At 54.1% G+C, this 57,671-nt stretch carries 47 protein-coding genes, 2 other RNA genes and 1 pseudogene; 24 read left to right on the top strand and 26 right to left on the bottom strand.

Annotated elements, in window-relative coordinates; translation table 11 throughout:
* Positions 1-42: 42 nt before the first annotated feature.
* From pssA to V7Q41_RS02310, 4 genes are all read right to left on the bottom strand, one after another.
* A complete protein-coding gene (pssA, locus tag V7Q41_RS02325; protein WP_333842283.1) occupies positions 43-846 on the bottom strand; it encodes a CDP-diacylglycerol--serine O-phosphatidyltransferase in 804 nt (267 codons plus the stop codon).
* Between the two features lie 108 nt (positions 847-954).
* On the bottom strand, positions 955-1,971 hold the full coding sequence (ilvC, locus tag V7Q41_RS02320; RefSeq protein ID WP_333842280.1) for a ketol-acid reductoisomerase: 1,017 nt from the start codon (positions 1,969-1,971) through the stop codon (positions 955-957).
* Positions 1,972-2,009: 38 nt separating this feature from the next.
* Positions 2,010-2,501, bottom strand: a complete 492-nt coding sequence (gene ilvN, locus V7Q41_RS02315) for an acetolactate synthase small subunit (RefSeq protein ID WP_104797333.1) — start codon at positions 2,499-2,501, stop codon at positions 2,010-2,012.
* Positions 2,502-2,518: 17 nt separating this feature from the next.
* Positions 2,519-4,315 carry an acetolactate synthase 3 catalytic subunit gene (locus tag V7Q41_RS02310; RefSeq protein WP_333842266.1) on the bottom strand — a complete coding sequence of 599 codons (1,797 nt, stop codon included), beginning with the start codon at positions 4,313-4,315 and terminating at the stop codon, positions 2,519-2,521.
* 261 nt (positions 4,316-4,576) lie between these two features.
* Here V7Q41_RS02310 and V7Q41_RS02305 point away from each other — a divergent pair, with 261 nt between their 5' ends.
* From V7Q41_RS02305 to V7Q41_RS02285, 5 genes are read left to right on the top strand one after another with little or no spacing between them, the layout of a single operon-like run.
* Positions 4,577-5,143 carry an RNA polymerase sigma factor gene (locus V7Q41_RS02305; protein ID WP_333842263.1) on the top strand — a complete coding sequence of 189 codons (567 nt, stop codon included), beginning with the start codon at positions 4,577-4,579 and terminating at the stop codon, positions 5,141-5,143.
* Positions 5,140-5,577: a DUF3619 family protein gene (locus V7Q41_RS02300; protein WP_333842261.1), complete on the top strand. Its 438-nt coding sequence runs from the start codon at positions 5,140-5,142 to the stop codon at positions 5,575-5,577. Before V7Q41_RS02305 ends, V7Q41_RS02300 begins: the two co-directional genes overlap by 4 nt.
* Positions 5,578-5,585: 8 nt before the next feature.
* Entirely contained in the window at positions 5,586-6,242 is a 657-nt protein-coding gene (locus V7Q41_RS02295; RefSeq protein WP_333842258.1) for a DUF3106 domain-containing protein, read from the top strand.
* Positions 6,239-6,745, top strand: a complete 507-nt coding sequence (locus V7Q41_RS02290) for an RDD family protein (protein WP_333842256.1) — start codon at positions 6,239-6,241, stop codon at positions 6,743-6,745. The genes V7Q41_RS02295 and V7Q41_RS02290 overlap by 4 nt, the downstream gene beginning before the upstream one ends.
* A gap of 10 nt (positions 6,746-6,755) precedes the next feature.
* Positions 6,756-7,343 (top strand): TIGR00730 family Rossman fold protein, encoded by a 588-nt coding sequence (locus V7Q41_RS02285; RefSeq protein ID WP_333842254.1) that lies wholly within the window; start codon positions 6,756-6,758, stop codon positions 7,341-7,343.
* 81 nt (positions 7,344-7,424) lie between these two features.
* On the opposite strand, the gene V7Q41_RS02280 is transcribed toward V7Q41_RS02285, so the two are convergent.
* Together V7Q41_RS02280 and V7Q41_RS02275 are read right to left on the bottom strand one after the other, a co-directional pair.
* Positions 7,425-7,763 carry a P-II family nitrogen regulator gene (locus V7Q41_RS02280; RefSeq protein ID WP_333842252.1) on the bottom strand — a complete coding sequence of 113 codons (339 nt, stop codon included), beginning with the start codon at positions 7,761-7,763 and terminating at the stop codon, positions 7,425-7,427.
* A 36-nt stretch (positions 7,764-7,799) separates the two neighbouring features.
* The gene (locus tag V7Q41_RS02275) at positions 7,800-9,455 is read right to left on the bottom strand and encodes an NAD+ synthase (protein WP_333842249.1); all 1,656 of its coding nucleotides are present in this window, start codon (positions 9,453-9,455) and stop codon (positions 7,800-7,802) included.
* A gap of 44 nt (positions 9,456-9,499) precedes the next feature.
* On the opposite strand from V7Q41_RS02275, the gene V7Q41_RS02270 reads away from it, so the two are divergent.
* Positions 9,500-10,675 carry a GNAT family N-acetyltransferase gene (locus V7Q41_RS02270; RefSeq protein ID WP_333842246.1) on the top strand — a complete coding sequence of 392 codons (1,176 nt, stop codon included), beginning with the start codon at positions 9,500-9,502 and terminating at the stop codon, positions 10,673-10,675.
* A 66-nt stretch (positions 10,676-10,741) separates the two neighbouring features.
* Here V7Q41_RS02270 and ppa read toward each other — a convergent pair whose 3' ends face one another.
* The gene (gene ppa, locus V7Q41_RS02265; protein ID WP_333842244.1) at positions 10,742-11,269 is read right to left on the bottom strand and encodes an inorganic diphosphatase; all 528 of its coding nucleotides are present in this window, start codon (positions 11,267-11,269) and stop codon (positions 10,742-10,744) included.
* A 94-nt stretch (positions 11,270-11,363) separates the two neighbouring features.
* Positions 11,364-11,507: a DUF3149 domain-containing protein gene (locus V7Q41_RS02260; RefSeq protein ID WP_333842242.1), complete on the bottom strand. Its 144-nt coding sequence runs from the start codon at positions 11,505-11,507 to the stop codon at positions 11,364-11,366.
* Positions 11,508-11,618: 111 nt separating this feature from the next.
* Here V7Q41_RS02260 and moaA point away from each other — a divergent pair, with 111 nt between their 5' ends.
* Genes moaA through moeA form a run of 3 tightly spaced genes read left to right on the top strand, consistent with a single transcriptional unit; the run spans position 11,619 to position 14,732 of the window.
* The gene (moaA, locus tag V7Q41_RS02255; protein ID WP_333842239.1) at positions 11,619-12,782 is read left to right on the top strand and encodes a GTP 3',8-cyclase MoaA; all 1,164 of its coding nucleotides are present in this window, start codon (positions 11,619-11,621) and stop codon (positions 12,780-12,782) included.
* A 31-nt stretch (positions 12,783-12,813) separates the two neighbouring features.
* Positions 12,814-13,452: a molybdenum cofactor guanylyltransferase MobA gene (mobA, locus tag V7Q41_RS02250; RefSeq protein ID WP_333842236.1), complete on the top strand. Its 639-nt coding sequence runs from the start codon at positions 12,814-12,816 to the stop codon at positions 13,450-13,452.
* The gene (gene moeA / locus V7Q41_RS02245; RefSeq protein WP_333842234.1) at positions 13,449-14,732 is read left to right on the top strand and encodes a molybdopterin molybdotransferase MoeA; all 1,284 of its coding nucleotides are present in this window, start codon (positions 13,449-13,451) and stop codon (positions 14,730-14,732) included. The genes mobA and moeA overlap by 4 nt, the downstream gene beginning before the upstream one ends.
* Positions 14,733-14,782: 50 nt before the next feature.
* On the opposite strand, the gene V7Q41_RS02240 is transcribed toward moeA, so the two are convergent.
* From V7Q41_RS02240 to V7Q41_RS02225, 4 genes are all read right to left on the bottom strand, one after another.
* Entirely contained in the window at positions 14,783-17,884 is a 3,102-nt protein-coding gene (locus V7Q41_RS02240; protein ID WP_333842232.1) for an efflux RND transporter permease subunit, read from the bottom strand.
* Positions 17,885-17,905: 21 nt separating this feature from the next.
* The gene (locus tag V7Q41_RS02235; protein ID WP_333842230.1) at positions 17,906-19,420 is read right to left on the bottom strand and encodes an efflux RND transporter periplasmic adaptor subunit; all 1,515 of its coding nucleotides are present in this window, start codon (positions 19,418-19,420) and stop codon (positions 17,906-17,908) included.
* 96 nt (positions 19,421-19,516) lie between these two features.
* On the bottom strand, positions 19,517-19,969 hold the full coding sequence (rnhA, locus tag V7Q41_RS02230; protein ID WP_333842228.1) for a ribonuclease HI: 453 nt from the start codon (positions 19,967-19,969) through the stop codon (positions 19,517-19,519).
* Entirely contained in the window at positions 19,966-20,730 is a 765-nt protein-coding gene (locus V7Q41_RS02225; RefSeq protein ID WP_333842225.1) for a class I SAM-dependent methyltransferase, read from the bottom strand. Before V7Q41_RS02225 ends, rnhA begins: the two co-directional genes overlap by 4 nt.
* Between V7Q41_RS02225 and gloB the strand changes: the two genes are divergently transcribed.
* Together gloB and V7Q41_RS02215 are read left to right on the top strand one after the other, a co-directional pair.
* Entirely contained in the window at positions 20,729-21,511 is a 783-nt protein-coding gene (gene gloB / locus V7Q41_RS02220; protein ID WP_333842222.1) for a hydroxyacylglutathione hydrolase, read from the top strand. The two genes, V7Q41_RS02225 and gloB, sit on opposite strands and share 2 nt — an antisense overlap.
* Positions 21,508-22,884, top strand: a complete 1,377-nt coding sequence (locus tag V7Q41_RS02215) for a transglycosylase SLT domain-containing protein (protein ID WP_333842219.1) — start codon at positions 21,508-21,510, stop codon at positions 22,882-22,884. The genes gloB and V7Q41_RS02215 overlap by 4 nt, the downstream gene beginning before the upstream one ends.
* 38 nt (positions 22,885-22,922) lie before the next feature.
* Here the strand turns inward: V7Q41_RS02215 and recR are convergent, their stop codons facing one another.
* From recR to dnaX, 3 genes are read right to left on the bottom strand one after another with little or no spacing between them, the layout of a single operon-like run.
* Positions 22,923-23,519 carry a recombination mediator RecR gene (gene recR, locus V7Q41_RS02210; RefSeq protein WP_333842216.1) on the bottom strand — a complete coding sequence of 199 codons (597 nt, stop codon included), beginning with the start codon at positions 23,517-23,519 and terminating at the stop codon, positions 22,923-22,925.
* Complete coding sequence (locus V7Q41_RS02205; RefSeq protein ID WP_333842213.1) at positions 23,520-23,843, bottom strand: YbaB/EbfC family nucleoid-associated protein; 324 nt, start codon at positions 23,841-23,843, stop codon at positions 23,520-23,522.
* Between the two features lie 40 nt (positions 23,844-23,883).
* Positions 23,884-25,689, bottom strand: a complete 1,806-nt coding sequence (dnaX, locus tag V7Q41_RS02200) for a DNA polymerase III subunit gamma/tau (protein WP_333842210.1) — start codon at positions 25,687-25,689, stop codon at positions 23,884-23,886.
* 35 nt (positions 25,690-25,724) lie between these two features.
* On the opposite strand from dnaX, the gene ffs (V7Q41_RS02195) reads away from it, so the two are divergent.
* The 7 genes from ffs (V7Q41_RS02195) to V7Q41_RS02165 all read left to right on the top strand — a co-directional run bounded on the left by ffs (V7Q41_RS02195) (position 25,725) and on the right by V7Q41_RS02165 (position 32,209).
* Positions 25,725-25,821, top strand: an RNA gene (gene ffs, locus V7Q41_RS02195) — signal recognition particle sRNA small type.
* A 608-nt stretch (positions 25,822-26,429) separates the two neighbouring features.
* Positions 26,430-26,972: a hypothetical protein gene (locus V7Q41_RS02190; RefSeq protein ID WP_333842207.1), complete on the top strand. Its 543-nt coding sequence runs from the start codon at positions 26,430-26,432 to the stop codon at positions 26,970-26,972.
* Between the two features lie 342 nt (positions 26,973-27,314).
* Positions 27,315-27,818, top strand: a complete 504-nt coding sequence (locus V7Q41_RS02185) for a hypothetical protein (RefSeq protein WP_333842204.1) — start codon at positions 27,315-27,317, stop codon at positions 27,816-27,818.
* A 339-nt stretch (positions 27,819-28,157) separates the two neighbouring features.
* On the top strand, positions 28,158-28,883 hold the full coding sequence (locus V7Q41_RS02180) for a hypothetical protein (RefSeq protein ID WP_333842202.1): 726 nt from the start codon (positions 28,158-28,160) through the stop codon (positions 28,881-28,883).
* A 437-nt stretch (positions 28,884-29,320) separates the two neighbouring features.
* Positions 29,321-29,417: signal recognition particle sRNA small type (gene ffs, locus V7Q41_RS02175), an RNA gene on the top strand.
* A gap of 147 nt (positions 29,418-29,564) precedes the next feature.
* A complete protein-coding gene (locus tag V7Q41_RS02170) occupies positions 29,565-31,328 on the top strand; it encodes an alkaline phosphatase D family protein (protein WP_333842199.1) in 1,764 nt (587 codons plus the stop codon).
* Between the two features lie 104 nt (positions 31,329-31,432).
* Entirely contained in the window at positions 31,433-32,209 is a 777-nt protein-coding gene (locus V7Q41_RS02165) for a TIGR04255 family protein (RefSeq protein WP_333842197.1), read from the top strand.
* 8 nt (positions 32,210-32,217) lie between these two features.
* On the opposite strand, the gene V7Q41_RS02160 is transcribed toward V7Q41_RS02165, so the two are convergent.
* Both V7Q41_RS02160 and V7Q41_RS02155 read right to left on the bottom strand, forming a co-directional pair.
* Positions 32,218-41,424: a YDG domain-containing protein gene (locus tag V7Q41_RS02160; protein ID WP_333842194.1), complete on the bottom strand. Its 9,207-nt coding sequence runs from the start codon at positions 41,422-41,424 to the stop codon at positions 32,218-32,220.
* 21 nt (positions 41,425-41,445) lie between these two features.
* Complete coding sequence (locus tag V7Q41_RS02155) at positions 41,446-43,167, bottom strand: ShlB/FhaC/HecB family hemolysin secretion/activation protein (protein ID WP_333842191.1); 1,722 nt, start codon at positions 43,165-43,167, stop codon at positions 41,446-41,448.
* Between the two features lie 108 nt (positions 43,168-43,275).
* Between V7Q41_RS02155 and V7Q41_RS02150 the strand changes: the two genes are divergently transcribed.
* From V7Q41_RS02150 to V7Q41_RS02140, 3 genes are all read left to right on the top strand, one after another.
* Positions 43,276-45,177 (top strand): sensor histidine kinase, encoded by a 1,902-nt coding sequence (locus tag V7Q41_RS02150; protein ID WP_333842189.1) that lies wholly within the window; start codon positions 43,276-43,278, stop codon positions 45,175-45,177.
* Positions 45,174-45,935, top strand: coding sequence for a response regulator transcription factor (locus tag V7Q41_RS02145; protein WP_333842187.1), 762 nt, complete (start codon positions 45,174-45,176; stop codon positions 45,933-45,935). The genes V7Q41_RS02150 and V7Q41_RS02145 overlap by 4 nt, the downstream gene beginning before the upstream one ends.
* A 96-nt stretch (positions 45,936-46,031) precedes the next feature.
* Positions 46,032-46,538: a hypothetical protein gene (locus V7Q41_RS02140; RefSeq protein WP_333842185.1), complete on the top strand. Its 507-nt coding sequence runs from the start codon at positions 46,032-46,034 to the stop codon at positions 46,536-46,538.
* Here the strand turns inward: V7Q41_RS02140 and V7Q41_RS02135 are convergent.
* Complete coding sequence (locus V7Q41_RS02135; RefSeq protein ID WP_333842182.1) at positions 46,516-46,815, bottom strand: hypothetical protein; 300 nt, start codon at positions 46,813-46,815, stop codon at positions 46,516-46,518. The genes V7Q41_RS02140 and V7Q41_RS02135 overlap by 23 nt on opposite strands.
* Before the next feature lie 21 nt (positions 46,816-46,836).
* Positions 46,837-47,490 (bottom strand): DsbA family oxidoreductase, encoded by a 654-nt coding sequence (locus V7Q41_RS02130; RefSeq protein WP_333842180.1) that lies wholly within the window; start codon positions 47,488-47,490, stop codon positions 46,837-46,839.
* A 70-nt stretch (positions 47,491-47,560) separates the two neighbouring features.
* On the opposite strand from V7Q41_RS02130, the gene trxA reads away from it, so the two are divergent.
* Entirely contained in the window at positions 47,561-47,893 is a 333-nt protein-coding gene (gene trxA, locus V7Q41_RS02125; RefSeq protein WP_333842178.1) for a thioredoxin TrxA, read from the top strand.
* A 208-nt stretch (positions 47,894-48,101) separates the two neighbouring features.
* Positions 48,102-49,364 carry a transcription termination factor Rho gene (gene rho, locus V7Q41_RS02120; protein WP_100134378.1) on the top strand — a complete coding sequence of 421 codons (1,263 nt, stop codon included), beginning with the start codon at positions 48,102-48,104 and terminating at the stop codon, positions 49,362-49,364.
* Between the two features lie 49 nt (positions 49,365-49,413).
* On the opposite strand, the gene V7Q41_RS02115 is transcribed toward rho, so the two are convergent.
* Positions 49,414-51,837 carry a DNA internalization-related competence protein ComEC/Rec2 gene (locus V7Q41_RS02115; protein ID WP_333842174.1) on the bottom strand — a complete coding sequence of 808 codons (2,424 nt, stop codon included), beginning with the start codon at positions 51,835-51,837 and terminating at the stop codon, positions 49,414-49,416.
* Between the two features lie 81 nt (positions 51,838-51,918).
* Complete coding sequence (locus V7Q41_RS02110; RefSeq protein WP_333842171.1) at positions 51,919-52,323, bottom strand: surface-adhesin E family protein; 405 nt, start codon at positions 52,321-52,323, stop codon at positions 51,919-51,921.
* Between the two features lie 216 nt (positions 52,324-52,539).
* On the opposite strand from V7Q41_RS02110, the gene V7Q41_RS02105 reads away from it, so the two are divergent.
* Complete coding sequence (locus V7Q41_RS02105) at positions 52,540-52,995, top strand: RidA family protein (protein ID WP_333842169.1); 456 nt, start codon at positions 52,540-52,542, stop codon at positions 52,993-52,995.
* Between the two features lie 41 nt (positions 52,996-53,036).
* On the opposite strand, the gene V7Q41_RS02100 is transcribed toward V7Q41_RS02105, so the two are convergent.
* The 5 genes and pseudogenes from V7Q41_RS02100 to V7Q41_RS02080 form a co-directional block, all read right to left on the bottom strand.
* A complete protein-coding gene (locus tag V7Q41_RS02100) occupies positions 53,037-54,080 on the bottom strand; it encodes a rod shape-determining protein (RefSeq protein ID WP_333842167.1) in 1,044 nt (347 codons plus the stop codon).
* A gap of 165 nt (positions 54,081-54,245) precedes the next feature.
* Complete coding sequence (locus V7Q41_RS02095) at positions 54,246-54,437, bottom strand: hypothetical protein (protein ID WP_333842164.1); 192 nt, start codon at positions 54,435-54,437, stop codon at positions 54,246-54,248.
* A gap of 192 nt (positions 54,438-54,629) precedes the next feature.
* A pseudogene (locus V7Q41_RS02090) lies at positions 54,630-55,772 on the bottom strand (branched-chain amino acid ABC transporter substrate-binding protein).
* A gap of 42 nt (positions 55,773-55,814) precedes the next feature.
* A complete protein-coding gene (locus tag V7Q41_RS02085; protein WP_333842161.1) occupies positions 55,815-56,261 on the bottom strand; it encodes a DNA polymerase III subunit chi in 447 nt (148 codons plus the stop codon).
* On the bottom strand, positions 56,258-57,671 hold a 1,414-nt coding region (locus V7Q41_RS02080; RefSeq protein ID WP_442918780.1), incomplete at its 5' end, for a leucyl aminopeptidase. The genes V7Q41_RS02080 and V7Q41_RS02085, both read right to left, overlap by 4 nt.

Here is a 57,671-nt window from a genome sequence, read left to right as displayed (position 1 = left end):
TGAATTTAGCACAAAGCCAACTGGTTTGTTGCACACTGTGTCTCATTTATGCAAACCCGCTTCATCGGGCTCATCTGTAGAGGTGCTAATGAGGCTCGTTTGAATGCCTTTGGCTCGGCGCCATGCATACAAGACATAGCCGCTCAATCCATACAACATGAACAAAGCAAACAACACAATGGGGGGATGGATGTTGATCACCGCAATCACCAAGGCCAACATCACAATCACAGCAAATGGCACACTTTTCTTCATCTGCACATCTTTGAAGCTGTAAAAAGGCACATTGGTGACCATGGTCAAACCCGAATACAAACACCACGCAAACATAGGCCACGCGACCTCAGGGCCGGAGATATTCATTTCAGTCATGAGCCACATAAAGCCCATCACCAAAGCCGCCGCCGCCGGCGAAGGCAGGCCTTGGAAAAAACGCTTGTCCACCACGGCCGTGTTCACATTGAATCGGGCCAGACGCAAGGCCGCACAAGAAATATAGACAAAGGCGGCCACCCAACCCCAACGACCCAAACCCTTGAGTGCCCACTCATACGAAATCAAAGCAGGCGCTGCACCAAAGGACACCATGTCTGCCAAAGAGTCCATTTGTTCACCAAACGCGCTTTGCGTGTTGGTCATGCGGGCCACGCGGCCGTCTAAGCTGTCAAGCACCATGGCACAAAACACGCCAATCGCGGCCATTTCATAACGCTCATTCATGGCCATGACGATGGCGTAAAACCCCCCGAACAACGCAGCCAAGGTGAACAAGTTGGGCAAGACATAAATGCCTTTGCTGGGCTTGCGTGGCACAAATTCATCTGCATGGTCTTGTTGTTCTGTCATTCGAGTTGTTCCGAAAAGTAGATCTTGAGTGTAAGCGCTGCACCAACTGGCCCCCCAAAAACGACAAAGGCCACCGAGGTGGCCTTTGTCGGTACCAACAGCGTGCGCTTAGTTGCGGGTTTGGTCAACCAGTTTGTTCTTGGAAATCCAAGGCATCATGGCACGCAATTTTTCACCCACGATTTCGATGGAGTGCTCAGCATTCAAGCGACGACGTGCGGTCATGCTTGGGTAGTTGGTCTTGCCTTCCAAAATGAACATCTTGGCGTACTCGCCAGTTTGGATGCGTTTCAAGGCTGCACGCATGGCTTGGCGCGATTGCTCGTTGATGACTTCTGTACCCGTCACGTACTCGCCGTATTCGGCGTTGTTGGAGATCGAGTAGTTCATGTTGGCGATGCCGCCTTCGTACATCAAGTCCACGATCAACTTCAACTCGTGCAAGCACTCGAAGTAAGCCATTTCAGGGGCGTAGCCAGCTTCGGTCAAGGTTTCGTAGCCCATCTTCACCAATTCAACAGCGCCACCGCATAAGACAGCTTGTTCACCAAACAAGTCGGTTTCTGTTTCTTCTTTGAAGTTGGTCTCGATGATGCCGCCTTTGCCGCCACCGTTGGCCATGGCGTAGCTCAAAGCCAAGTCACGCGCTTTGCCCGACTTGTCTTGGTAGACCGCGATCAAAGATGGCACACCACCGCCTTTGAGGTACTCAGAACGCACGGTGTGGCCTGGGCCTTTGGGGGCGACCATGATCACGTCCAAGTCAGCACGTGGAATGACTTGGTTGTAATGCACATTGAAACCGTGCGCAAAAGCCAAGGTAGCGCCTTGCTTCATGTTGGGAGCAACGTTGTTGTTGTAGACATCTGGGATGTTTTCGTCAGGCAACAAGATCATGACCACGTCAGCCGCTTTGACGGCGTCGTTGACTTCCAACACGTTCAAACCAGCCTTGGCCACTTTGTCCCATGAGGCGCCGCCCTTGCGCAGACCGACCACGACTTTGACGCCGCTTTCGTTCAAGTTTTGTGCGTGCGCATGGCCTTGCGAGCCATAGCCAATGATGGCCACAGTCTTGCCTTTGATGAGGGACAGATCACAATCTTTGTCGTAAAAAACTTTCACAGGGTTCTCCTAAAAAATACTTTGAAAAGGGTTGGAATTTAAACGCGCAAGATGCGCTCACCGCGGCCAATGCCACAAGCGCCCGTGCGAACAGTTTCAAGGATTGCGCTGCGGTCAATCGCCTCTAAGAACGCATCGTTCTTCGACAGGTCGCCCGTCAACTCAATGGTGTAGCTCTTCTCGGTCACATCAATGATGCGACCCCGAAAAATATCAGCCATACGCTTCATTTCTTCACGCTCTTTGCCTACGGCACGAACCTTGACCAGCATCAACTCGCGTTCGGTGTAAGCACCTTCAGTCAAATCGACCACTTTGACGACTTCAATCAATCGGTTCAGGTGCTTGGTGATTTGCTCAATCACCTCATCAGAGCCATGCGTTTGAATGGTCATCCGAGACAAACTAGCGTCTTCGGTAGGCGCAACGGTGAGAGATTCGATGTTGTAGCCACGGGCCGAGAACAAGCCCACCACGCGAGATAGCGCACCGGGTTCGTTTTCAAGCATCAGGGAAATGATGTGTTTCATGTTGTCATCCTTCCCGTTCAAAGGTCTTCACTGCCAAGCAGCATTTCAGTGATGCCCTTGCCGGCTTTCACCATGGGGAACACGTTCTCGGTGGGATCGGTACGAAAGTCGATGAACACCGTGCGGTCTTTGAGGCGACGCGCTTCACGCAAAGCGGGTTCCACATCCTCAGGCCGCTCAACCAGTATTCCCACATGGCCATAAGCTTCGGCCAACTTCACAAAGTCAGGCAAAGCGTCCATGTAGCTGCTGCTGTAGCGGCTCTCGTACTCAATTTCTTGCCATTGACGCACCATACCCAAGTAGCGGTTGTTGAGCGCCAACACTTTGATCGGTGTGTTGTACTGAAAACAGGTGGAGAGTTCTTGGATACACATTTGCACCGAACCCTCGCCTGTCACGCAAAACACCTCGCTGTCAGGCTTGGCCAACTTGATGCCCATGGCGTAAGGAATGCCCACGCCCATGGTGCCCAAACCGCCTGAGTTGATCCAGCGACGTGGTTCATCAAAGCCGTAGTACTGAGCAGCCCACATTTGGTGCTGCCCCACATCGGAGGTGATGTAAGTGTCCGTGCCCTTGGTCATGTTGTGCAAAGTCTCAATCACGTACTGAGGCTTGATGACGTCGGTGTTGCTTCGGTCATACTTCAAGCAATCGCGCTTGCGCCACCCTTCGATGGTTTCCCACCATCCGGACAAAGCAGCGGCATCGGGCTTCAAGGCTGACTCCTTGATCATGTCGATCATCTCAACCAGCACATCTTTGACATCGCCTACGATGGGGATGTCAACCTTCACACGCTTAGAAATGCTGGATGGGTCGATGTCGATATGGATGATCTTTCGCTCGTTCAAGGCAAAGTGTTTGGGGTTACCAATCACCCGATCATCAAACCGTGCGCCAACAGCCAGCAACACATCACAGTTTTGCATGGCGTTGTTGGCTTCAATCGTGCCATGCATGCCCAACATACCCAAAAACTTAGGCGCACTGGCAGGATAGGCACCCAAGCCCATCAAGGTATTGGTCACTGGGTAACCCAACATGTCCACCAAGGTGCGTAGCTCTTGCGACGCGTTGCCCAGCAACACACCGCCACCGGTATAGATATAGGGGCGCTTGGCCGCCATCAGCAGTTGTAAAGCCTTGCGTATTTGACCGCCATGGCCCTTGCGCACAGGGTTGTATGAACGCATGTGCACTTCGGCGGGATAACCTTCATAAGCCGTTTTCTTGAAAGACACGTCTTTTGGAATATCCACCACCACAGGCCCTGGGCGTCCACTGCGAGCAATGTGAAATGCTTTTTTCATGGTCAACGCCAAGTCGCGGACGTCCTTGACCAGAAAATTGTGTTTGACGATAGGACGGGTGATACCGATGGTGTCGCACTCTTGGAAGGCATCCAAGCCAATCGCGTGCGTAGGCACTTGCCCCGTGATGATCACCATGGGAATACTGTCCATGTAAGCGGTGGCAATGCCGGTCACAGCATTGGTCGCACCTGGACCAGAAGTGACCAAGGCTACGCCAACGTCACCTGTGGCGCGCGCATAGCCGTCAGCGGCATGAACCGCAGCTTGCTCATGCCGAACCAACACGTGCTGAATCGTGTTTTGGTTGTAAAGCGCGTCATAAATGTAGAGAACTGCACCACCGGGATAGCCCCAGATGTGTTTGACGTTTTCAGCTTGTAGCGCCTTGACGAGGATTTCGGCGCCCATCAGTTCTTTGGACTGACCGCCAGAGGCGGTTGGAGAATGTGCGCCGGAGGCGGTTGCGGAATGCGATTCCGACTTTGGAGTGTTCATTGGTGTACCTTTTAACCTGAGTGAATTTCGTCAACGAAAAACCTTGGGTGCTTCTTGGCGAACCCTTGTGGGGCAGCATCGAAACTTTGGACCTGTAGCCATAGACGCATGGTTCGCGCCGGACCGAGACCCGTTTGCCTTTTTTGTCGAATTGCAGCCTTAGATTATGACATCCTCTTTTCAAGGATTGCGTCTCTCAGAACAAAAACCTAAGGCTAGTGCCATAATCGCGCCCGATTCAAACATGAACCCTCATCGTCAGTGGCCACCGAACAAGAACTGTCAGACTTTCTAAAAAGCGTCGAGAAGCGTGCCTTCAAACGCTCGGTCTATCACGTTCGTGATGATGAAGCGGCGCTAGACATTGTCCAAGACAGCATGATGAAACTCGCCGAACATTACGGCGACAAGCCAGCCCAAGAGTTGCCCATGCTCTTTCACAGAATCTTGTCAAACACCACACTTGACTGGTTTAGGCGCAACAAAACTCGAAAAGCGTTGTTCAGCAACTTCAGCGACTTTGATTCAGACCAAGATGAAGGCGAATTTAATCTTTTAGAGGCCTTGGCCGTCGAAAATGACAGCCAAACCACACAAAGTGCAGAAGATAACTTTGCCAGCGTAGCAAATGTTCACGATATTGAGGTAGAAATACAAAACTTGCCCGCACGTCAACGAGAAGCCTTCTTGCTGCGTTATTGGGAGGATCTAGATGTTTCGGAAACAGCTGTTGCCATGGGCTGTTCAGAAGGAAGCGTCAAAACACATTGCTCTCGGGCTGTTTTGGCATTGAGCAAAGCGCTTAAATTAAAGGGAATTCAACCATGACACATACCGCAAATACCCATGACCAGTTTGGTTTGCGCATTGCTGCCCAACTGAATTCAGCCAGCCTTGCCCTGCCACACGACATCACTGAGCGTCTGCGGGCTGCGCGCACACGCGCCGTGGCTGCTCGCTTGAAACCCCAAACCCGTTTGCAAACCAGCACGGCTGTGGTTCATCAAAATGGTGCAGCCTTACTCAACTTTGGCGGAGACGAAGGTCTTAACCTTTGGAGCCGCTTGGCCTCCTTCTTGCCTTTGATTGCTTTGGTGGCAGGCTTAGCCCTGATTCAAAACATCATGGATGACGACCGCGCCAATGAGTTAGCCGAAGTTGACTCTGCCTTGTTGGTTGACGATTTGCCACCTGCTGCGTATGCCGACCCAGGTTTTCTTCAGTTCTTGAAAAATCCCATCGCCCTAGACCCTCAGGAGTAACTGCCTCCATGTTGTTTCAACGGCTGTTCAGCACGTCATTCATCGCGCAACTCGTGCTCAGTGGTGCCATCTTGTTTGATGGCGTCATCGTGAGCGCACAAACCCCACCCGCTTTGGGCTCTAAGCCAACACCCAGCGTGCTGGGTCGCCCTTTGTGGACGGATTTGGCCGATTCACAACAACAAGCCCTCGCCCCATTGGCGCAGCTGTGGCCCACGATGACTGAACCACACAAGCGCAAATGGCTGGCCATCTCACAAAACTTTGGCCAGCTCACGGCAGAGGAGCAAGTGACTGTTCAAGGCCGCATGCGCGAATGGGCGGCACTTAGCCCCCAACAACGCACCGCGGCGCGTTTGAATTACGCCGATGCCAAACAACTTCTGCAAGATGACAAAAAAGCCAAATGGGAAGCCTACCAAGCCCTCTCACCAGAAGCCAAGAACAAACTGGCAACGCAGCAAAGTCAACCCATACAAGGTGCAGCCCCAGCGATCAAACCTGTGCCTGCTGCCAAACTCACCCCCTCTCCTGTTGCCAGCGGCAACAAGCCCCTGCCCAGGATCGCCACAGATCAAGTCGCCCCCACCACCTTGCTACCCAATCCCATCACCAGCACAGCGCCAACTAGTGTCAGCACTGAAAGCACAGTGACGCCTCAATGATGCTCGAGTTGACTGCCCCAAGCCTGCTACGCCGCATGGCGTGCTGGCTCTACGAAGGCATGCTTTTGTTTGCGGTGCTCTTTATCTCGGGCTACTTATTCAGCACACTCAGCCAGACACGCCACGCATTGGACAACCGTCTCGGCTTACAAGCCTTTTTATTCCTGGTGGTCGGCATCTACTTCACTTGGTTTGGCACAAAAGGCCAAACTTTGGCCATGAAAACTTGGCACATACGCGTCGTCGATACGCTGGGCCAATCGCTCAGCCAAAAACGCGCATTGTTGCGTTATTTGCTGAGTTGGATCTGGTTCATTCCGCCTTTGGCACTGGTGGGGCCTTACGCGCTCAGCGGTAGCGAAACAGCTGTTCTTTTCTTTGGCTGGGTCGCCATTTGGGCGTTGCTCAGTCGCTTTCATCCTTTGCGCCAGTTTTGGCATGATGCAATGGCTGGCACACGACTCGTCAATGCGCAGCCCAAAGCGACTGAAAAAAAATCTTGACCGTTCCTCTATGAATTCACCCGCTTTTTCTCTGTGCGTCTATTGCGGCTCACGCAACGGCACCCTCCCCGACTATGCGGATGTAGCCAAACAAGTTGGCACTTGGATCGGTCAACACAACGGCCAACTGGTTTACGGCGGTGGCAACAACGGCTTGATGGGCTTGGTTGCCCAAGCCACCGCGGAGGCAGGCGGCCGCGTCGTGGGCATCATTCCCAAAGCACTACAAAGCTCTGAAAACACGCGCACCGTTTGCACCGAGTTGCACATAGTCGACACCATGCACGAGCGCAAACACATGATGGCCAAACGCGCCGATGTGTTCTTGGCCTTGCCCGGCGGCATTGGCACGTTTGAAGAATTTTTTGAAGTATGGACTTGGCGCCAACTTGGCTACCACGACAAACCCATTGGCCTGCTCAACACCCAAGGCTACTACGATGGGTTGCTGGAATTTGTCAACCACAGCGTGAACCATGGTTTTTTGAACGACTGGCAAATGGACCTCATTCGCAGTGGCACTGAACCCAAAGCACTGCTCCAAGAACTGGTCCAAGCCGCAGGCTTTTCGCCAGAGCCCAAGCTGGCGGAGCTCTGAACTTTGCCCACAAAAAAGCCGCGGCCCCTAAAGGCTGCGGCTTTTCTTTTATATGGAATGCGTGATCACTCAAGGGCAAGATCACACGGCAGATTCATCCAACTCGCCGGTGCGAATACGCACCACACGCTCCACAGGTGTCACAAAAATTTTGCCATCACCAATTTTTCCCGTGCGGGCTGCGCGCACGATGGCATCCACACAGTTGTCTACATCATCGCTCTTCACAGTCACCTCAACCTTGACTTTGGGCAAAAAATCAACCACATACTCCGCGCCACGGTATAGCTCGGTGTGGCCTTTTTGACGACCAAAGCCTTTGACCTCTGTCACGGTCAAGCCAGTCACACCACACTCGGCCAAAGCTTCGCGAACTTCTTCTAGTTTGAATGGTTTGATGATGGCGGTGATTTGCTTCATATTCAAAATCCTTGAAATCGATAGAGGAGCCTAGAGTCAGGCACGAAATTTGTTAGTTATAGGATAACGCCAATCCTTGCCAAAACTGCGGTGAGTGACGCGAATTCCCACCGGCGATTGACGGCGTTTGTACTCGTTGATGCGGATCAGGCGGGTCACCTTCTCCACATCGGCACGCGCAAAGCCAGCAGCAATGATGTCTTGCGAGCTTTGGTCGTTCTCCATGAAGCGCGAGACGATCTCATCCAACACCTCATAGGGCGGCAAACTGTCTTGGTCGGTTTGGTCAGGGCGCAACTCAGCGCTGGGTGGACGTGTGATGATGCGGTCAGGAATAGGCTCAACACCCGTGCCAAAGGGGTCGTTGGCATTGCGCCAGCGGGCTAACTTGAACACCAAGGTCTTGGCTACATCTTTGATCACCGCAAAGCCACCCGCCATGTCGCCGTAAAGCGTGCAGTAGCCAGTGGCCATTTCGCTCTTGTTGCCAGTGGTCAGCACGATAGACCCAAACTTGTTCGACAAAGCCATCAGCAAGGTGCCACGGATGCGGGCTTGGATATTCTCTTCTGTGGTGTCAGGCTGCGTACCTGCAAAATCCGCCTTGAGCGAGCCAAGAAATGCCTCAAACTCTGGCACGATGGACACCTCGTCATAGCGCACACCCAAACGCTGAGCCATCTCGCGTGCATCCAGCCAGCTCATTTCTGCGGTGTAGGGCGACGGCATCATGACTGAGCGCACCTTGTCTGCACCCAAGGCATCCACCGCAATAGCCAGCACCAAGGCCGAATCAATACCACCCGACAAGCCAAGCAACACGCCAGGAAAACCGTTTTTGCCAATGTAGTCGCGCACGCCCAGCACCAAGGCATGCCACAGGTCAGCTTCGAGCGAACCATCTTTCACAACTTCACCAAACAAGAGGCCACCTTGCGTCACATCCACTCGAAACGATGCCACTTGAAAGCTCGGCGCACGTGCGGCCAACGCCCCATCGGCATTGAGGGCAAATGAACGGCCCTCAAACACCACCTCGTCTTGTCCACCCACCAAATGCGCGTAAATCAGAGGCAAGCCGGTGGCTTTGACGCGACCACGCATGGCTTGCTCACGCTCGTCGCCTTTGCCCACATGAAAAGGAGAGGCATTGATGACGGCTAACAGCTCGGCGCCCGCCACTTTGGCCTGCGCCGCAGGCTCCTCAAACCAAGCATCTTCACAAATCAGCAAACCCACTTTTGTGCCCGCCACCTCAAATACACAAGCCTGGTCACCAGCGAGGAAATAACGCCGTTCGTCAAACACTTGATAGTTGGGCAGCTCGCGCTTGGCATAAGCAGCCACCACTTGGCCTTCGCACACCACACTCGCCATGTTGAAGCGTCGTTGCACCGACACCGAACGTGTCCGTTCGTCACCGCCACAAGGGTGGCCCACCACCACATGCAAACCCATCAACCCGCTGAGCGCAGCGGACACCGTTTTCAAGGCATCATCACAAGCTGCGATAAACGAAGGGCGCAGAAACAAATCCTCGGCGGCGTAGCCGCACAGCGACAACTCGGGGGTGAGCACCAAACGCACACCATCTTGGTACGCCGCGGTGGCACACTCGATGATTTTCTGGGCGTTACCCGCCATGTCCCCCACCACGAAATTCAACTGAGCAACGCAAATTTTGAGAGTCATGGCAGCAGGCACATCGTCCAAAGTAAAACAGGTTTAACAAGAAAATGGATTATGTCATTCGCACCCACACGAGCCCGCTCGATATCCCTGCTCAAGCGTGGGACGCATTACTGGCCTTGCAAGACGCGCCCTCGCCCTTTATGCAGCATGCCTATGTGGCCGCCCTTCACACCAGTGGCAGTGCCACACCTGATACGGGTTGGACGCCACAATTTATATCGCTTTGGCAGGGCAACGAGTTGGCCGCAGCCAGTGTCCTGTATATCAAAGCCCACTCTTATGGCGAATACGTCTTTGACTGGGCCTGGGCCAATGCCTATGCCAACCATGGCCTGAACTACTTTCCCAAAGCCACCTGCGCCGTCCCCTTCACGCCCGTGCCGGGCTCGCGTTTGCTAGCCATCGACGCGACAGCTCGCCAAGCCCTGCTCATGGCCATGGTGGACCTTGCAAAGCAGCACCAGCTGTCATCCCTGCATCTCCTTTTCACCAGCCCTGACGACCGCGCAGCTTGCAACGCAATGGGCCTGATGCAACGCCAAACCGTGCAATTCCATTGGCACAACGCCAATCCACTCGGCCAACGCTTTGAGAACTTCGATGCGTTTCTAGCCACACTCGCCCAAGACAAACGTAAAAAAATCAAACAAGAACGCCGCCGTGTGGCCGATGCAGGCGTCAGCTTTCGCACGTCGGTGGGTGCAGCCATCCGCCGTGAGGACTGGCAGTTTTTCTACCAATGCTATGAACGCACCTACCTTGAACACGGCAATGCGCCCTACCTGAGCAAGGCTTTTTTTGAACGCATGCAACACGACATGCCGCACAACTGGGTGCTGTTTGTGGCCGAGCGCGAAGGCCGCCCCATCGCCAGCAGCTTGGTGGCTGTGCAAGACCTTGGCACAGACCAAGCGATCGCCTATGGACGTTATTGGGGCGCACTCGAGCGGGTGGACTGCCTGCACTTTGAGGCCTGCTACTACCAACCCCTAAACTGGTGCATCGCCAATGGTGTGCAGCGTTTTGAAGGCGGCGCCCAAGGCGAACACAAAATGGCCCGCGCCCTCATGCCTGTGGCCACTTACAGCGCGCATTGGCTGGCCCACCCGGCGTTTGCCGATGCGGTGGAACGGTTTTTAGAACGAGAGTCAGCTGGGGTCGACAACTACCTCGACCACTTGGCAGAGCGCAGCCCGTTCAAACGCCAAGAGCCGCAGTAAAACGCACACAAATTCACAGAAACAAAAAAGCCCGCATCAGCGGACTTTGATGAACACAAGCAGAAATTACTTGTTGTAATTGGCCATGCCGTCCACGATTTCTTTGTGGGCAGAGGCAATGCCTTCCCAACCCTTGACCTTGACCCACTTGCCTTTTTCGAGGTCTTTGTAGTGTTCAAAGAAATGGGCGATTTGTTGCAGCTGCAACTCATGGATGTCGGCCAATGATTTGATGTGGCTGTAGCGGGCCAAGATTTTCTCGGTAGGCACAGCCAACACTTTACCGTCTATGCCGCCCTCGTCTTCCATCATCAAAATACCCAAGGCACGGCAAGGCACCACCACGCCGGGCGGCAATGGGAAAGGTGTCATCACCAACACGTCCACAGGGTCGCCATCACCAGCAATGGTTTGGGGCACATACCCATAGTTGGTGGGGTAGTGCATGGCCGTGCCCATGAAGCGGTCCACAAACAGAGCGCCAGACTCTTTGTCGACTTCGTACTTCACGGGGTCCGAGTTCATCGGAATTTCGATGATCACGTTGAAGGCTTCAGGAACTTTGCTACCGGGGGTGACTTGATTCAGGGACATGGTGTCTTGAGATGAAAGTTAAAAAATAAACTAAGAGGATTAACTCTGATTTTACTTTCACGGGGCTTGCACCCCGGACTTGTCTTTCAAACCATTATTCATGCGTGCTTTTGCCGGTTTCGTCCATCAACCCCAAAAACACGCGTAAAAAATAAACCGCCATCACCAACGTAAAGACGATGACAGCCAAGCTCATCAAGCCATAGTCAGTAGAAAAAAGGTCAATCCAAGCTTTCATGAGGGTGCTCCTAGGCATTGCAATGCCTTGACTTTGCAGGGTTTGAAGGGATGGCGCCATGATCTATATCAACAGTGAAGGGATTGGCCACTCAGGCAAAATGACTCCCCTATGTCTGAACGCGTGATTCCCCTTGTCGACCAACGGCTACTGGCTCTGCCAGCCACCTTGCCTGCCCACCCCATCCGCGCCACGGGCGTGCTCGGCGACAGCTTGGGCCGCCCGCTGCACGATCTGCGCATCAGCGTGACCGACCGTTGCAACTTTCGCTGCAACTACTGCATGCCCAAAGAGGTGTTCAACAAAGACTACGCCTACCTGCCCCACGGCGACCTGCTGAACTTTGAGGAAATCACCCGCCTGGCCAAAGTGTTTGTGTCTCACGGCGTGCGCAAAATTCGCCTCACCGGCGGCGAGCCGCTGCTGCGCAAGAACCTTGAAATCTTGGTGGAGCAATTGGCCAACATCCAAACACCCGACGGCACGCCACTCGACCTCACCCTCACCACCAACGGCTCGCTGTTAGCCCGCAAAGCTCAGTCACTTCAATCAGCCGGGCTCAACCGCGTGACCGTGAGCTTAGATGGCCTAGATGACGCCGTGTTTCGCGAAATGAACGATGTGGACTTTCCTGTCGCCGATGTGCTCGACGGCATTGCCGCTGCCAAAGAAGCGGGCTTGGGGCTGGACGCCAATGGACTGTTCTCTGGCCTCAAAGTCAACATGGTGGTCAAGCGGCGCACCAACGTTGACCAAATTTTGCCCATGGCCCGCCACTTCAGGGGCAGTGGCATCACCCTGCGCTTCATCGAATACATGGACGTAGGCGCCACCAATGGCTGGTGCATGGATGACGTGCTGCCTTCTGCGCAGGTGATTCAACGCATTCAACAAGAATTTCCACTCGTGGCGCTTGAGGCCAGCTCACTGGGCGAAACTGCCCAGCGCTGGGGCTATGCCAATGCTGCTGGGCTGTTTGACCCCGCCTTGGGCGAAGTGGGCGTCATCAGCAGCGTGACGCAAGCTTTCTGCCAAGACTGCAACCGCGCTCGCCTGTCTACCGAAGGCAAGCTCTATCTGTGCTTGTTTGCCACGAAAGGTTACGACTTGCGCAGCCTCATGCGTGGCGCACAAGCCAGCGATGCAGACATTGCCTCGGCCATCGGCCACATTTGGCAGGGCCGCGATGACCGCTACTCTGAGCTCAGGGCCTCTATGCCAGCCGACGGCGCGCCATCGGCACGTCGGGTGGAGATGAGCTACATCGGCGGCTAAACCGCAACACACCCACACAGCAACCAAACACATGACACACACCATCGCGCCTCAAGACATCACCGGCCTCATCTTGGCAGGCGGCCGCGGCAGCCGCATGGGCGGCGTCGACAAAGGCTTGCAAAACTTCAACGGCATCCCTCTCGCCCTGCATGCACTCATGCGCCTTGGACCCCAAGTCGAAAGCGTGATGGTCAATGCCAACCGCAACCTCTCGGCCTATGAGTCGTTTGGCGCCTCGGTTTGGCCCGACGCCTCAGCCGACTTTGCAGGTCCCTTATCCGGCTTTTTGGCCGGCTTGGAACGCGCTGAAACCCCCTACATCCTGACCGTGCCTTGCGACACACCGCGCTTGCCACTCGATTTGGCTCAGCGCCTCGCTGCAGCTTTGGTCAGCGAAGACGCCGACATTGCCATGGCAGCAGCGCCCGAAACCGATGAACATGGCCAAACTCAGCTGCGTACGCAGCCCGTGTTTTGCTTGATGAAGATCGAACTCTCTGAGAGCTTGGTCAAGTTCACACATGCCGGTGGCCGCAAAATTGATGCCTGGACCGCTCAACACAAAACTGTCGCCGTGCCCTTTGACGCCCCTGGCGACGACCCGCTGGCCTTTGCCAACGTCAACACCTTGAGCGAGCTGCAAGCCCTTGAAAACGCCGCACCATGAAAAGCTTAGATGAGATTGCCGCCGCCCTGCAAGGCTATGACCCACAAGCCTTGAGCGTGGACCAAGTCAACGCATTTTTGGCTGAGTTGGTGCAGCCCGTCTCTGCCCACGAATCGCAAGACGTGTACTTGTTTGACGCCTTGGGTCGCGTGTTGGCGCAAGACGTGGATTCACCCATCCATGTGCCCGCGCACAACAACTCAGCCATGGATGGATTTGCCTTCGATGCAGCTCAGCTGAAAGTCGACCAAGCCCTCAGCCTGCGCGTGGTGGGCACGGCGCTCGCCGGCAAAGCTTGGCCTGGCAAGGTCAATGTGGGCGAATGCCTCAAGATCATGACCGGCGCCATCCTGCCCGACAACTTAGACACCGTGGTGCCCCAAGAGTTCTGCCAACTCGCCAGCGCACAGGATGTGACCACCATCACCATACCGCCCAATATTTTGAAAGCGGGCGACAACCGCCGCATGATGGGTGAAGACCTGATGCAAGGCCAAGCGGCCCTCAAAGCAGGCCAACACCTCACACCCGCAGCACTGGGCTTGGTTGCCAGCTTGGGCCTGCCCGATGTGCGGGTGCACCGGCGCTTGCGCGTGGCCTATTTCTCCACTGGCGACGAAGTATTGAGCTTGGGCGACGCTCCCCGCGAAGGCGCGGTTTACGACAGCAACCGCTACACCGTGTTTGGGTTGCTCACGCGCATGGGCTGTGAAGTGATGGACATGGGCGTGGTGCGTGACGAACCTGCGCAGCTCGAAGCTGCGTTTGCCAAAGCGGCCCTTGAGGCCGATGCCATCATCACCAGCGGTGGGGTGAGTGTGGGTGAAGCCGACTTCACCAAAGCCATGATGAAAAAGCTCGGCGACGTGGCGTTTTGGAAAATCGCCATGCGTCCGGGCCGCCCCATGGCAGTGGGCCGCATTGGCAAGTCGGTGTTGTTTGGTTTGCCCGGCAACCCCGTGGCGGTGATGGTGACCTTCCTCGCTTTTGTGCGCCCTGCGCTCTTGCGCATGATGGGCAGCACCGCACAGCCTGCACCGATGGTGCGCGCGAGGTGTTTAGAACCTCTGCGTAAAAAAGCAGGCCGCACCGAATACCAACGTGGCTTTGTCAGCAGTGCAGCGGACGGCACGCTGCAAGTGCGCACCACCGGCAACCAAGGTTCAGGCGTGCTGAGCTCAATGGTGCAAGGCAACGGCCTGATCGTGCTGCATCACGCGCAAGGCCATGTCGCCGTGGGTGATGAGGTGGATGTGATGATGTTTGAGGGCGCTATCTAGTCAAGCGCGGATTAGCGGGTAGGCGTCAAGCGTGAACTAGAAGGTAGGCGTCAAGCGCCTAAGTCCGCATCCTCATGGCGAATGGTGATTGCCCCTGGCACAGACTTGCGGGCCAGCAAGGTGTACATGGTGGGCACCACAAAGATGGTCAGCAAGGTACCCAAGCTCATCCCGCCCACAATGACCCAGCCAATTTGCTTGCGGCTTTCTGCACCCGCACCACTGGCCAACGCCAGCGGAATCGCACCCAGCACCATCGCGCCCGTGGTCATCAAAATCGGACGCAAACGCAAGGTGGCTGACTTGGTGACCGCCTCAAACAACTCCACGCCTTCTTCGCGCAGCTGGTTGGCAAATTCCACAATCAAAATACCGTGTTTGGTGATCAAGCCCACCAACGTGATCAAACCAATTTGGCTGAACACGTTCAGCGTGCCGCCACTGAGCTGCAAAGCCAGCAAAGCGCCCACCATCGAGAGCGGCACCGACAACATGATGACCAATGGATCAATGAAGCTTTCAAACTGTGCCGCCAGCACCAAAAAGATAAACAACAGCGCCAACGCAAACACAATCACCAAAGAACCGGCCGATTTCACAAACTCACGCGATGTGCCGTTCAGATCGGTGGAATAACCCGGCTTGAGCACCTTTTGTGCTGTGTCGTTCATGAAAGTAATGGCCTCGCCCAGTGAGTACGTAGGGGCCAAGTTGGCGGTGATCGAGGCACTGCGGCGCTGGCTAAAGTGATTCAACTCGCGCGGCACGACCACCTCCTTGATCTTGACCAAAGCCGACAAGGGAATCATGGCGTCGCCCTTGCCTCGCACAAAAACGCGCTCAATATCATCTGGGGTGTCGCGACCTGTGTTTGCGGTTTGCACAATCACATCGTACTGGTCGCCCTCGCGCTTGTAGCGCGTGACTTGCCGACCGCCCATCATGGTTTCTACCGCGCGGGCAATTTGGTCCACTGGCACGCCCATGTCAGCGGCGCGCTCGCGGTCCACTTCCATGCTGATTTCGGGTTTGTTCAAACGCAGGTCGGTGTCCACACTCACGATGCCTGGGTTCTTGGCCATTTCTTCTTGAAAACCACGCACTACTTGGGCCAAGTTTTGGTAACTGTCAGACGTCAAGATGACAAAGTTCAAAGGTCGTTCACGAAACGGTTGCCCCAAGGACGGGGGGGTGATGGGAAACGAAGTCACACCTGGCAATCCAGACACCATAGGCGTCATTTCGCGTGCAATGTCCAAGGTGCTTTTGGAGCGATCCTCCCATGGTCTGGTGCGGAAAAACACGTTGGCTTGGGCCACGGTGGGATTGCCGACGACAGAAAAAATACGGTCGAATTCGGTGTACTTTTCACCCATTTTTTCAATGTCGATGGTGTAGCGCGTGGTGTAGCCCATGGTGGCGCCATCAGGTCCGTTGACCACAGCCAAAATCACACCACGGTCTTCCAAAGGAGCCAGCTCGCTTTTGGTGGATTTGAGCAAAGTCCAAGTGCCAACACCCGCCAAGATCATCACTGCGACCACCCACCACCGACGCGAAATCGAGCGGCCAAAAACCAGGCCAGGTGCCAGCGTCCATCGCAGCAAGCGACCATAGGCATTGGACAGGCGTTGCAGCTGATGCTCCATGGTGCGATCAAACCAGCTGGGAGTGGGGTTGTGCTTGAGCAAAAGGGAGCACATCATGGGTGTGAGCGTCAAGGCCACAAAACCCGACACCACCACCGAGCCGGCCAAAGCCAAGGCAAATTCAGTGAACAACTTGCCCGTGCGACCGGGCGTAAAAGCCAAAGGTGCGTAAACCGCAGCCAAGGTCATGGTCATCGCCACAACCACAAAGCCAACTTCTTTGGCGCCTTTGATGGCCGCATGAAACGGCGACATGCCCTCTTCAATATGGCGGTAAATGTTCTCGAGCACCACAATCGCGTCGTCTACCACCAAGCCAATCGCCAACACCAAAGCCAGCATGGTGAGCGTGTTGACGGTAAAGCCAAAAATGGCCATCAAAGCAAACGTACCAATCAAGCACACAGGAATGGTCACAAGCGGAATGATCGACGCACGCAGCGTGCGCAAGAACACAAAGATCACCAAGGCCACCAAGATGGCTGCTTCGACAATGGTCTGATAAACCGCCTTGATGGATTCTTCGATGAAGATCGAGTTGTCGTTGGCAACTTCAACCTCCACACCTTGTGGCAAGTTTTCTTTGATTTTCGGAATCATGGTGCGCACCGCAGCGCTCAGATCCAGCGGATTGGCGGTGGCGTTGCGAATCACACCCAGGGTGATTGCATCTTTGCCATTGAATCGCGTCGCGGTGCGCTCAGCTTGCGGGCCTTGCTCGACCCGCGCCACATCGCCAATGCGCACTTGTATGCCATTGACCGACTTGACCACGACATTGCGAAATTCTTGCGGTGTTTGCAAATCAGTCGACGTGCTGACGTTGAATTCGCGCAACTTGCTTTCAATCCGCCCCGCAGGCACTTCCACGTTAGAGCGGCGCAGCGCATCTTCCACATCTTGGGTGGTGAACTTATAAGCCGCCAAGCGGTCGGGGTCTAGCCAAATGCGCATCGCGTATTTGCGCTCACCAAAAATACGCACATCAGACGCGCCAGGTGCGGTTTGCAACATGGGCTTGGCAATGCGGTTGGCATAGTCTGTGAGCTGCAGCGCGTTCAAAGTGTCAGAGCTGAATGACAGCCAAATCACGGGAAAGGCATCGGCCTCGACCTTGGCAATCACCGGCTCGTCAATGCCTTGGGGCAAACGCTGGCGCACGCGACTGACTTTGTCGCGCACGTCGGCAGCGGCAGAGTCAGCATCTCGAGACAACACAAAGTTGACGGTGATTTGACTTTGCTCTTGGCGGCTGATGGAGGTGATGACGTCCACGCCCTCAATGCCAGACAAAGAGTCTTCCAGCACCTTGGTGACTTGTGATTCCACCACCGCACTGGAGGCGCCCGTGTACTTGGTCTCCACCGTCACGACTGGGTTGTCAATCTTGGGGTACTCGCGCACGTTCAAGCGGGTGAAGGACACCACACCCACCAACACAATGAGCAAGGACAGCACGGTGGCAAACACCGGACGGCGAATGGATATCTCAGGCAACTGCATAGGAGCTCTTTGCTGTGTGGTTTAGCGGCTGGCTGCGGACGCGGGTGAAAGAACAGGACCAGCGGGAGCGGCTCCAGTTGCCGCAGCAGATACCGCGCCAGATGCCGCAGCAGATGCACCAGATGCAGCGGCATTGGCGGCACCACGTCCGATCTCGACCACACGCAAAGGCGAGCCGTCTTTTTGCAGGCGTTGCTGGCCTGCCACCACGATGGTGTCACCCTCTGCCAAGCCATCCGTGATTTCGACCTGACCGCCACGACGCATGCCCAGCTTCACCTCGACCCGTTGCGACACAAATTTGGTGTCTGGCGGCACAACCGGCGCGCTGGCAGCGTTACTAGACGCGCTGGCTGCAGGTGCAGGCAACTCACTGGGCGAAATGGCCTTGATGACAAACTGTTTGCCGCCCTGCGGCACGATGGCCTCTTCGGGGACCACCAAGGCATTGGGCTTGACGGTAAACACGGCTGTGACGCGCGCAAACATGCCTGGGCGCAAAGGACCGCTTTGTTCACCCCCCGCGCTGGTGCGCGTGCGGTCAAAGGTGTTGGGCGGGCAGCCCAAACTTTGTGGGGAAGGCAAAGCCGCGCCTCGGCCGACAGGTTCGGGTTTTTGAGCGCTGGGGGCTGCCGCTGCAGGCTTGACTGGGGATGCTGGTTTTGGTGCTGGTGCTGGTGCTGGTGCTGGTGCTGGTGCTGAGGCTGAGGCTGCAGCACCGGCGGCTTTGGCACCGGCTGCAACGACAGGCTCGCCTGCGGTGTTGGCCAGCACGGCACGCACACCGATGGAGCGGCCATTGACGTCAATCAGAGGATCTACCGCTTCAATGGTGGCCTTGAACAAGCGCCCTGGGAAGGCATCGAGCTTGACCTCGATGGGTTGACCCGGCTTGACCTTGACTTGGTAGCGCTCGGGCAATCTGTAGTCCACATAGAGGCTGCCAATGTTTTCGAGGTTGATCAGGTCAGTGCCGTCCTTGACATAGTCGCCTAGGTTGACGCTGCGAATACCCACCACGCCATTGAAGGGGGCAATCAAGCGCATGCGCTCTAGGCGTGCACAAGACAAACCCAGCTGTGCATCAGCCACCTGCAAAGCCGCGGCACTTTCGTCCAACGAGCGTTGCGCAATGAAATTTTGCGCCACCAACTCTTGGTTGCGTTTGTGATTGGCGCGAGCAATTGACATTTGGGCCAATGATTGTTGTACCTCGGCGCGTTGCAAGGTGTCGTCCATTTGCACCAATACTTGGCCAGCGCGGACGCGCGCGCCATCGGCAAAACCCAAGGACAACACACGGCCCGCCACTTCAGGGCGCAGCATCACGTTTTGCGAAGATCGCAAAGTACCCACAGCCTCAGCGTCGTCACGCAAGGTTTGCTTTTTGACTTGGCTAATTTCCACACCCGCTGGACGCGGACCCGAGGGCGTTGGCGCTGCAATTGTTTTTGGATTTTGCAACCACCAAGCCAAAGCTGAGGCAGCCACAATGCCGACAACTGCCACAACGGAATACATCTTTTTGGTGGCCATGTGTGAGATTCTTTTGAGTTGCGTTTAATCCAGAACAGCAATGTACCAGCGAGCTACCCTGGGAACACAAAAATTACCAGCGTTCTTGGCGATGTGTCACCTAGCGGACAAGACCAATTCAACACCCCGATTGGCTAAAGCATCGGCCCGCTCATTGTCCACGTGACCCGCATGGCCTTTGACCCAGTGCCACGCGATGTCGTGGTCGCCTTGGTGCGTGAGCGCATCGAGTTGTTGCCACAGGTCGGCGTTCTTCACAGGCTGCTTGGCCGCGGTACGCCAGTTTCGGGCTTTCCAGCCATGGATCCACTCGGTGATGCCTTTGCGCACATATTCGCTGTCCAAATACAAAGCCACTTGGCAAGGGCGTTTGAGGGCACGCAGTGCCTCAATCACAGCCATCAACTCCATGCGGTTGTTGGTGGTGTCAAGCTCGCCGCCAAACAACTCTTTTTCTTGACCCGAAGGCGAACGCAGCAAGGCACCCCAACCGCCTGGGCCTGGATTGCCTTTGCAAGCGCCGTCTGTGTAAATCTCAACCGTGTTCATTCCATACCTTTTGACGCGCTGTGGTTTGCCGTATTGGAAGCCGTGGTTGCCACCGCCGCTGCCCGCGGCACCGGTTTTTTCCATGCAGGAGACATCAGGCGCATGCCTTGCACACGCTTGACTGCCACCATGCCGTAAACCGAACCCAAAATGGGCCACCACCTCACGCCTGCTTGGTCCATCCAGTCCAGCCGCTTGAGCCAAACTTGAGTTTTAACGTCTGGGCGGTAGCAACCAAAACTGGTGGACTCCACCTCAAAGCTCAGCAACTGAAGCCAATCGCGCAAGCGGCCCTGACCAATGAAGTCGCCCACCTGCGAAAAGCTACGTTTGCAACTCTTACTCACACCCCACAAGCTGTTAGGGTTGAAGCCGCATATCACCAAGCGCCCCTCGGGCACCAGCACGCGCTGCACCTCACGCAAAGTGGCATGGGGGTCATAGCTCAGCTCGAGGGTGTGGGGCAACACCAGCAAGTCCAGACTGGCATCGGGAAAAGGCAAGGCCTCGTAGTTGCTCAGCAGCACCTCGCGGCCCGCGGGCCAAGGCTCGGGCTGGACATCACAGGCCAGCCAGCGGTGCGGCATGCGGTTGGCTTGCAAAGCATCCAACGCGGGAAATCCCAACTGCAGCGCATGAAAACCAAACACATCGGCCACCGCAAGGTCCAAATAGCTTTGCTCCCACGCGCACAAATACTGGCCAGCGGGGGACGCCAGCCAGTCAGGCAAACTATCGTTTTTTAAAGGTATGGATGACATGAAGCTGATTGCACTGCCCGCGTTCTCTGACAACTACCTGTGGTTGTGGCAACAAGACCAACTGGCCGTGGTGGTCGACCCCGGTGATGCTGCGCCTGTGTTGCAGGCGCTGGCCGATCAAGGTCTGACATTGGCTGCCATTCTAGTGACCCACCACCATGCCGACCATGTGGGCGGCGTGCGCGAACTGCACCTCGCCACAGGTGCCCACGTGTTTGGCCCCGCACGGGAGGAAGTGCCTGCGCCCTTCACGCCCGTCATGCATGGCGATTCATGGGATCTGCTCGGCCAAAGCGTGCAAGTGCTGGACGTGCCCGGCCACACCGCTGGCCATGTGGCTTACTTTCTACCCCATGCCCAACCCAACCCCGTGCTGTTTTGTGGCGACACCTTGTTTTCCGGAGGGTGTGGGCGCATTTTTGAGGGAACGCCTGCGCAAATGCTGAGCTCGCTGGATGGACTTGCAGCCCTTCCAGCCAACACCCAAGTGTGCTGCGCCCACGAGTACACTCTTTCCAACTTGAGATTTGCCCTGGCCGTAGAACCTTACAACACCGATTTGCAAAGCTACATGGCGCAGTGCCAGCAGCTCAGAGCCGAAGGCAAGCCCACTTTGCCCGCCCAAATGGGTACCGAGTTGCTAATCAACCCGTTTTTACGGGCTCGACTTACCCGTGTGCGACACGCCGTGGCCCAACACGCCGGACTGTCAACACTCGAACAAACAGACGATGTGGCTGTGTTTGCCGCCCTTCGTGAATGGAAGAACGATTTCAGATGAGATTTCTATTGACTGGATTCAGCCTCAGCCTTGCATTGCTGAGCGGGTGCGCCAATTTGACAACTGCCACACCAGAGTCGGTACAAGTCAGCCCCGATCCCGGCCACGGTCAGGGTCCCAGTTCCAGTTCCAGCCCTGTAACGCCAGCAGATCTGAGCCCCATCACCCAAGGCAGCGCCAAACGCGACAACGTCGTGACCCTGAGCCTGCCCAAAGACCTGTGGGAGCGCATCCGCAAGGGCTATCAAATGCCTGACTTGGAGACCCAATTGGTCAACGACCGGACCCAGTGGTACGCCGCCAAGCCCGACTATTTGAGCCGCATGACGGAGCGCTCGAACAAATACCTCTATCACATCGTTGAAGAAATTGAAACCCGCAAGATGCCCACCGAACTGGCCTTGCTGCCCTTCATTGAGAGCGCCTTCAACCCGCAAGCAGTGTCCAGCGCTCGGGCCAGCGGCATGTGGCAGTTCATGCCTGCCACTGGCAAGAGCTTTGATTTGAAACAAAACGCTTTCCGTGACGACCGCCGCGATGTGCAAGCATCCACCCGTGCCGCGTTGGACTATCTTGAGCGGCTGCACAAAATGTTTGGTGATTGGCATTTGGCCTTGGCCGCCTACAACTGGGGTGAAGGCAACGTGGGCAAAGCCATTGCGCGCAACAAACGCGCGGGCTTACCCACTGGCTACACGGACCTGACCATGCCCATGGAGACGCGCATGTATGTGCCCAAACTCCAGGCCATGAAAAACATCGTGGGCAACCCGCCCCAGTTCAGTGTGGTGCTGCCCAACATTCCCAACCACCCTTACTTTCAAAGCGTTCCCCTGCCTCGCGACATGGATGTGAGCGTGGTGGCCAAGCTAGCGGATATTTCTGAACAAGACTTCAAAGCCCTCAACCCCTCTGCCCACCGTCCGGTGTTGCTGGCCGCAGGCTCGCCGCAAATTTTGCTGCCTTGGGACAACGCCGAAGTATTCCAGCGCAACTACGAAGCCTCCACCTTGAGTCGAATGGCGAGCTGGACTGCATGGATTGCACCCACCACCATGAAAGTGACCGATGCCGCCAAGCGCGTGAACATGAGTGAAGCGGACTTTCGCGCCCTCAACAACATCCCGCCGCGCATGGTCATCAAAGCGGGTTCTGCCCTGCTGGTCCCCCGAAGTGCAGGCATGCTCGGTGACGTGACGGCCCAAGTGGCTGACAACGGCAAACTCGACCTGTCGCCCGAAGCCGTGGCCAAGCGCAAAGCAGCTGCCAAAGGTGGAAAGAAAACCAAGGGCACCAAGACAGCCTCAGCCTCAGCCTCAGCCTCAGCCAAAGCCAGCAAGCCCACTGGCAAAACGCAAGTCGCCAAAAAGTAAAACTGCACAAAACCCAAGGCTGTGCGCCTTGGGTCTTTTTACGCGTCGCGTCGGTCCACCAAAGCGTGTGCAATCGTGCCCAAATCCACATACTCCAGCTCGCTGCCCACAGGCACGCCACGGGCTAGGCGGGTGACTTGCACGCCGCGCTTCTTGAGCGCCTCACCCAGCACATGTGCAGTGGCTTCGCCCTCGGCAGTGAAGTTGGTGGCCAAGATGACCTCTTTCACCACGCCATCGCTGGCACGCTCGATGAGCTTTTGCAGCCCAATGTCTTTGGGGCCAAAACCATCCAAGGGGCTGATGCGCCCCATCAACACAAAGTACTGTCCCTTGTAGGCGGCTGTGCGCTCGATGGCCGATTGATCGGCAGGCGTCTCGACCACACACAAACGGGTGATGTCGCGCCCCTCGTCCAAGCAGGTGTCGCACACCCCCTGCGTGGTGAAGGTGTGGCAGCGCTCGCAATGTTTCACCTGCGCAGCTGCTTGGTGCAGGGCCTGAGAAATCATCTCAGCCCCTTCGCGGTCATGCTGCAGCAAGTGGTACGCCATGCGCGAGGCTGATTTCACCCCCACGCCTGGCAAACGGCGCAGGGCCTGAATCAGACCTTCCAGCACAGACGTGTCGCTCATTTAGAACGGCAGCTTCAGGCCCGGTGGCAAGCCAGCGGTGAGCTTGCTCATCTTGGATTCACTGGTCTCAGCGGCTTTGCGAACTGCGTCGTTGAAGGCGGCAGCCACCAAGTCTTCCAGCATGTCTTTGTCATCGGCCAACAGGCTTGGGTCAATGGTGATGCGTTTGACATCGTGCTTGCAGCTCATCAACACTTTTACCAAGCCAGAACCAGACTCACCCGTGACTTCAACAAAGGCCAATTCATCTTGAGCTTTTTTCAGGTTTTCTTGCATGGCTTGGGCTTGCTTCATGAGGCCCGAGAGTTGTCCTTTGTTGAACATGGTGTTTCCCTTTAACAAACAAATAAAAAAACAGTCTTACTTACAGCGGCTTGATGCTACCTGGCACGATTTTGGCGCCATAGTCACGAATCAAACTTTGAACATATGCATCGTTGAGGATGATGGCTTCGGCCCCCGCTTGGCGTTGCGCAACAGCGGCAGCATTGCGTTTGGCAGGGCTGTCTTGCACGCGCCCAACTTCCACCAACAGCCGCACAGGGTAGCCTGCTGCATCAAGCGCTTTTTCCAAACGCTCACGGCTGGTGGAGCTGTTGAGCGACTCACGCTCGACGCGAAGCATCCATGTGTCCGTGTCACGCGCCACCAGTTGCGACTGCAGCCCCAATTCACGCACCAAAGCGTTGATGGCCTCAGCAGCGGCCATGTCCATCACCAATTTGTGCCAAAACTCGCCCTCGGGCGTGGTCAAGCGCAGCGACTGATCGGCGCTGGGATTTTGCAACTCCAGCGCGGCACTGGGCTCGGCTTGCTGGCGCACCGGCACGGCCACCACAGCGGCGTCTGAATCGTGGTCAAAATTTGGGCTGTCGCCACCCTCGGGGTTGTCGCTGGGGTTGTCTTCCCAAGGCGCCACATCGCGCGGCCGCATCTCGCGCACGGGCAAGGCTTGCACGGACTCAACGGGCATCGCCAGCGGCATGGACACAGCCACTGGGACCTGAGGTGGCGGATTAATTAGACTTTTTTTTTCAGCCAAAGCCAAAGACGCAACCAAACCTGAGGGCTTCTTAAATGCCAACAAACGCAGCAGCACCATGGTGAGCGCTGCGTATTCGTCGGGTGCGAGCCCCAGCTCTTGGCGGCCATGCAGGCTGATGCTGTAGAGCAATTGGGTCTCATCTGGCGGCATCAAAGCAGCCAAGCGAGCCGTCTCGGCGGCTTCGGGGTCAGCCGCATCGCCCTCGCCCATGTCGGGCACAGCTTGCAACACCGCCATGCGTTGCAACACCATCGACATGTCTTCTAGCGTGGCGGCTGCGCTCAGGCCATGCACGCGCAAGGCTTCAGAGGTTTGCACCACCGAATGACCGTCGCCATGCGCCAAGGCCTCGATCAAACGCCATACATGCGAACGATCAGCACTGCCCAACATTTGGCGCACGGCAGCTTCTTGCAATTGCCCTCCCCCGTAGGCAATCGCTTGGTCCGTCAAACTCAGCGCGTCACGCATAGAGCCGCGCGCGGCACGGGCTAACAAGCGCAAGGCTTGTGGCTCAGAGTCAATGTTTTCTTGGCCCAGTACATGGCCCAAATGCTCCAGCACGGTCTCAGGCGCCATGGGACGCAGGTTGAACTGCAAGCAACGTGACAACACGGTCACAGGCACTTTTTGTGGATCGGTGGTGGCCAGCACAAATTTGAGATATTCGGGCGGCTCTTCCAAGGTCTTCAACATCGCGTTGAATGCGGTGTTGGTGAGCATGTGCACCTCATCGATCATGAAGACCTTGAAGCGGCCTTGCACGGGCTTGTAGACAGCTTGCTCGAGCAAGCTTTGCACTTCGTCCACGCCGCGGTTGGAAGCAGCATCGAGCTCGGTGTAGTCCACAAAGCGGCCTGCATCAATGTCGGTACAGGCTTGGCATACACCGCAAGGGTTGGCGGTGATGCCGCCTGTGCCGTCCACGCCTTGGCAATTGAGCGATTTAGCCAACACGCGCGAGACCGTGGTTTTACCCACGCCGCGTGTGCCAGTGAACAAATACGCGTGGTGCAAACGTTGGGTCGTCAGCGCATTGGTCAGCGCCTGCACCACGTGCTCTTGACCCACCATCTCAGTGAAGGTTTTGGGGCGATATTTGCGGGCAAGGACGAGGTAAGACATAAGCGCGCCATTCTATGTGACCTACAATAGTCAGCGACGGGCCTCCCCACATGGTGAAGCGGCCAACCGGGTCAGGCGGGGAACCGAGCAGCCCTAACTGTGGAGCCAGTGCTGGGGGTCGGGCCCGTCACCTATTTAGAACAATCTGAGTGTTTGTGCGGCCTCCCAGAGCACGGGGCATTTAGACACTCATTTTGTAGCACCTTGATGTGACACGTAACCCTTACGTGGACATCATCAATGGCTCAACTTACTGGCTTATTCCAACGCGGTGGCTCCTTCTACATCCGCATCTTGCTGCCCAAGGATCACCCTCTCAAAACCCTTCATACCAACGGTAGGTTGGTGCATACGTTGGGGCCTTGCAGCTACAAAGCAGCAGTCATCAAAGGCACGGTCAAAAGAGCTGAAATTCTTGGTAATTACACAAGCCAGCATGTAGCACCTCAGCAAGTTTTAGCCACAACTACTCTCCCTAAAAAGAAACCGATCTATCTTCGGGAGGTCTATGGCCGCTGGCTGAACGGGATACCTCGATCAGCTGACACAAGAGCTTGCTGTGAACGAGCTCTCAAGCTGTTTGAGGAGCAGACTGGAAACACCCCAATACAAGCTCTCACACGGTCTCAGGGCGAGTCATTCCAGTTCAGCGCTGAGACAAGAGCCTCTGAGATGGAAGTCTTGGAGCGAATGGCTACCCGATACACAGATCGAAAGAACGTATACGAAGTGAAGCTCTCATGACCTTCAGACTCTCCCCTGAAGCAGTCAGAGCCAAGTACGGTCCAACACCCAACCCACTGTGGACACCTGAAGTAGATGCTGCCTTCGTTGCCACACTTCCACAGAGAACCCGCCGTGACTTCATAGAGCAAGACAGTGAGAAACAGATGCTGCTCCGTGAGTTTGCCAAAGAGACCCTTAAAGCTCGGCGCATGAGTGTTGGTTATGTCTCGACACTTGGAGCCATCCTTGGGAAGTTTGCTGATGCTGATGCTGATGGCGGTGAATGCCTGATTTCTCAACGAAGTGAACAGCTTGGCACTGACAAAACAATACGAACCATTCAAGCTCAGTTGCTCAATGCAGGCATCTTGGTCACTAAGACTAGATCACAGGGCAAGGGCTTTGTTGGCTCAGTGTTCGTCTACTCCCCCAAGCCTCACTTCCGATACCGCAAGGCAACAACAGCATCCCTTGAGAAGTCATACCGGAAGCACGAAGGTGAGTGGATCGGGCATCAAGTGCCTATGAACCTGCAACCTGAAGATGTTCCGTTCTGATCCCTTAAAGGCTCACTATAAGGAGGTGCAACAGGTTATTTCTAATTTCCAACCTCAAGAGTGCCTTAAGCCCATCTAACGGTTCCACCCTTGGAGCAGATACCAACAAGATCAATCCTCAAAGATGATCCTGTTCATCCCCTTCTCCAGAACCATCCCTTAAAGCCACAGCCTTTGGTCTCACATTCCATAAGCCCCCAAAGAGAACCTTTACACCCACTACTAGCTTTGTCGCTCCCCTAACTTAAGTGAAACCCTTCAGGAATTTCTACGTCAGTAGTTAATCCTGAAGGCTCCCTTTCAGCTTCCCCAAACCCAGCTATCAATCAGAAAGTCATAAACATGACCATGAATTTACACATTCTCAATCACGCAGGTGAAAGCCAAGCAGTGTTGAACACCCGACAGAAACTTACCTTGCGTGAGGTCGCTGATCTGGCATACCTGATACAGAACCCACGGTTCACCCTTAATGAAAACGAGAGTGAGTTCTTAGGCGTCGGAGTCTTGAGCACCTTCAAGGACCTGAACAAGATCTCCCGCTTCGCAGAGTCTGGATTGATCAAGGTGGAACACACCCCACGTCAACTCCGAGGTGAGGAGCTGCTGACATTTCTGAACAAGATGTCAGCCACCGCAGCCCCACCAACACGACCAGAGAACCTGACCCCTTGGTCTTCCAGCACCTGCCCCATCAAGGTCAGCTCAGTCGCAATTGAGCAGATCACACAGGCTATGAGGTTGAAGAAGCAGGGTGTGAGCTACCGGAAGGTAGCAAGCATGACCGGCATCCCTTTTGGTTCCCTCCAGAAGGTACTCGCCAAAGCTGTTGACGTTGTTATCTAACCTGCTCAGTTTTGAGCACGTCCTACATCCCTAAAAAGGGCCATTAACCCACGCTAGATACACCCTCAGGCAACTACCTCCCCAACTCGGTGTATCTACCGTGAGAAGACCCTTTCCCTCCCCCCTATCAATGAATGAATACGACCATGATTTTGTTTTTATACCCTAGTGAATGTGCGGTGTGAGTAGCTAGTCGTTTGAACAAGCTCGAGATTTTCTCGAATACTGATAACATTAGTTAAACTTAATTGATAAAAATCAGCTCAAATTCACGAGGGTCTTAGAGCCTTAAGAATGAGCAATCTGTCAATGAGAAACCAATTCAATAGGAATACAAAAGTGAAATTTAAATCAATATATTTATTCTTATTAGTCATTTTTTTTGGTGTTTCTGCGAGAGCTCTGGCTCAAGAACCCAAGGGGGCTATTGAAATTTTTAAACCGACCTCTAAAGCTATTGACCTACCTGATGTCGGTATACCTGTTCAAATTGAGGTGGGTGAGAGTATTGTTGCAAAGGTATTCGTTACGAAAAAACCTGCTGTGAACTTCAAAACCAAAATCAATGGGCAAGTGAAATTATTATTTTTTAGCTATGAAGTTGATTTTTCTTCCGCTACTGTCCCTTTATATGGAAAAGTAATTAATGGTTCTATTTACGCAACTCAAAAAGATCAAATCAAGGGTGCATCAAGTAGTTTTTCTGGTTTCTTCATTCCGAATAACCCGAGCGAATCAACGCATATATGTGCAATTAATGGCACAGTTGCCGTAACGTGCGAACCGATGGATGTAAAACTAGACAGAGATTATTCAATTACAGAAATAGATGAAATTTCAATAGATAGTTTTAAAAGAGAGTTAGTTTATGCGGGCGGTAGTTCTAAAGCTATAACGTTGTTATATCGTGAGTTTAAAAACGATTTTGCCCGTCCCGCATTCAGCCAAGAATTGAAGTATGACATTAATGATGATCCAATTATTGGATTCAAAGGCGCAAGGTTTGAGGTGTTGAAGGCTGGAAATTCAGGCCTTTCCTATAAAGTAATTAAACCTCTTCAATAGCAAAGATACTTGGCACCGACGATTCAGGCGATATAAATGCTCAGTACCGGTGAACTGTCTGAGCATTGACGAATCGAATCGAAGTGGGCGGTTCTCCACATCATGTAGTAAAAAACTGAATAAGAGCGTTTGCACTGGGTTGTGAATTGTGGATATGCTGATGGGAATACGAGATCATTCAGCCTTGAACCTGCTTAAAAATGAAAGGTGCTAGGCGTGAAAGCGCTAGAAGATAAAACGAAAAACCATTGCAAATCAACGACTAACAATGGCTTTTCGTTTTGACGGAGTGGGTGGGACACGAAATCTGGGAAACAAAGACCAAAAGTCAAGATGTCTGCAACTTGATGGCTCGGATAACACTACTTCCTTATTGAGTAACACCTAGAATGAACGTACATCTTGTGTCACCTCGATGTAGCACCTAATAGGAAAACGACGGGCCTCCCCACATGGTGAAGCGGCCAACCGGGTCAGGCGGGGAACCGAGCAGCCCTAACTGTGGAGCCAGTGCTGGGGGTCGGGCCCGTCACCTATTTTTTTGAATACGATGTCATTAGCTTTGTGTTCTTCATGACTTGAGCCGCTCTTGCGCCTGATTTTATTGGGACCAAAAAAAGGTTTTGAGTTCACTTGCTTGTCACAAAAAAATGAACCAATGGTTCTTTTTAAAGGCAAGCCATGACTCAAACATCACGTCGTCATTTCCTCACCAAATCGGCCACATTGGCAGCAGTCAGCAGCTCCGCTGCACTGGTTGCCTGTGGAGATTCAAATGGACCTCTCACGCCGGCTCAATTCCTCTACGGTGTCGCCAGTGGCGACCCCTTGGCAGATCGCGTCATGTTGTGGACGCATGCCAAACGGCCTAACTTAGAAAGCGACGTCAATTTAACTTGGCAGGTGGCGACAGACAATGGGTTCACCAACATCGTCAAATCAGGCACTGTGATGGCTTCAATTGCCGCAGGCAACACAGCCAAGGTAGATGCCACAGGGCTGACCGCTGGCACAACCTACTATTACAAATTCACCGACGAAACAGGCGCTGCCTCACTTGTTGGCACGACAAGAACCTTGCCTGCGTTGACCGTCACCTCGGTCAAATTTGCGGTTTTCTCTTGCACCTTGTACTCGGCAGGATTCTTCAACGTGTACGAAAGTGCCTTGAGCTCAGGCGCTGAATTCGCGGTGCATTTGGGCGACTACATCTATGAATATGGCTCTGACCCTGCCAAGTTTGGCAACACAGATGCCACCACCACCCCTGCTGGCACGGCCGTCTCGCTGGGTCGTGTGGTGTCTCCGACAAACGATATCGTGAGCTTGACCGATTACAGAACGCGTTACGCCCTGTATCGCTCCGATCCAAATCTGCAAGCCCTGCACGCCAAGATGCCTTGGATCACGGTCTGGGATGACCATGAATTTACCAACAACGCCTATGCAACAGGCGCTCAAAATCACAACACGGCGACGCAGGGCGACTGGGCCACACGCAAGGCCACAGCGGCAAAGGTCTATCACGAGTGGATGCCCATCCGCACGCCTGACGTCAATGATTTGTTCAAGATTTATCGCAAATTTGACTTTGGTACTTTGTTTTCTTTGCACATGGTGGACACACGCATTGAAGGCCGCACCAAGCAAGTTTATGGCTGGTACGGCGACCCCTTGGAGCCCACCATTCAACCCTATGCATGGGCTGACTACACCGCAGGTTTGACACCCGTGGGTGGCGTCTATCCTGATGCCGCCAATAAGATGATGAGCGACACCCAATTCACCTGGTTGACTGGCAACATCGCTGCGGCCACCACCACCTGGCAAATCATGGGCAACCAAGACATCATGGCCAAGCTCTGGTACCCCGCCACTGTGGTGGCTGCCTTTGCAGTGAGCCCTGCGGCCTTTCAAACGGCCATGATGAGCTACTTGACCCTCAAAGCCACCAATCCAACAGCCGCTGCTGCGGTTCCTAAAGTGCCAATCAACATGGATTCGTGGGATGGCTACCCCATTTACCGTGAAACCTTGTTGCAAACTATCCGAGCCACAGGCAAAAAGTTTGTCACGCTTTCGGGCGACTCACACAACGCATGGTTCAACGACTTGCGCACGCTCAACGGTGCCACCAAAGTGGGTGTGGAGTTTGCAACAACTTCTGTGACTGCTCCTGGTTACGAGAGCGCGGGCTTGGCAGATTTAGCCCCCTACATAGATGGCAGTGCACTAGCAGGCGGCGCGAATGCATCACGGGCAGGTCTGATTGATGACGTCAACTACGTGGAAACCAAACGACGCGGCTATTTGTTGATGACGGTCACAGCGACCAACGTCAAAGGCGAATACGTGTTTGTCGACAACGTACGCTCCAAGACCTACACCGCGTCGGTGGGTAAGACTGTCACCGTCAACACCAGCATGGTTCCAACTTTCAGTTAATTGACCCACAAACCGTTGTCCCATCCATGGACAACGGTTTTTTTTTGATGTGCAACTTGCAAGCAAATGCAAGCTTTGAACGCTTGAATTCGTAAGATATTGCGATGACCAAGTTAAGAAACTCTAGCAATTACCTCACGATCGCCGAGATCAGGTTTGATCAAGTCACCCACATCGCACAACACATCCAAACGATTCAGGCGGCGTTCAGAGTGGCGCACCACCCTGACTCAACCATGATCAAGAGTCAAACCATCAACGTGGAACAGATCGACCATGGACAAGTACTCGTTCCGCAAACGCATAACGCGTACATGTTTTCAAATAAAAACAAAACCAGTCATTTCATCCTGAATGCGCAATGCCTCACCTTCAAGACAAGTAACTTCAGGGACATCGAATCATTCTTAACTCTGTTTTTAGAAGGATTTTCCATTGTCCATCAGGTACTCAAGCTGACGTCAACGCAGCGAATTGGCTTGCGTGTGCTGGAGCGACTCGTGCCTGCCAAAGGCAAGCAGCTGGCCGACTATCTTGGTCCATCTGAGTTGAATTTGCATCAAAAATTGGGAGGCCATTCAGTCTTCTCTCAGACTGAAATTTTTCATCAATTCAAAGACATCCAGCTGCTCAATCGCGTGAAAGTTTGTATCCATGGCGGGCTTGAGCTGCCAAGGGATATAGACCCAGCAGATATGGCATTCAAAGTGAACTTGATCACCTACTCAGGGCCAAGTGCATACATTGACAGTGATGGCTACGTCGAGAAAAAACAAAAGATTTCTTTTGCCAATGCAGAGAAAACACTTGCACAAATCCACGCACTCATCATGGTGGCTTATGCAGCCTCCGTCCATCCCAAGCTAGGAATTGAACGATGACGCAGCCACTACGCGCGACGGGTAAATCGGGTGTTTGAGGCCTGATTGATGAAAGACGAAGACTGTGTGGGTGCTCTCACAGGGGCCCGATCAGGCGCTTGAGCAGGCGCGCTGTTTAAAACGGTGGTCATGGCGGGTGTGACCAAGGTTTTCACCATGATCACAATGGAGGATGCGGCACCTATCACTTGGTATGTTGTCGGATTGGCCAAAAGCTCTCGAATTGAAGCGTACAGAGGTGCCATCCCATCGTCTTGACTTTCACCCTGCGTTGACATCAAACTTTCACCCGACTCCCCTTTGTATATACCCGACATGCCATCGACACTGTTTGTTTCCGGTAAAAAACTGGAACTGTACGAAGGCAGGAAGGATGGTTGAGTTAACTTATTCAATGATGCTGGCTGTGCAATGGTCGCTGTGTTTTTGTTGGCAACGAAGGCCGCCATTGTTTTGCGCGCATCAGGCACAGACAATGCCAGTTTGGATTCAAGCGCTCGTGGTTCATTTTTAATGGCAGGCGCTATTTCAAGCGCTTGCGAAGGAATGACTGGCGAATTGATCTGCTTGTTGGCCTGCACAGGAAGAGCCAATTCAGATGGTGTTTGCGTCAATGAACTTGTTTTGGCGAATGAAGCCGTCATTTCTCGCGGATAGACAGTACCGCTTGAAAAACCAGTTTTCACAGAATAGTCACCCACCACTTTTGAATGGTCGTAATTGGCAGCGTCCACACCAGATAAGGCAGCGATTTTTTGACTACCCACAAAGGTGCCGACCATGTTGCCCGTCTTATTCCCAACTGCTGCGCCAGGAATGACAACCACAACATCAGTGGCTGACAAAGAGTCGCCTGCAATCACATTGTTCAACGTTGCAACACCTGGGCTGAACAATGCCCCAGCATTGGTACTGGCAGAAGCAATTGATCCACTCAACACCAAAGGCGTGACCACATAGTTAGCGACGGGTGTGGTGAATGGCGTCCATGCGTAATTGCTTGCATCTTGGCCACTTAAATTTGTCACTGTTTGCTTGTAGGCCCCTGCCTTCACATGGTTGCTTGAACTGCGTGAGTCGTTCTCTAGCCCAACGACCGCTGTGACCACGTCAGCGCCAATGACGCCAGCGATGACAGCACCCCCAGGTGTGATTTGCGAACCATAAATCGACCCAGCTGCCGCTATACCAGAGGCGGTCAGCACAGCGGGTGTCACACGCGCGGGCGCAGTTTGTCCTGCCGCAAGGACGTAATTACTGGCCAGTCCTCCATGGGTGCCGTCTGATAAAACCACGGAACTCACCGTCAACGAGTTGGCATCAGACACATTTTTGCTGTTCAGCGCGCCTGCACCCGTCACCACCACAGTTTCTTGGCCAATCAGTCCTGAGGTGATCGTCAATGATGGTGTTGCACTGGGGCTTGCGTCATAAACTTTGGTGAACGCCTGGGCACTCGCAGTCAAAGGCGCAGGACCAATCGTCGCCGCCATGCCTGCAAGACCTGTCGCCGTGTAATTGTCTGCATCAGGGCCTGATAAGGTCATGTTTGAAAAGGCAACGGGAATGTGGCGTCCCGCATTCTTCGTTGCAAACTGTGCGAGGGGTAAACCACTCACTGCGACACGGTCTGCGCCTAGGGGTTGGACGAATGCAGCCCCTGTCACTGTGGCGTTGGTAGTTCCGTCGTAGCGCTTGTCGCTCACCGCCAATCCCGTGACAGATAAGGGTGCTCGTGTGATCGTTCCAGTCAAGCCTGTGGGTTGCAACAAGTTGTAGTTGGTGGCGCTCGGTCCAAAAATGCTGTCATTGGCAGTCACTGTTTTACCAACAGCCGCATGTTTGTCACTGAAACTACCTGACTCTGTCAGCAACAAAACGTCATCTGCTTGAACACCCACCAACACACCGCCAGAACGTGTGGCTGTGGTTGTGGTGTCATAGACCTTGCTGAGCACAGTTGTGCCAGCGACGGACACGTCTCTTTTCGTGATGTCGGCAGTCAGGCCAATGTCTGTTGGCATGATGTAGTTGCCGCCGTCTGCTGAACCTGGGTGGATGGTGAGTCCAGCCAACCTCACCGACTTACCAACGCCAACGTTTTTGTTGTTAAAAATTCCCACAGCAGAACCGTTCAACGTCACCACGTCGTTGGCTAAAGCTGTCACCAAAGGCAAGCCAGTGACAACCGCACTTGTCGTGGCGTCGTAAGTCTTATGCGTGGCCACCAAGCCAGAAACAGCCAAGGTGGCAGGTGTGATGTCTGCAGTGAGATTGACAGGTTGGGTGACGAGGTAATTGGCGGCGTCCATGCCAGCCAAGGTGTTGCTTGCCACAATTGGTTTGGCAACGCCTGCATGCTTGTCAACAAAGCTGCCCGATTGATTCAAGGTCACAGTCTCCCCTGCCAACACACCATTCAACACACCGCCGCTGAGTGCGGCCGATGTTGTGGCGTCATACACCTTGTTTGCGGCCACTTGACCGCTGACAGAGAGCTGGGCAGGGATGATGTCTGCTGTGAGATTGACAGGTTGCGTGACGAGGTAATTGGCGGCGTCACTGCCAGCCACGGTGTTGCTTGCCAAGACCGACTTGGCAGTGCCTACATTTTTATCCGTGAAGCTGCCCGTTTGGCTCAGCGTCACAGAATCCCCAACGAGCACGCCATTCAACACACCATGGCTCAGTGTGGCAGCTGTGGTGGCGTCGTAGGCTTTGTTCGCCGCAGCTTGCCCACTCACCGTGAGCTGGGCAGGTGTGATGTCTGCAGTGAGATTGACAGGTTGCGTGACGAGGTAATTGGCGGCGTCACTGCCAGCCAAGGTGTTGCTTGCCAAGATCGACTTGACAGCGCCTGCATGCTTGTCAACGAAGCTGCCCGTTTGACTCAGCGTCACAGAATCCCCAACGAGCACACCATTCAACACACCATTGCTCAGTGCCGCAGCTGTGGTGGCATCGTAGACTTTGTTCGCCGCAGCTTGCCCACTCACCGTGAGCTGGGCAGGTGTGATGTCTGCAGTGAGATTGACAGGTTGGGTGACGAGGTAATTGGCGGCGTCCATGCCAGCCAAGGTGTTGCTTGCCACAATTGGTTTGGCAACGCCTGCATGCTTGTCAACAAAGCTGCCCGATTGATTCAAGGTCACAGTCTCCCCTGCCAACACACCATTCAACACACCGCCGCTGAGTGCGGCCGATGTTGTGGCGTCATACACCTTGTTTGCGGCCACTTGACCGCTGACAGAAAGCTGGGCAGGGGTGATGTCGGCGGTGTAACCCGTCAACCCCGTCACCACATAATTGCCCGCGTCTGAACCCGTGACCAAGGCTGTCACGGATTGATTGGTACCCACATTTTTGGAATTAAAAACACCTGTATTGGCCCAAACACGATCGCCTTGGATCAAACCTGAAAATGTTGCACCAGTGAAGGATGCAGCAGTTGTGGCATCGTAGACTTTATTCACGGCCGACAAACCTGAGACAGACAAAGGGGCTGGCGTGATATTGCCATACACGCCATGCAGGCCCGTCACGAGGTAATTGCTTGCATCTGCACCCGTCAAGGTAAAACCTGTGACGTCAATGTACTTGTTGTTGCCGACATGTTTGTCTGCAAACGCACCCTCAGGGCTGCCATTGATGGTCACTTGCCCACCGCCCAGTGGCCTTGCCACGGCGATGCCTGAGAGACTTGCTGTGGTTGTTCCGTCGTAAACCTTGGACGAAGCGGCCAAGCCTTCGACGGTCAGTATGGCGGGCGTGATGTTCGCAATCAGATGGGTGGGCTGATTGATTTGGTAGTTGCTAGCCCCCAAGCCAGTCAATGAATTCGTCGCAGTGACGGGGATATTGCTTGCGACATTGGCACTGGCAAAACTTCCCGCCTGAACCAAACTGACAGCGTCATGACCCACCACACCTGTCAAAGTGCCGCCCGTGAGAGTGGCTGCTGTCGTCGCGTCATAAACTTTATGTGAAGCAAGCTGTCCAGTAATGTCCAAAGTCTTGGCTGTGATCGCTGCAGTCAATCCGGTGGGTTGCGTCAAGGTGTAGTTAGACGCTGCAGAACCACTCAATACATCGGCGAGGGTGACGCCCTTGTTTGCGCCTACATTGGCATTTGCAAAATTACCCGCTTGGCTCAGCCCCACATTCAAAGTATCTGGGGCAAGTACACCCTGCAAAGTGCCATTGGTGACAGTGGCAGTGAGTGTTCCGTCATACACCTTGGACGCCACTGACGTGTTGGCCACCGTGAGCGCTATGGGGGTCACCGTGTTGTTCGAGCTGACATAGCTGAACTGGTAGTTGCTGGGGTTACCACTCGTGATGCTGGCCCCACTGGGTGTGACGGTGTAGCCGCCTGCTTGTGCGATGCCTGTTTGGTTGGCTGTCTGCGTCACGCCCGCCATCGCGTCATTTCCCACCAAAGGGGTGTTTGAGTAATTGATTTGCCCTGCCAATGCAGCGTAGGTCGTCACAGCGTCGTAGGCGGTTGTCAACGCGGTGTTGGTGATGGCGATGGGTTTGGGCGAGATGACCAAGTTGGCATTGGTCACCGCGGGTGTGCTGTAGTTGGTCTGTGCTGAGCCTGAGAGGGATACCGCCAAGTTGGACGTGTAGGTGCCCGCATCAGTACCCGTTGCGACGCCCGTGACGCTGATCAGGTTGGCGTCTGCGGCCACCATGGCGCTGCTGGTGTAGGTGCCTGTGTAGGCGCTGCCTTTGTAGGGGTTGCCGGACAAGCTGGCCACGGCCGACACCGACAAAGCAATAGGGTTGAGGGTTGCTGTGTTGGTGGTGGTGGTGTTAGGAGTGGCGTTGAAAAATGAGGCCACGTCGTAATTGCTGAAGTTGGCGTTGCCGGTATTGGAGGTGATGGCCGTCACGTACTTGTTGGCGGTGGCCACATTCGCATTGCTGACGGTGACCGCTGTGGGCACCATGGTTTCGTTGTTTTTCAAACCGGTCACGCTGTAAGACGTGGGCGTGATGGCGGTGGTGCCGCTGTAAGTGCCCGTGACAGACAAACCCAAAGGCGCTTTGGTCACGGTCCAATTGGTTGGGCTGCCACTCATGATGGTGTAGTTGCCCAAGTTGATGCCGCTGTTGTAGGTCAGGCTGTAGGTGCCGGCGTTGGTGGTGCTGGAGATGCTTTGGTTGCCAATGACGCTGCCATTCTGTGACAAGGTCCACACGGGTGTACCCGTGGCGGTGGGGCTGGTGATGGCGCTACCGAATGAGTTGGTGATGGCATAACTCAGCGTAGGCGTGTCGCCATACCTGTTGGAACCCGTCACCAAAGAAATGCTGGCCAGGGTATTGTTCTGTCTTAAAAACGGAAGCTGGTTGTTGAAGTATTCCAGTGACTGCCACACGGATGTAGTGTCCCAACCGCTGAAGTTTGAAAGCGTTTGCATCTGTGTGGTGGACAGGCTGGCAATGCCTGCGGTGGCCGATGTCTTTCCAGCGACGCTGCCATTCGCGGTGTGCAAGCCTGCGTTGTTGGTACTGTTCCAGTAGTTGTTTTGCAAAGAACTGCCTGTACTCAGCGAGCCAATCAAGCCACCCATATTGGTGCTGCCACTCACCGTGCCCAAGGCGTAGGTGTTTTGAATACCGCCCCTGGCTGCTGCAGCAAAGTTACCCACCAATCCCCCCAGATTGCTGCTGGTTGCGCCCGTGACGTTACCCGTGGCAAAACTGTTGCTGATTTGGGTATAGCCGTTAACATTTGGCAATTGAACCTGACCCACCAAGCCGCCCGCCAAGCTGCTCGTTGCCGTCTGTTGGACATTTCCCGTGGCATAGCTTTGGTCGATGTTCGCCGCTCCAGCCCCCGACCCAATGACCCCAACCAAACCTCCGGCCGTTTTGGGCGCAGTGACTGCGCCAGTGGCATAGCTTTGGCTGATGCTGACATTGCTGTTGGTTGAACTTGGCGTGTTGAGTCCCACCAAACCACCGACGTTGGTGCCTGTGGCCGAGGTGGACTGCACACTGCCGGTGGCATAGCTTTGCACAATGCGTGAGTCGCCATTGCCCAAATTGTTGCCCACCAAGCCACCCACAGAATCACCTACAGAAGACACATTGCCTGAGGCATAACTGTTCGAGATGTAAGCAGAGTTTGAAGAGTTGGCAGATGTGTTGCTGCCTATCAAGCCGCCCACACTGCCCCCTGCCGCAGTGATATTGCCGCTGGCGTAACTGTTGGTGATGTTCGAACTTGCACTGGACGCGGTATCGACGGTGTTGGTGCCCACCAAGCCACCGACAGAGCCCTGGGTGCCAGACACGCTGCCAGTTGCATAGCTTGCGTTTATGTTGGTACTTGCCGAGTTGAGAGCTTGATTCTGGCCAATCAACCCGCCCACATTGGTCGACCCACTGACTGCGCCGGTGGCATAGCTGTTTGAAACAGAATGATTAACGCCACTGGCCGTTGCAGAGTTGTAGCCAATCAACCCCCCTGCCCACTCTAGTCCTGCAGACACTGCACCAGTGGCATAACTGTCAGTCACGGTTGAGCTGCTGCCGGCACTACCACTGCGGTTCAACCCTAACAAGCCACCAGTGCCTTTGGACAGCGAAGCGGGGTTGTTCCAGACGGTACCTGTGGCGTAACTGCTGGACACATTGGCCACACCATTGGCTGCATTGACTTGGTTGAAGCCAATCAATCCCCCCACCCAAGATGACGCGAGGGTTACATTGCCGCTGGCATGACTACCTGTGACACTGGCATTGGCGCCAATACCATCAACCCGGTTGGAGCCAATCAAACCTCCAAACCAGTAATTGTTGCCGCCATTGGTCATTGCACCAGTGAGGTTGCCCGTGGCATAACTGTCTGTCACCGCTACCGTGCTGCTGGCTGCACTGGCAAAGTTAAAACCAATCAAGCCACCGCCAGCGTTCGCGCCCGTTGCCGACACATCGCCCGTGGCAAAACTGTTGGTTACTGTCGATGAAGCACCGGTGCCCGTGGTGGTGTTTTGCCCAATCAAGCCACCCACATTACTGCCTGTGCCTGTGACACTGGCTTTTGAAAAGCTGTTCAAGATGTTGCTGGGACTGGCGCTGTTGCTTGAACCATTGTTACCAATGAGTCCGCCAATAAAGTTCGTTCCAGAAACAGCACCTGTAGAAAAGCTGTTGGTGATCAAGCCCGTGTTGGTAGCCACCAAGCCACCCATGGTTTCATTCAAGAGCGAACCAGAGCTGTTGGTGACCGAATAAATATAGGCATTGGCAAAACTGTTTTTGATCACCCCCGAATGGGTGTTGACCAATCCACCCGTGCCCTTGGCCGCGTTGCTGGTAGAAATGTTGACACCCACATCGCGAATCAAACCCGATGAGTTGTTGAACAAGCCAATCGCACCTGTGCCCGTCAAGTTGCCCACCGTGTGGCCCAAACCTGCAAACTTGCCGGTGAAAGTGCCCGTGATGGGCGACGCGGTGAACGACCGGTCAAAGTTGTAGTTTTGGCCCAGCGCGTACTTACCATTAGAGAGGGCGATACCTCCTGTGGGGTTGCTGCCCGCAACGTAAGTACTGGGATTCGTGATCACGGTGTAACTGTCTACCGCGTTCCCACCCAACTGGGTGGTGAACAAGCCCGCCCCCGTACCTGCAAAGTTGATGGATCCCGTGAACTGCGTGTTGTTGGCACTGAAGCTGCCAAAGTTGTAGTCGCCAGTGGCCACACTGGTGCCATACACTAAGGCCACAGAGCCACCCGTTGGCACATGGATGGCATTGAGGATGTTGATGTTGTTGGCCGCCGACAGCGTGAGTTTGTTGGCCGAAGACCAACTCACGGCATCGTTGATGTTGATATTGCCACTCGTGCCTGTGCCACCACTGCTGCTCAAAATAGTGACGCTGCTGGTGTTGAGGTTGGCACCCAAGGTGGCGCCCGATATATCACTGCCTGTGCCGCCCACTGAAAAATCAGTCGGGTCGATGAGCCAACTGCCGCCCGTTCCCTTTGGCGCATTTGTGGCAATGCGGGTGGTTTCTGCCATCTGCACATGCGAGCCCGATGTCTCGATGAATCCGCCGTTGCCGCCTAGGTCGCCCCCTTTGGCGCTCAGCGTGCCATCGATGTCAGCCACGCTGTTGGCATTGCTCAAGTCAGCAATGACCAAGATTTGTCCACCGCTGCCTGTGCCACCTGGCAAAGCATCTGCGCTGATGGTGCCTGTGTTGGAGATGCGATCGCTCGCCACCAAACGAATCACACCACCATCATTGACCAATCCATCGGCCTGAATTGAACCCGTGTTTTTGACCACCCCCCCTTGGATGGCGTTGGCCGCTTGAGCCGACAAAATCACCAAGCCACCCGGCGCTAAAACGGCATTGCCGTTTTCTACATAGGCAGCGATGGTTGAGGGAGACACCAAAACATGGGTGAGTGCATGGTTTGCCTCAAACTGCAACTGAAACGTTTCACCAGCCGCCAACACAATGGTGCCACCTTTGGCAACCACCACCCCATGGTTTTGAACTTCAGGTGCCAATAGCGCGATGTAGCCGCCGAGCTTGGAGGTCAACAAACCTTGGTTGAGAATTTTTCCAGTGGAACCCGTTCGGCTGAAGTTGTAGTTCCCCGACATGAAGTCAGCATCGCTGATGCGATGGGTAGTCGCGACCAAAGCGCCAACATCCACGCTCGAGCCAGGTGCGAAATAAACCCCATTTGGATTTTGCAAAAACACAGCGCCATTGGCATTGATCTTGCCAAAGATCTGACTCGGGTTGCTGTCAAGCACACGATTCAAGGTCACGCTTTGAGACGTGGGTTGCTCAAAGTTGACGGACGCTTGAGCGCCCAGATTGAAGGTCTGCCAGTTGACAACGGCACTCGCCGTGTCTTGCTTGACTGTCATCGCAGCGCCCGACTGTGACACGCTGGCTGTGCCAGAGGACACACGTGCGCCAGTGGGCAGTTGGGTGGCTAGCGGCGCTGTGAGGTTCGGTGCTGCGGGTGCGGCATAGGTTGCGAAACAAAAACCCATACAAATCAGCGCAGCCACAAGCGGCTTGATGAAGAAATGCGTCACCGTCTTTTGAATGAAGTCGCCCGCAGAAGGTGCGCCACCAACGGCTTGGGCACCTTGGCCTTTGGCGGTTTCAGGCACAGCCACAAACGTGGCTGTTGCTGCATTCCAAATGACTTTAAAGCAATTGTTCATACCCGCGCAGCGATGGGATTCTTAAAAAGCCACGTTTGCGTTAAACCAAACACGGGTTTTGACCAAGGTGCCATCTTGGTCAAGACCCAAGGGCGTGGGGTTGGGGTTGTTTCCAATCCGCCTAGCCAGAGTCACTTTGAGGCTGATGGCGGGAGATGCGATGAAGCCATAAGCCAAGCCGTAGCCTTTGAGGGCATATTGATTCAAAGAAGGGGCGCCTGAATAATCGTTATGGGTGTTGATGGTCACACGGCCATAGTCATAAAAACCAGTGAGTGTGCTGGACGCACCCCATCGACTACGCAGTTCAAGATTGGCAAGTTGCCCCTCTGAACCGCCCGCTTCACTGGTGGGATAGGCACGAACACCGTACATACCACCCAGATAAAACTTCTCTGAAGAATCCAAGTTTTTATTTGCACTTTGACCGTTCACAGAAGCGTAAAGAGAGAACACGCGGCCTAGCTCTTGGTCTCTTGCAAACGCATACTTGAGCTTATTGAAGTTGCCCGCAGTTTTCGTCGTGGCGGCATCTGACGATTGCGTTGCTGATTGACTCAGATCGATGAAGCCTTTGGTGGTTGTCAGACCCAGCGAGGTTTTGCCACCGCCCAAAAACGCGTCAGCAAAGCTGCCGTTGATGCCTAAATTAACCAAGCGGCTTTGGTAATCAGAGGCTGTGGTTGATTGCGTTTGGTTGATGTAGTGTTTGCGATCAACCGCTAACTGACCATTTAGGTTGGACTGCCGTGTTCGTAGGAAGGGATAGAGCGCATCAACACCATAGGACTGCGCTGTACCTTTTGCCTGTAAGGCGTTGTAGTCCTGAGAAATTAATTTGTATTTCAAATGAGATGTGTTGAGACCCACACGCCAACCTGAATAACCGACTGGCGCAGCTTGTGCAAGTCGGATGTACTCACTGCCCTCGGTGGCAAGTAGGTTGATAGACATCTGATCCCCTATGCCCCATGGACTATTGAGCATCCAATTGGCAGCGATGCGATTTTTTCCAGTTGACCTCGCACCTGAGTTATCCGCAGAAACATCCACCTTCATCCTCGGTGCATCTTGCAAAGAAACGACCAGGTCTGTTTGACCATTCAAACCGCCCTCAGCGTAGCGGCCTTGTATTTGAACGCCAGCCAAATCTGAAACCAAAGCCAAAGCTCTTTCAATCGATTTGGAATTGAGTTTTTCACCGGACTTTTGGAAGTTGTCAATCGTCTCAAGAATGCGTTTTGAATCGACCAATTTAGACGCCGCACCATCGACTTGCACTTTTCCAAAATTGGCTTCAACGATTTCGATGGTGACCAACCCATTTTGAATATCTTGAGGTGGCAGGCTGGTTCTGACGACATAGCCAGCAGCCCTATAAAAATCTGCGACAGCAACCGATGCCAACTCTAATTCTGAAAAATCAATCGAACGATGAAGAAAGCTGTCTGTCACCGCAGCAATGGTTGCTGATGGATAAATTGTGTTTCCGACAAAAATAAATTGCTTCACCGTCAGCTTTGGCCCACCCAGATTCTTTCGCTGTATTGGCTTGGGAGCAGCAGGAACAAATACATCTTTGGGTGTGTTGAATTGTTTTTCTCGATTGATCAGCTGTTGCAAAGAACCAGCATCAGGCGATGTTTGTGCCAAGCTTTGCGACACCGGTAGCAAACAGCCAGCGATGACAAAAGCAAAAGCGTAAAACACCTTCCACATGAAATAGCGCGAAAAAAATGTCATACAGAGCACACCAAAGTCCAAATTAACCGCGTTTATATCAACGCGTCTAGCGGTGAGCTTGCAAATAAATGTAAGGAATTGAAATTCAGTTACGTAAGATCACCGACCATGAACCAGTGGAATTTGAGCAAAATCATCTGTAGCGCCGTCACGACAGCATGGCTGCTGTGCGCCCCTGTACAAACCAACGCTGCACAGAGCGCCCATTCGCCATGGGGCAATTTAGAGGTGATGGTTGATGCCACGCGAAATAAGAATTTGGAAGAGGTGACCCAGTCCACCTTCATGCCTTTTGACGCATCGCAAAAGTTCCCTTTTTCGCAGAGTGTTGTTTGGCTTCGTTTCACACCAGAGATCAAGAATTCGACGGAGCAAGATCTCTATTTAAAAATACTACCTGCCTTGGTCACAGAGGTCGCAGTTTATTTACCCTCAACAAAAAATGCCAGCGGATGGGACATGCAATCCTATAAGTTAAGCAACTTGACAGCACCGATTCCTTTTGGCTCAACGGCATTGGAACAAGATATTTATGTTCGTGTCATCTCTTCTCTCGATGCCAGAATTCTCCCCATCGTTGATCTAAAAGAAAACATTAACTTGCTGCAAAGAAGATCAGAGGCATACATTGTCTGCATCGTTACGATTCTTTCAGTGGCGGCCCTACTGACCCTAGCTCGATTTGTCATTGGATTTAATTTCTTTAGCTTGGCGCTTTTTTCCTTTTTTATATGCATAGCCATCGCTTGCTTATCAACATCAGAATTATTGAGTCTGTTTTCTGATTGGCGTATTGATCATGCAACAGAAATGTTCCCTATAGCCTTGACGGGATCTATTTTTAGTTTCTTTGCAGTCTGGCTGATGCTCGCCAACAATCTTTTCAATGGTGGCCGATGGATCAAAGCTTCATCCATATTTTTCTTGATCTTTGGTTTGATTTTTATTGGCTCATTCTTTGACGCAAATAAAGCAATTACAGCGCTAGAAATTGCAAGAATTAACAGTGCTTGGATATGCGTGGTCTTGTTAGTTTTACAAGCCATTCAATCGCGGCACCTCCTTGAAAAAAAATCTGAAAAATTGATCTTCTTTTTTTTAGTCGTCATTGCAATACTTCCACTTCCAAGTGCTGGAAATTTTTACAAACCAATCATTGATGCATTCAAAGGCGATGATTTAAACCAAGCAGATTTATTATTTCTGCTGCGACCCTTGCTGTCTTTGATGCTGTTGTCCCTCGCTGCGTGGTCTTTTGAAAAGCTCAGAAGCGAAAGAATTTCATCACTTAAATCAGAACTCAACCAGACCAAAACCAATTTAGAGAGCGAATCCTCAAGATTAGATTTGCAAAAGAAATTCACAGCCATGCTGACGCACGAACTAAAAAATCCGCTCATGGCCAGCCAAATGGCACTTGGCAGCATTCGCGACCGCCTCCATGAAGAAGATCCCTCCATCCACAGAGTGAACTCCATAGGTCACTCGCTCCAAGAAATCGACACCATCATTGAGCGCTGCGCTGAAATAGACAAATACGAGCAGGGCTACATCCCACTGGTCATTGAAAAATTCCCTTTAGGTGATTTGGTGTGCATTGTCAAAGCGTCGCACCCAAGTGAGCGAATTTATTCCATCGTGCGCGGCACTGATGATGACTTGATGTTGCGCTCTGATATTTACTACATCAAGTCCATATTGAATAACTTACTTACAAACGCTTTGAAGTATTCAGTGGCTGAAAGCCTTGTCGAGTTGAAACTTGAATACAAGCACAACACATTCAAGAGTGAACTCTGCTTGAGCGTTTCAAACGAAGTCACAGACGAGACAAAGCCTGATGCGATACGCGTTTTTGAACGCTACTACAGATCGGAATCAGCCAAACAGCAATCTGGCGCAGGGCTTGGGTTGTGGCTTGCGCAATCCATGGCACATGCTTTGGGCAGCCATATTCATTTAAGAATAGATGGCTCTTGTGTTCGTTTTGAATTTTCCATACCCGCATGAATACACAAGACCCTCCTTCTCATGAGGCGCTGCCATTGCAAGAAGCAGCTCCTCTGCCCTCTGTTTTATTGGTCGAGGACAACCTGCGCGTGAGCGATGAGTTAGCACTCGTCCTCGAGTCTGGGGGTTACGCCACACGGTGCGCTTTCGATGGTGAACATATGCGCTCTTTGTTGGCTGTGTATACGCCAAATATCGTGATGCTCGACTTGAATTTACCCAGCGAAGACGGCATCAGCCTGTGCAAGTGGTTGAGGGATGTTTACCCAAACATTGGCATCGTCATGTTGACGGCACGCGTCATGGGAAGCGATCGCACCGAGGGTTATCAAGCGGGTGCGGATGTGTATCTCACAAAACCTACACGCCCAGAAGAAATATTGGCTGTCATTCGTAATTTACTCCGACGCAGCGAGAGGTCAGGCTCAACTGCAAAAAAAGAACCGTCGTGTTGGTCGCTGCATTTGAAGAGCATGTACCTGACTTCACCGGAGTCAGACGTCTTGAGTCTGACGCCTAAAGAGACTGTGGCTCTCAAAACATTGGCTCAATCATTGAGTCACTGCACCTACGAAGACCTCATCGATAAGTTAGGCGGCGAAACCAGTCAGTCGGCCTTCGACAAAGTGCGTCTGGAAGTATTGATTAGTCGATTGCGAACAAAGCTTTTTAATTTTAAAGAACAAGCCTTTGAAATTAAAACCATTCATGGCACTGGGTACAGGCTCACAACGGCGCTGGTCGTGCGGGAACGCTAACAATCGAATAGTTTTTATAATTTTAGAAGCTCATTCGATTCCCACTATTTTTCTTGACCCTCTCAAGAAATGCCCCGCCCAAACCGATAACGAGGTATGGCTGAAGAAACATCACAAGCAACGCAAGACCCAACCAGCACCCATGCGGTGCCAGAGGATATTGCTGTGCCCGCTGAAACCTTGCCTGCTAGCGAAGCGCAAACAGCCCCAGCCCCAGCCGCGCCGACGACGCCTGCAACGCCCCTTGAGCCAGATGCCATAGAGCCCTTCATCGCCAAAGCATTTGAAACCATACAGCATGAGGTTGAGGATCATGTGTTGAGCCAATTCTTGCGAGCCCACATCAAAACATTTCGCGAAGAATGGGATGCCATGTCCGACACCGCCAAAGATGCGTATGTGCACATGATGACCTCGCAACTGGTACAGCGCAAGGCTGCAGGCACGCGCATCAAAAATTACGAGGCGTACATATTGCCTGTGCCTTCAGCACAAACCACTTTGTTTGAGTCGATCCAACAAACACAGGTCAAACCCAAAAAACGACAACCCGTGCTGCTGATGCCGCCTAATTTACGGCCTACCTATGCTTTGAAGAAGTAGTTTTGGCTTTTAAGTAATCAGCCAAGCCTGCATTGTTGAGATGCACCCCAGCAATGCCGCTGTCTTTGGCCACAGCGCCGCGAATTTGCTTGATCAACAAGTTCTTCACATCGCCTTGCAAAGCTTGCGTGCGCAGCGCCACATACAACACTTGCGCTTTGACCTTGTCCATCTTGGCTTCAGACATGGCTTGCAACCACAAACCATCGTCACGCTTGCCGGCTTCAAGCTCACGCAAGACCAAGGCGCGAACCATATTAGATGAGGAATCAGACATTTGTGAGCTCCGAAAAAAGGGTCAGTCCTCGGCGGCCGCGCTCATGGCCTCCACCATGCCTTGCAACAAAGTTTCACCTTCATGCGCCCCAGACAGTCCCACTTGTCGGTTGAAGATGAAAAACGGCACGCCAGAGATGCCCATCTCACGGGCGGCTTTGTCACTGTCAATGGTTTGGCTGTGCAGTTCTGAGTTTTGCAAATGCGCTTCAGCGTCTTTGCGGTCCATTCCAGCGGAGACGGCAATATCCATCAGCACGGATGCTTCTGTCAGATCGCGACCTTCTAAAAAATACGCGTTGAACAAAGCCTCCACCATGGCGTCTTGCGCCAAGCCAGGCTCAGACACGGCAATCAGGCTGTGCGCCACGACGGTGTTGGGTTGACGGATGATTTTGTCAAAGGCAAAGACAATGCCCACCTCTTTGCCTACCGAGGCAATGTGTTCGTATTTGGCAACGCCACCCGCGCCAAATTTACCAAATACATAATCCGCGCGCGACATACCTTCGGGAGGGATGTCGGGGTTGAGTTGGAAGGTGTGCCACCTCACTTGAGGGTCCACATCGGGGTACTGAACTGCTAAAAGTGCCAAAGCGCGCTCTAAACGTCGTTTGCCGATGTAGCACCAAGGACAGACGACATCTGACACAACATCGATGGTGAGAGTTTTCATGGGGATACTTGGTTTCTGCCACAATGCCCCAACTGTAGCTCTATCGCCAACTAAAAGAGGAACTAAAACCATGGCCAGCGATTTGATCAAACACATCACCGACAGCAGCTTTGAAGCCGACGTGCTCCAAGCCGACAAACCCGTATTAGTGGACTATTGGGCCGAATGGTGCGGTCCTTGCAAAATGATTGCACCTATTTTGGACGAGGTGGCCACGGCCTATGAAGGCAAGCTGCAAATCGCCAAGATGAATGTGGACGAAAACCGTGACATCCCAGGCAAATTGGGCATCCGTGGCATCCCCACCCTGATGGTGTTTAAAAGCGGACAACTGGCCGCCACCAAAGTGGGCGCGATGAGCAAAGCCCAATTGACCGCCTTCATCGACCAGCAATTGGCCTGAAGTCCAACTCACTTCCCATCCAAAAAGCCTGCAGATTCTTTGATCTGCAGGCTTTTTTCCTGCCATAATCTGGTTTGAATTTCCCTTGGGGCCTTACCCGGCCGCTTGGATCCCCCTTCAGGGCTTTAATTCCGGTCTAGAGGTATTTCTCACCTCGCTGCGACCTCCCCCCTATTTTTTTAACGAACTCCCCCATTGGAGTCCCAAGATGCATCTGAACGAACTCAAGGCACTGCACGTGTCTGAAGTGCTGAAACAAGCCGAAGAACTCGAAATCGAAAACACAGGCCGCATGCGCAAGCAAGAGCTGATGTTTGCCATCATCAAAAAGCGTGCACGCGCTGGCGAACAAGTGTTTGCCGATGGCGTGCTCGAGATCTTGCCTGACGGCTTTGGCTTTTTGCGCAGTCCTGACACCAGTTACACCGCCTCGACAGACGACATCTACATCAGCCCCAGCCAGGTGCGCCGCTTCAACCTGCACACCGGCGACATGATTGAAGGCGAAGTACGCATTCCCAAAGACGGCGAGCGCTACTTTGCCCTGACCAAGCTCGACAAGGTCAACGACGACCTGCCTGAGAACAACAAACACAAGGTCATGTTTGAGAACTTGACCCCTCTGTTCCCACGCGAACAGATGAAACTCGAGCGCGAGATCAAGGGCGAAGAAAACATCACTGGCCGCATCATCGACATCATTGCGCCCATCGGCAAAGGCCAACGTGCCTTGGTCGTGGCGCCACCCAAGAGCGGCAAGACGGTGATGATGCAGCACATCGCCCACGCGATTGCGGCCAACTATCCTGACGCCCACATGATGGTGTTGCTGGTGGACGAGCGTCCCGAAGAAGTGACAGAAATGCAACGCTCGGTCAAAGCCGAAGTAATTGCCTCCACCTTTGACGAACCTGCCGCCCGTCACGTCCACGTGGCTGAAATGGTGATCGAGCGCGCCAAACGTTTGGTGGAACTGAAAAAAGATGTGGTCATCTTGCTTGACTCCATCACCCGCCTCGCCCGTGCTTACAACAACGTGGTGCCTTCATCCGGCAAAGTGTTGTCAGGCGGTGTGGATTCCAACGCTTTGCAGCGTCCCAAACGCTTTTTTGGTGCCGCCCGAAAAGTGGAAGAAGGTGGCTCACTCACCATCATCGCCACCGCCCTGGTGGACACGGGTAGCCGCATGGACGAAGTGATTTTTGAGGAATTCAAAGGCACGGGTAACTGCGAAATTCACCTTGACCGCCGCTTGTACGAAAAGCGCGTGTTCCCCGCCATTCAACTCAACCGCAGTGGCACACGCCGCGAAGAGCTGTTGCTGCCCCCAGAGATTTTGCAAAAGACCCGCATCTTGCGCCAGTTTATGTACAACATGGATGAGATCGAGTCCATGGAAATGGTGTTGAAGAGCATGAAGGCCACCAAGTCCAACGTCGAGTTCTTTGACATGATGCGTCGCGGCGGATAAGGCCTGGGTTGCGCAACTGCCCCAACCTTCTCCCTGCCAGGGACGGCCTTCACAAGTTGTGCTGCCAGTAACGTGGGTTTTGAGTTCGCTCACATTGCACGAATTTGGGCTGCTCGCTACGCCAAGTCGACGCACCACAACGAGGCGTCTGTATCACTTGAACGCCTAAATCGCTGTAACGCCTCAACACATCCGGCCTAGGATGACCAAAGCGATTGCGGTAGCCCGCTTGCACAATCGCAACCGAGGGCTGTACCGCTTCTAAAAAGGCTTGCGTGGATGATGTGGCGCTGCCGTGATGGGGCACCAGCAGCCAATCGGCTTGCAGTGTTTGGCCGCTTTGCAAGAGACTGTGTTCTTGCGCAGCTTCGATGTCACCTGCCAACAGCGCAGACGCATGGCCAGCGCTGACGCGCAACACGCAACTCAGCGCATTGGGTTTGGGTGTGCGCTCGTAGTCAGCCGCACTCGGGTGCAAAACCTCCAAGCGCACACCATCCCACATCCACGATTGGCCGCGCTCGCAACGCTGCATGCTGCGCAGTTGTTGCAGCGGGTGTTGTGCGGGGATGGAAGTCAATACATCCGCTTGCGGCTGCATGGCCATCACCGCAGGAGCGCCCCCGCTGTGGTCGCTGTCTTGGTGGCTGATAACGATACGGTCTAGCTGTTCACCCGATGCGCGCAGCAGCGGCACAAGCACGCGTTGGCCTGCATCGGTCTCAGCCGAATAGCGCGGACCCGTGTCGTAGAGCAGGCTGTGGTTGGCGGTGCGCAGCAAAACCGCATGGCCTTGGCCCATATCGGCAGCCACCAGTTCAAACGTGCCGTGCGCGGGACGCTGCGTTTGCCAGCTGAGCAGGGGCAGCACCAAAGCGACGCCAAAACAACGTAACCACACAGACACACGCATGGCCCATGTGCCCATACCCACCAACGCAGCAGCCCCAGCCCACAAGGGCGCAGCAGGGGCTGACCATTGTGCCCATGACAATCCCGCACAGGCTTTCAGCCCCCACACCAACAAGTGGAGCGCCTCACCCGCCAAGCTCCACGCGATTGGCAACAACAGCCCCAACATACACAGCGGGGTGACCACCAAAGTGACCCACGGCACAGCCAGCAAATTGGCAAACAAACCAACCACAGACACTTGGTGAAACAGCAGCAAACTCAGCGGCGCCAAGCACACACTCATCAGCCATTGTTCGCGCCACATGCGTCGCATGGCGGCCCAAAGAGAGCTTGCAGGCTCTTGCACACCCGAGGCAAACAGCACCCCCACCGCCACAAAGCTCAGCCAAAATCCAGCTTGCATCAACGCCCAAGGGTCCAGCACCAGCACCACCGCACACACGGTCAACCACACTTGCATCAAGGGCCAGCGAAGGCCGTAGCAGCGCAACAGCGTGACCACACCCAACATCCACACCGTGCGCTGCGCTGGCACACCCCAGCCTGTGAACACCTCATACGCAAGTGCCACCAGTGCCGCACACACACTCGCAGCAACAGGCGCAGGCAGCCACAAGCTCCAAGGCCGATGAGGCGACCACACATCGCTCCTGCGCCAGAGCCAGCCCACGCCAAGTGCTGCCAGCCAAGCAAGGCCCGTGATGTGGAGTCCTGATATCGCCATGAGATGCGCCACACCCGTGGCGCGAAACACATCCCAATCCGCACGATCAATCGACGCTTGGTCGCCCACCAACAAGGCTGCCACAATGCCCGCTACCGCGCGGTCGGACACTTGCCCATCAACGGCGCTGCGCACCCGCTGACGTAAGCGCTCCACAGGATGCGCCCATGTGTGCCCCAGCCATTGGGGCGATACGTCTTTGGCACTGGTGCGCACATAACCCGTGGCCTGCAAGCCCTGCTCCCATAGCCACAGTTCATAGTCAAATCCGTGCGGATTGATGTGGCCATGCGGCGCTTTGAGGCGCACAGCCATTTGCCAACGGTCACCTGGCTGCAACTCAGCTGGGGGTGAGCGAAGCCTGCCTTCAGGGCTGCTATGCCCACCCGGGGCATAGAGCCGGTTGCCATACCAGCCCAGCAGCACTTGCGGTGGCAGCGCCACCTGCGTGCCGTCCAGCTCCCGAGCCGACTCCACCTCCAAGCGAAACCGCGCACTGTCCTCGCCCCGCTGCGGCAAATTGGCCACGATGCCCACCACCTGAAGGGTGCGGCCTTCAAGCGCAGGGTTCAAAGCAGTTTGCAAATAGTGGCTGCCTCTTGCGCCCGCAAGTGCAAAAGCGAGGCTGCAAGACAGCGCAAACCAAGCAGCGGTTTGCCAAACATCGGCGAGCCCATCAGGATTCCAACAGCGCGACAGCTGCCAACTCGCCAGACAGACCGCAGCAGCAGTCAATGCCCAATAGCCTTCAACAGCCCAAAGCTGAGGCTGCTGTAACTGCAAGGCCGTGCCCGCAATCCAGCCCAACGCCCCCGGTGTGATGAGAGAAAACATGGCCGCATGTTCGGCCCAACCATGCAACTCAGGCGCTATGGCCACTCACAAGTTCAAAGGCTTCACCCATCTTTGGAGGGATTAGCCTGCAGCTCCCCGAGGCCCACATATTTCTTTTTTCAAAGCAGCCATGTAGGTATTTGGGCGAATCGGGTACTCCCGCGGGCGAAACTCAGCCACATCGTCTGAGGCCACTTCTTTTCCCTTGCCCATTTGCTTGTCAAAATAACTCACCGACAGGCGCACCACCGTGTCGTTCTTGCAGTACATGCGCACGCGCAACATCATCGACTTGTAATTTTCCCCACTGGGCGTTTTGTCGCCTTTGGGCAAATCAGTCAACACCCAGGCATAACGGGACACATGCACGGGCATGACAGCTTCTTTGTCAAAGTAATACGTGATGTCATCGTCCTTCACCAGCTCGCTCCACTGGGCCGAAGCAGGCGCAGCCCAAGCCAGCAAGCTGGCAAGCACGAAAGCCACAACAGAAAAATGACGTGAACACATGAGGGGCAACAAAGGTAGTTTGACTTGCTGAGGGAATCGACGCAGCCGCGCAAAACTTGAGTCAACATGCGCTCTGATCAGCGCATCGCTTGGGCGCACACATCATGCTGAGTGTCTTGCTAGACTTCTGCTTGGGTATCGGTGCCGCACGGCACAACTTCACCTCAAAACTATTCAAAACAAGGCATCCATATGAACGTTTACGACCAACTCCAAGCGCTGAACATCACCCTCCCCCCCGTGGCTGCGCCCGCTGCTGCTTATGTGCCTTTTGTGCAAACAGGCAACTTGGTGTTTTTGAGTGGCCACATTGCAAAAGTTAATGGCAACGTGTGGACAGGCCAATTAGGCAAAACCATGCAAACGGCTGAAGGCGCTTTGGCGGCTCGCGCCGTGGCTGTGGATTTGTTGGGCACGCTGCAAGCTGCCGTGGGCGACTTGAACCAAGTCAAGCGCATCGTCAAAGTGATGAGCTTGGTCAACTCAAGCTCCGACTTCACCGACCACCATTTGGTCACCAACGGTTGTAGTGAGCTGTTTGCCCAAGTGTTTGGCGACAAGGGCGCACACGCGCGCAGCGCATTTGGCGTGGCGCAGCTGCCTTTGGGGGCTTGTGTGGAAATTGAGTTGATTGCCGAGCTGGCTTAAAGAAAAGTCGCTGGCACCTCAGCCTAGGCGGTTGGCGACAATCAATCGGGGGTAAAGATGCCGTTCACGCTGTGCAGCTGATCCAACGCCATGCCGCAGCCGCGTGCCACACAGGTCAGCGGGTCTTCGGCAATCAGCACAGGCAAGCCGGTTTCTTCAGAAATCAAACGATCCAAATCGCGCAACAAAGCACCACCGCCAGTCAACATGACGCCGCGCTCAGCAATGTCAGAGCTCAACTCGGGCGGTGTGCGCTCCAAGGCCATCTTGACAGTGGACACCAAGTTGTTGAGCGTGTCGGTCAAGGCTTCCAAAATTTCGGTGGAACTGATGGTGAAGCTTTGTGGAATGCCTTGGCTGAGGTTGCGCCCCGTGATTTCCATCTCCATGACTTCGCCAGTGGGGAAAGCCGTGGCAATTTCTTTCTTGATACGCTCTGCCGTTTGCTCGCCAATCAGCATGCCAAAGTTGCGGCGTATGTAATTGACGATGGCTTCGTCAAACTTGTCGCCACCCACGCGGGCGCTGTTTTTGTAAACCATTCCCCCCAGCGACACAATCCCCACCTCGGTGGTGCCGCCGCCAATGTCCACCACCATGGAGCCACATGGCTCTGTCACGGGCAGGCCCGAGCCAATCGCAGCAGCCATGGGCTCTTCAATCAGGTACACCTCTGAGGCGCCAGCACCCAAGGCAGATTCGCGAATTGCGCGCCGCTCAACCTGTGTGGAGCCGCACGGCACGCAAATCACAATACGTGGGCTTGGTTTGAACAACATGTTCGGATGCGCCAACTTGATAAAGTGCTTGAGCATGACTTCGGTCACGGTGAAATCGGCAATCACACCGTCCTTCATGGGCCGAATGCATTCAATCCCCGCTGGCACCCGACCCATCATGGCTTTGGCTTCATTGCCCACTGCCAAAACGGAGGTTTTGCCATACATCTTGCCGTCTTTTTTGATAACCACCACGGAAGGCTCGTTGACAACGATGCCGTGTTCTTTTGTATAGATCAGGGTGTTGGCCGTGCCTAAATCAATGGCAATATCGGTCGAGAAAAACTTGGTGAAATTAGGTATCAAAATAACCCCGTGCGAAGGTGTAACCGCGGGATTATCTGTAATTCAAGTCATTCAGTCTATAAGCGGGTGCGGCTTATTCATCGATGATTTAGGAATAAATTTAGCTATTTAGAATTCAAATAAAAAGGGCGCCTGAAAGACGCCTTTTTTTAACAATGCGTTGGCTCACGCTTTGACAGCGCGAAATCCTGAGTACATACGCGATGCCGGACGGCTTCGCTGCTCGGCTTCCTGGGCCAATTGAGCACGCAGACGATCAAAGGTTGCTTTGATGCCGGTGTTTTCGTTAGACACGATTTTGAAACGACGCTCGACGGCAACATTAGGTGATTCGATCTGAACAACTGATTTATCCAATTGAGGCTCCAAATAACTGAGTCAGAAATCAACGCATCAGACTTTCATTTGGTGGACACAAAATACAAATAAAAAAGAATCAAATCAAAAATAAAATCATAAGTGCTTGATTTTTATTGATTTAAACGAAGAAAAAAATAAAAAAACCACCCGCAGGTGGTTTTAAAAAATATTGATATTAATTAAAAATAATTATCTTACAACAGCAATTTGATCGCGCTTACCGGCCTTGAATGTGTAGAGGGTGAGCGCACCATTCTTGATGTCACCCTTGGCATCGAATGAAATCATGCCAGTCACACCTTTGAAACCATTGGTCTTGGCCAGTTCTGGCAAGTACTTGTCGGGCTCGCTGGACTTGGCGCGTTGCATGGCGTCCACCATCACAAACACCGCGTCATACACATAGGGTGCATACAGCTTCACGTCGTCGTTGAAGCGTTTTTTGAACTTCACACCAAAGTCGTCCATCCCCTTTTTCAAGGCACCGTCAACGCCACCAGCTTCTGCACACACCACTTGGCCATCGGCCATGGCATCACCCGCGAGCTTGATCATCTCGTTGGTTCAAATGCCGTCACCCCCCATGAATTTGGCTTTGATGCCCAGCGATTTCATTTGCTTCATCATCGGGCCGCCCACCGCATCCATCCCGCCAAAGAAGATGATGTCGGGCTTCTTGCCTTTGAGCGTGGTCAAGATGGGCATGAAGTCGGTGGCTTTGTCGGTGGTGAACTCATGCGCTACCAAATTACCGCCTGCCGCCTTGACCGCTTTTTCAAACTCTTCAGCCACGCCTTGACCATAGGCCGTGCGGTCATCAATCACTGCAATGGCCTTGCCTTTGAGATCTTTCACCGCGTAGCGTCCCAAGGTGCCACCCAAGTGCACGTCATCCGCCACGACGCGGAAAGCGGTTTTGTAGCCTTGGCGGGTGTACTTGGGGTTGGTGGATGAAGGCGAAATTTGCGGAATTCCGGCATCGCTGTAAATTTTGGAGGCGGGAATGGTGGTGCCTGAGTTCAAGTGGCCAATCACACCGCTGACTTTGGCGTCAACCAATTTTTGCGCGGCAGCCGTGCCTTGCTTAGGGTCAGCCGCGTCGTCTTCGGTGAGCAATTCGAGCTTGACCTTTTTGCCGTTGATGCTGACGCCTTTGGCGTTGAGCTCTTCAATGGCCAAACGGGCGCCCCATTCGTTGTCTTTGCCCAAGTGCGCGATGGCGCCACTGACTGGGCCCACATGGCCAATCTTCACCACAAGTTCTTGCGCTAGGGCGAGGTTGCTGATGGTGACCAAAGTTGCCACGGCCGTCAATTTGAATGAGAGGTGCATGCAAAAACTCCTAGAAGTTAAAAAAAGATAGCCACAAAAAAATCAGGCAGAAGTGTCCTTCAACTTTAAATCATGACGGGTGATGGAATACCCGCGATCGGCATAGTGCTTCCAGCGTTGGCGCGCGTGCAGACGGTCCTCGTCATCCAGCGTGACCACTTCGATGGTGCGCTCAAAACGCTCGTAGCCCGCTGCGACCTCATGCCCCAAATTCAACAGCACCTGATGGTGGGGCAGCTCAGGCCCGCCATCAATGCGCGCGGCCAACACCACTGGCGAAGCCATGAGTTGCTCAGCCGGGCTGCCCGCGCGGCAATGCGCCACAAACTCAAAGGGGGAAAAAGTCCACAGCAGGGTGTCTAATGCTTGCAACGAGGCGGGATCACCCGTCACCACCACCCGCGCATCGCTGGCCAAGGCCTTGCGCAGCAAACGGCAGGCGTAGTGCAGTTTGTCGGGTGCGTTGAAGTGAAAAGCGATTTCGGTCATTTGGCCGAGGTCGTGCCCAATAAATAGTGCAGCAACAAGCCCACAGGACGACCCGTCGCGCCTTTGGCAGCGCCACTCTTCCAAGCCGAGCCAGCGATGTCTAAGTGAGCCCAAGGGTAGTCTTTGGCAAACCTTTGTAAGAACTTGGCAGCGGTGATGGCGCCCCCATCGCGCCCTGCCACGTTGGCCACATCGGCAAAGTTCGACTTCAGGCCTTCGGCGTACTCATCGTCCAGCGGCAAGCGCCAGCAAGGATCCAGCGCAGCCTCGCCAGCAGCCAACAAGGCATGGGCTAATTCATCTGAGGGCGAGAACAAACCACTGCGCACATGACCCAAAGAAATCACGCAAGCACCCGTCAATGTGGCAATGTCAATGACCGCACGAGGCTTGAAACGTGTGGCGTAGGTCAAGGCGTCACACAAAATCAGACGGCCTTCGGCATCGGTGTTGAGCACCTCAATGGTTTGGCCGCTCATGCTGGTGATCACATCACCGGGCTTCAAGGCAGTGCCGTCGGGCATGTTTTCGCAAGTGGGAATCAGCCCCACCACGTTGATGGCTGGCTTCAACTGCGCCAGCGCCTCAAAGGTACCCAACACGCTCGCTGCGCCACACATGTCAAACTTCATCTCGTCCATAGCCGCGCCAGGCTTGAGTGAGATACCGCCCGTGTCAAAAGTAATGCCCTTGCCGACCAACACAGTGGGCGCGACAGTTTTGGCAGCACCCGTGTACTGCAACACGATGAAGCGCAAAGGCTCCACCGATCCGCGCGCCACCGCGGCGAAAGAGCCCATGCCGAGCTTGTCAATGTCTTTGGGTCCCAGCACTTGGCAGTGGATACCGGCCTTCTTACCCAAAGCTTTGGCCACCTCGGCCAAATGCGTGGGCGTGGCGTGGTTGGCAGGTCGATTGCCCCACTCTTTGGCCACAGCCACCCCCGCCACTTGGGCACGGGCGAAGTCAAATGCGTGTTTGGCGGCTTTGGTCATCTCCGCCGTTGGCAATGCCAAGGTGACACGTTTCAAACCGGATGCTTTGGCCGATGGCTTGGTGGCTGTGTAGACATAACTGGTATCGGCCAGGGCTTGAGCGGCGGCTTGCAGCCGATGTTCACTGGCCTGCGTCAAACACAGCGTGATGTGCGCTGGGTTAACGGCTTTGAGCGTGGCCACAGCCGCAGACACGGCCTGACGCACCATGCGGGCGCTGCCGTCACCGCTTGAGACCAACACCAAGCGAGGCGCGCTCACGCCTTGGGGGCGCCACACGTCTAACAGTTTGGCGGGCGATTCATCTAAATCGCCGCTTTTGCGTGCCTCAGAAATAAGTTGTGCCAAAACACTTTTGGCGGGCTTGTCCTTGGCAGATACCAAGATAATCAACGCATCGGTTTTATGCGTGGCT

It is taken from the genome of Limnohabitans sp., from assembly GCF_036804465.1.
GTDB lineage: Bacteria > Pseudomonadota > Gammaproteobacteria > Burkholderiales > Burkholderiaceae_C > Limnohabitans.
Note: the sequence above shows the minus strand (reverse complement) of the source record. Positions and strands in the feature narration are given on the sequence as shown.

Excerpts from the sequence above, each read along its gene's own strand:
- gloB (WP_333842222.1), top strand. The coding sequence starts at position 20,729 with ATGAAGCTGATTGCACTGCCCGCGTTCTCTGACAACTACCTGTGGTTG.
- V7Q41_RS02235 (WP_333842230.1), bottom strand. The coding sequence starts at position 19,420 with ATGGCCACCAAAAAGATGTATTCCGTTGTGGCAGTTGTCGGCATTGTG.
- rnhA (WP_333842228.1), bottom strand. The coding sequence starts at position 19,969 with ATGAACACGGTTGAGATTTACACAGACGGCGCTTGCAAAGGCAATCCA.
- dnaX (WP_333842210.1), bottom strand. The coding sequence starts at position 25,689 with ATGTCTTACCTCGTCCTTGCCCGCAAATATCGCCCCAAAACCTTCACT.
- V7Q41_RS02160 (WP_333842194.1), bottom strand. The coding sequence starts at position 41,424 with ATGAACAATTGCTTTAAAGTCATTTGGAATGCAGCAACAGCCACGTTT.
- V7Q41_RS02215 (WP_333842219.1), top strand. The coding sequence starts at position 21,508 with ATGAGATTTCTATTGACTGGATTCAGCCTCAGCCTTGCATTGCTGAGC.
- V7Q41_RS02295 (WP_333842258.1), top strand. The coding sequence starts at position 5,586 with ATGTTGTTTCAACGGCTGTTCAGCACGTCATTCATCGCGCAACTCGTG.
- V7Q41_RS02240 (WP_333842232.1), bottom strand. The coding sequence starts at position 17,884 with ATGCAGTTGCCTGAGATATCCATTCGCCGTCCGGTGTTTGCCACCGTG.
- moeA (WP_333842234.1), top strand. The coding sequence starts at position 13,449 with ATGAAAAGCTTAGATGAGATTGCCGCCGCCCTGCAAGGCTATGACCCA.
- moaA (WP_333842239.1), top strand. The coding sequence starts at position 11,619 with ATGTCTGAACGCGTGATTCCCCTTGTCGACCAACGGCTACTGGCTCTG.
- mobA (WP_333842236.1), top strand. The coding sequence starts at position 12,814 with ATGACACACACCATCGCGCCTCAAGACATCACCGGCCTCATCTTGGCA.
- recR (WP_333842216.1), bottom strand. The coding sequence starts at position 23,519 with ATGAGCGACACGTCTGTGCTGGAAGGTCTGATTCAGGCCCTGCGCCGT.
- V7Q41_RS02135 (WP_333842182.1), bottom strand. The coding sequence starts at position 46,815 with ATGTCTGATTCCTCATCTAATATGGTTCGCGCCTTGGTCTTGCGTGAG.
- rho (WP_100134378.1), top strand. The coding sequence starts at position 48,102 with ATGCATCTGAACGAACTCAAGGCACTGCACGTGTCTGAAGTGCTGAAA.
- V7Q41_RS02225 (WP_333842225.1), bottom strand. The coding sequence starts at position 20,730 with ATGTCATCCATACCTTTAAAAAACGATAGTTTGCCTGACTGGCTGGCG.
- V7Q41_RS02115 (WP_333842174.1), bottom strand. The coding sequence starts at position 51,837 with ATGTTTTCTCTCATCACACCGGGGGCGTTGGGCTGGATTGCGGGCACG.
- V7Q41_RS02300 (WP_333842261.1), top strand. The coding sequence starts at position 5,140 with ATGACACATACCGCAAATACCCATGACCAGTTTGGTTTGCGCATTGCT.
- ilvN (WP_104797333.1), bottom strand. The coding sequence starts at position 2,501 with ATGAAACACATCATTTCCCTGATGCTTGAAAACGAACCCGGTGCGCTA.
- V7Q41_RS02260 (WP_333842242.1), bottom strand. The coding sequence starts at position 11,507 with ATGAAAGCTTGGATTGACCTTTTTTCTACTGACTATGGCTTGATGAGC.
- V7Q41_RS02085 (WP_333842161.1), bottom strand. The coding sequence starts at position 56,261 with ATGACCGAAATCGCTTTTCACTTCAACGCACCCGACAAACTGCACTAC.
- ppa (WP_333842244.1), bottom strand. The coding sequence starts at position 11,269 with ATGTCCCTGAATCAAGTCACCCCCGGTAGCAAAGTTCCTGAAGCCTTC.
- V7Q41_RS02285 (WP_333842254.1), top strand. The coding sequence starts at position 6,756 with ATGAATTCACCCGCTTTTTCTCTGTGCGTCTATTGCGGCTCACGCAAC.
- V7Q41_RS02290 (WP_333842256.1), top strand. The coding sequence starts at position 6,239 with ATGATGCTCGAGTTGACTGCCCCAAGCCTGCTACGCCGCATGGCGTGC.
- V7Q41_RS02185 (WP_333842204.1), top strand. The coding sequence starts at position 27,315 with ATGACCATGAATTTACACATTCTCAATCACGCAGGTGAAAGCCAAGCA.
- V7Q41_RS02190 (WP_333842207.1), top strand. The coding sequence starts at position 26,430 with ATGACCTTCAGACTCTCCCCTGAAGCAGTCAGAGCCAAGTACGGTCCA.
- V7Q41_RS02170 (WP_333842199.1), top strand. The coding sequence starts at position 29,565 with ATGACTCAAACATCACGTCGTCATTTCCTCACCAAATCGGCCACATTG.
- V7Q41_RS02145 (WP_333842187.1), top strand. The coding sequence starts at position 45,174 with ATGAATACACAAGACCCTCCTTCTCATGAGGCGCTGCCATTGCAAGAA.
- V7Q41_RS02205 (WP_333842213.1), bottom strand. The coding sequence starts at position 23,843 with ATGTTCAACAAAGGACAACTCTCGGGCCTCATGAAGCAAGCCCAAGCC.
- V7Q41_RS02150 (WP_333842189.1), top strand. The coding sequence starts at position 43,276 with ATGAACCAGTGGAATTTGAGCAAAATCATCTGTAGCGCCGTCACGACA.
- trxA (WP_333842178.1), top strand. The coding sequence starts at position 47,561 with ATGGCCAGCGATTTGATCAAACACATCACCGACAGCAGCTTTGAAGCC.
- V7Q41_RS02280 (WP_333842252.1), bottom strand. The coding sequence starts at position 7,763 with ATGAAGCAAATCACCGCCATCATCAAACCATTCAAACTAGAAGAAGTT.
- pssA (WP_333842283.1), bottom strand. The coding sequence starts at position 846 with ATGACAGAACAACAAGACCATGCAGATGAATTTGTGCCACGCAAGCCC.
- V7Q41_RS02140 (WP_333842185.1), top strand. The coding sequence starts at position 46,032 with ATGGCTGAAGAAACATCACAAGCAACGCAAGACCCAACCAGCACCCAT.
- V7Q41_RS02105 (WP_333842169.1), top strand. The coding sequence starts at position 52,540 with ATGAACGTTTACGACCAACTCCAAGCGCTGAACATCACCCTCCCCCCC.
- V7Q41_RS02310 (WP_333842266.1), bottom strand. The coding sequence starts at position 4,315 with ATGAACACTCCAAAGTCGGAATCGCATTCCGCAACCGCCTCCGGCGCA.
- V7Q41_RS02275 (WP_333842249.1), bottom strand. The coding sequence starts at position 9,455 with ATGACTCTCAAAATTTGCGTTGCTCAGTTGAATTTCGTGGTGGGGGAC.
- V7Q41_RS02155 (WP_333842191.1), bottom strand. The coding sequence starts at position 43,167 with ATGACATTTTTTTCGCGCTATTTCATGTGGAAGGTGTTTTACGCTTTT.
- V7Q41_RS02270 (WP_333842246.1), top strand. The coding sequence starts at position 9,500 with ATGGATTATGTCATTCGCACCCACACGAGCCCGCTCGATATCCCTGCT.
- V7Q41_RS02165 (WP_333842197.1), top strand. The coding sequence starts at position 31,433 with ATGACCAAGTTAAGAAACTCTAGCAATTACCTCACGATCGCCGAGATC.
- V7Q41_RS02130 (WP_333842180.1), bottom strand. The coding sequence starts at position 47,490 with ATGAAAACTCTCACCATCGATGTTGTGTCAGATGTCGTCTGTCCTTGG.